At 71.5% G+C, this 57,179-nt stretch carries 48 protein-coding genes (2 of these 48 cut by a window edge); 35 read left to right on the top strand and 13 right to left on the bottom strand.

Annotated features, from left to right (window positions below; genetic code table 11):
* On the top strand, positions 1–741 hold the 3' portion of the coding sequence (locus tag ACFUJY_RS06080) for an ATP-dependent DNA helicase (protein WP_383295166.1). Its footprint begins 1,230 nt before the window's first position; only the last 741 of its 1,971 coding nucleotides appear in the window; the start codon falls outside the window, past its left edge; it ends in the stop codon at positions 739–741.
* Between the two features lie 89 nt (positions 742–830).
* Here the strand turns inward: ACFUJY_RS06080 and lexA are convergent, their stop codons facing one another.
* Entirely contained in the window at positions 831–1,625 is a 795-nt protein-coding gene (gene lexA / locus ACFUJY_RS06075) for a transcriptional repressor LexA (RefSeq protein WP_026171816.1), read from the bottom strand.
* A 516-nt stretch (positions 1,626–2,141) separates the two neighbouring features.
* On the opposite strand from lexA, the gene nrdR reads away from it, so the two are divergent.
* Both nrdR and ACFUJY_RS06065 read left to right on the top strand, forming a co-directional pair.
* Positions 2,142–2,654, top strand: a complete 513-nt coding sequence (gene nrdR / locus ACFUJY_RS06070; protein ID WP_383295162.1) for a transcriptional regulator NrdR — start codon at positions 2,142–2,144, stop codon at positions 2,652–2,654.
* Positions 2,655–2,818: 164 nt separating this feature from the next.
* Positions 2,819–5,722, top strand: coding sequence for a vitamin B12-dependent ribonucleotide reductase (locus tag ACFUJY_RS06065; protein WP_383295159.1), 2,904 nt, complete (start codon positions 2,819–2,821; stop codon positions 5,720–5,722).
* Between the two features lie 66 nt (positions 5,723–5,788).
* Here the strand turns inward: ACFUJY_RS06065 and ACFUJY_RS06060 are convergent, their stop codons facing one another.
* Positions 5,789–6,325 carry a TerD family protein gene (locus ACFUJY_RS06060; protein WP_383295156.1) on the bottom strand — a complete coding sequence of 179 codons (537 nt, stop codon included), beginning with the start codon at positions 6,323–6,325 and terminating at the stop codon, positions 5,789–5,791.
* Between the two features lie 191 nt (positions 6,326–6,516).
* Here ACFUJY_RS06060 and ACFUJY_RS06055 point away from each other — a divergent pair, with 191 nt between their 5' ends.
* The 6 genes from ACFUJY_RS06055 to ACFUJY_RS06030 all read left to right on the top strand — a co-directional run bounded on the left by ACFUJY_RS06055 (position 6,517) and on the right by ACFUJY_RS06030 (position 13,119).
* Entirely contained in the window at positions 6,517–7,122 is a 606-nt protein-coding gene (locus tag ACFUJY_RS06055) for a YdbC family protein (protein WP_383295153.1), read from the top strand.
* Between the two features lie 88 nt (positions 7,123–7,210).
* On the top strand, positions 7,211–7,870 hold the full coding sequence (locus tag ACFUJY_RS06050) for a histidine phosphatase family protein (protein ID WP_383295150.1): 660 nt from the start codon (positions 7,211–7,213) through the stop codon (positions 7,868–7,870).
* A gap of 10 nt (positions 7,871–7,880) precedes the next feature.
* A complete protein-coding gene (locus tag ACFUJY_RS06045; RefSeq protein ID WP_383295147.1) occupies positions 7,881–8,777 on the top strand; it encodes an ADP-ribosylglycohydrolase family protein in 897 nt (298 codons plus the stop codon).
* A gap of 615 nt (positions 8,778–9,392) precedes the next feature.
* A complete protein-coding gene (locus ACFUJY_RS06040) occupies positions 9,393–10,910 on the top strand; it encodes a DUF4153 domain-containing protein (protein ID WP_383295144.1) in 1,518 nt (505 codons plus the stop codon).
* 822 nt (positions 10,911–11,732) lie between these two features.
* Positions 11,733–12,443, top strand: a complete 711-nt coding sequence (locus tag ACFUJY_RS06035) for a ribonuclease HII (RefSeq protein WP_383295141.1) — start codon at positions 11,733–11,735, stop codon at positions 12,441–12,443.
* A 61-nt stretch (positions 12,444–12,504) separates the two neighbouring features.
* Positions 12,505–13,119: a hypothetical protein gene (locus tag ACFUJY_RS06030; protein ID WP_383295138.1), complete on the top strand. Its 615-nt coding sequence runs from the start codon at positions 12,505–12,507 to the stop codon at positions 13,117–13,119.
* A gap of 104 nt (positions 13,120–13,223) precedes the next feature.
* On the opposite strand, the gene ACFUJY_RS06025 is transcribed toward ACFUJY_RS06030, so the two are convergent.
* Together ACFUJY_RS06025 and ACFUJY_RS06020 are read right to left on the bottom strand one after the other, a co-directional pair.
* The gene (locus tag ACFUJY_RS06025; protein ID WP_383295135.1) at positions 13,224–13,853 is read right to left on the bottom strand and encodes a hypothetical protein; all 630 of its coding nucleotides are present in this window, start codon (positions 13,851–13,853) and stop codon (positions 13,224–13,226) included.
* Positions 13,854–14,071: 218 nt separating this feature from the next.
* Entirely contained in the window at positions 14,072–16,243 is a 2,172-nt protein-coding gene (locus ACFUJY_RS06020; protein ID WP_383295132.1) for a RecQ family ATP-dependent DNA helicase, read from the bottom strand.
* A 111-nt stretch (positions 16,244–16,354) separates the two neighbouring features.
* Here ACFUJY_RS06020 and ACFUJY_RS06015 point away from each other — a divergent pair, with 111 nt between their 5' ends.
* The 6 genes from ACFUJY_RS06015 to ACFUJY_RS05990 all read left to right on the top strand — a co-directional run bounded on the left by ACFUJY_RS06015 (position 16,355) and on the right by ACFUJY_RS05990 (position 24,501).
* Complete coding sequence (locus tag ACFUJY_RS06015) at positions 16,355–17,659, top strand: DUF4192 domain-containing protein (RefSeq protein ID WP_383295130.1); 1,305 nt, start codon at positions 16,355–16,357, stop codon at positions 17,657–17,659.
* 99 nt (positions 17,660–17,758) lie between these two features.
* Positions 17,759–18,523 (top strand): NUDIX domain-containing protein, encoded by a 765-nt coding sequence (locus tag ACFUJY_RS06010; RefSeq protein ID WP_383295127.1) that lies wholly within the window; start codon positions 17,759–17,761, stop codon positions 18,521–18,523.
* A gap of 203 nt (positions 18,524–18,726) precedes the next feature.
* Positions 18,727–20,589, top strand: a complete 1,863-nt coding sequence (locus tag ACFUJY_RS06005; RefSeq protein WP_383295124.1) for an ATP-binding cassette domain-containing protein — start codon at positions 18,727–18,729, stop codon at positions 20,587–20,589.
* Between the two features lie 182 nt (positions 20,590–20,771).
* Positions 20,772–21,638 carry a FadR/GntR family transcriptional regulator gene (locus tag ACFUJY_RS06000; RefSeq protein ID WP_383295121.1) on the top strand — a complete coding sequence of 289 codons (867 nt, stop codon included), beginning with the start codon at positions 20,772–20,774 and terminating at the stop codon, positions 21,636–21,638.
* A 321-nt stretch (positions 21,639–21,959) separates the two neighbouring features.
* Entirely contained in the window at positions 21,960–23,507 is a 1,548-nt protein-coding gene (locus ACFUJY_RS05995; protein ID WP_383295118.1) for an RNA polymerase sigma factor, read from the top strand.
* 163 nt (positions 23,508–23,670) lie between these two features.
* Positions 23,671–24,501 carry a S1 family peptidase gene (locus ACFUJY_RS05990; protein ID WP_383295115.1) on the top strand — a complete coding sequence of 277 codons (831 nt, stop codon included), beginning with the start codon at positions 23,671–23,673 and terminating at the stop codon, positions 24,499–24,501.
* Between the two features lie 105 nt (positions 24,502–24,606).
* Here ACFUJY_RS05990 and ACFUJY_RS05985 read toward each other — a convergent pair whose 3' ends face one another.
* The gene (locus tag ACFUJY_RS05985) at positions 24,607–24,837 is read right to left on the bottom strand and encodes a hypothetical protein (RefSeq protein ID WP_018105354.1); all 231 of its coding nucleotides are present in this window, start codon (positions 24,835–24,837) and stop codon (positions 24,607–24,609) included.
* A 434-nt stretch (positions 24,838–25,271) separates the two neighbouring features.
* Here ACFUJY_RS05985 and ACFUJY_RS05980 point away from each other — a divergent pair, with 434 nt between their 5' ends.
* From ACFUJY_RS05980 to ACFUJY_RS05955, 6 genes are all read left to right on the top strand, one after another.
* Positions 25,272–27,392, top strand: coding sequence for a type IIA DNA topoisomerase subunit B (locus ACFUJY_RS05980; protein ID WP_383295112.1), 2,121 nt, complete (start codon positions 25,272–25,274; stop codon positions 27,390–27,392).
* Between the two features lie 170 nt (positions 27,393–27,562).
* Positions 27,563–28,081, top strand: a complete 519-nt coding sequence (locus ACFUJY_RS05975; RefSeq protein ID WP_383295109.1) for a DUF1453 domain-containing protein — start codon at positions 27,563–27,565, stop codon at positions 28,079–28,081.
* Positions 28,078–29,241 carry a sensor histidine kinase gene (locus tag ACFUJY_RS05970; RefSeq protein WP_383295106.1) on the top strand — a complete coding sequence of 388 codons (1,164 nt, stop codon included), beginning with the start codon at positions 28,078–28,080 and terminating at the stop codon, positions 29,239–29,241. Before ACFUJY_RS05975 ends, ACFUJY_RS05970 begins: the two co-directional genes overlap by 4 nt.
* A complete protein-coding gene (locus tag ACFUJY_RS05965; protein ID WP_383295103.1) occupies positions 29,238–29,915 on the top strand; it encodes a response regulator in 678 nt (225 codons plus the stop codon). The genes ACFUJY_RS05970 and ACFUJY_RS05965 overlap by 4 nt, the downstream gene beginning before the upstream one ends.
* A 131-nt stretch (positions 29,916–30,046) precedes the next feature.
* The gene (locus ACFUJY_RS05960; RefSeq protein ID WP_383295418.1) at positions 30,047–30,490 is read left to right on the top strand and encodes a DUF485 domain-containing protein; all 444 of its coding nucleotides are present in this window, start codon (positions 30,047–30,049) and stop codon (positions 30,488–30,490) included.
* On the top strand, positions 30,487–32,079 hold the full coding sequence (locus tag ACFUJY_RS05955) for a cation acetate symporter (RefSeq protein WP_383295101.1): 1,593 nt from the start codon (positions 30,487–30,489) through the stop codon (positions 32,077–32,079). Before ACFUJY_RS05960 ends, ACFUJY_RS05955 begins: the two co-directional genes overlap by 4 nt.
* Before the next feature lie 16 nt (positions 32,080–32,095).
* On the opposite strand, the gene ACFUJY_RS05950 is transcribed toward ACFUJY_RS05955, so the two are convergent.
* A complete protein-coding gene (locus tag ACFUJY_RS05950; protein ID WP_383295098.1) occupies positions 32,096–32,590 on the bottom strand; it encodes a hypothetical protein in 495 nt (164 codons plus the stop codon).
* Between the two features lie 204 nt (positions 32,591–32,794).
* Here ACFUJY_RS05950 and ACFUJY_RS05945 point away from each other — a divergent pair, with 204 nt between their 5' ends.
* Positions 32,795–33,814 carry a LacI family DNA-binding transcriptional regulator gene (locus ACFUJY_RS05945; protein ID WP_164403828.1) on the top strand — a complete coding sequence of 340 codons (1,020 nt, stop codon included), beginning with the start codon at positions 32,795–32,797 and terminating at the stop codon, positions 33,812–33,814.
* A gap of 40 nt (positions 33,815–33,854) precedes the next feature.
* Here the strand turns inward: ACFUJY_RS05945 and ACFUJY_RS05940 are convergent, their stop codons facing one another.
* A complete protein-coding gene (locus ACFUJY_RS05940; RefSeq protein WP_383295095.1) occupies positions 33,855–35,117 on the bottom strand; it encodes a citrate/2-methylcitrate synthase in 1,263 nt (420 codons plus the stop codon).
* A gap of 133 nt (positions 35,118–35,250) precedes the next feature.
* On the opposite strand from ACFUJY_RS05940, the gene ACFUJY_RS05935 reads away from it, so the two are divergent.
* Positions 35,251–36,411, top strand: a complete 1,161-nt coding sequence (locus tag ACFUJY_RS05935) for a citrate synthase/methylcitrate synthase (protein ID WP_383295092.1) — start codon at positions 35,251–35,253, stop codon at positions 36,409–36,411.
* 20 nt (positions 36,412–36,431) lie between these two features.
* A complete protein-coding gene (locus tag ACFUJY_RS05930; protein WP_383295090.1) occupies positions 36,432–37,532 on the top strand; it encodes a CobW family GTP-binding protein in 1,101 nt (366 codons plus the stop codon).
* Positions 37,533–37,557: 25 nt separating this feature from the next.
* Here ACFUJY_RS05930 and ACFUJY_RS05925 read toward each other — a convergent pair whose 3' ends face one another.
* The gene (locus ACFUJY_RS05925; RefSeq protein WP_383295087.1) at positions 37,558–40,008 is read right to left on the bottom strand and encodes a DNA topoisomerase (ATP-hydrolyzing) subunit A; all 2,451 of its coding nucleotides are present in this window, start codon (positions 40,006–40,008) and stop codon (positions 37,558–37,560) included.
* A 310-nt stretch (positions 40,009–40,318) separates the two neighbouring features.
* Here ACFUJY_RS05925 and ACFUJY_RS05920 point away from each other — a divergent pair, with 310 nt between their 5' ends.
* The 4 genes from ACFUJY_RS05920 to ACFUJY_RS05905 all read left to right on the top strand — a co-directional run bounded on the left by ACFUJY_RS05920 (position 40,319) and on the right by ACFUJY_RS05905 (position 45,290).
* Complete coding sequence (locus ACFUJY_RS05920; protein ID WP_383295084.1) at positions 40,319–41,689, top strand: M16 family metallopeptidase; 1,371 nt, start codon at positions 40,319–40,321, stop codon at positions 41,687–41,689.
* Positions 41,690–41,715: 26 nt separating this feature from the next.
* Positions 41,716–43,098: a M16 family metallopeptidase gene (locus ACFUJY_RS05915; RefSeq protein WP_383295081.1), complete on the top strand. Its 1,383-nt coding sequence runs from the start codon at positions 41,716–41,718 to the stop codon at positions 43,096–43,098.
* A 439-nt stretch (positions 43,099–43,537) separates the two neighbouring features.
* A complete protein-coding gene (locus tag ACFUJY_RS05910) occupies positions 43,538–44,377 on the top strand; it encodes a M23 family metallopeptidase (protein WP_383295078.1) in 840 nt (279 codons plus the stop codon).
* A 208-nt stretch (positions 44,378–44,585) separates the two neighbouring features.
* Entirely contained in the window at positions 44,586–45,290 is a 705-nt protein-coding gene (locus ACFUJY_RS05905) for a GntR family transcriptional regulator (protein WP_383295075.1), read from the top strand.
* 172 nt (positions 45,291–45,462) lie between these two features.
* Here ACFUJY_RS05905 and ACFUJY_RS05900 read toward each other — a convergent pair whose 3' ends face one another.
* Positions 45,463–45,744, bottom strand: coding sequence for an HPr family phosphocarrier protein (locus tag ACFUJY_RS05900; protein ID WP_018105371.1), 282 nt, complete (start codon positions 45,742–45,744; stop codon positions 45,463–45,465).
* 173 nt (positions 45,745–45,917) lie between these two features.
* Between ACFUJY_RS05900 and ACFUJY_RS05895 the strand changes: the two genes are divergently transcribed.
* The 4 genes from ACFUJY_RS05895 (at position 45,918) to ACFUJY_RS05880 (ending at position 51,395) form a co-directional block, all read left to right on the top strand.
* On the top strand, positions 45,918–48,818 hold the full coding sequence (locus ACFUJY_RS05895; protein WP_383295072.1) for a GNAT family N-acetyltransferase: 2,901 nt from the start codon (positions 45,918–45,920) through the stop codon (positions 48,816–48,818).
* 90 nt (positions 48,819–48,908) lie between these two features.
* Complete coding sequence (locus ACFUJY_RS05890) at positions 48,909–49,505, top strand: DUF5998 family protein (RefSeq protein WP_018520601.1); 597 nt, start codon at positions 48,909–48,911, stop codon at positions 49,503–49,505.
* Positions 49,505–50,695, top strand: coding sequence for an alkaline phosphatase family protein (locus ACFUJY_RS05885; protein ID WP_383295069.1), 1,191 nt, complete (start codon positions 49,505–49,507; stop codon positions 50,693–50,695). Before ACFUJY_RS05890 ends, ACFUJY_RS05885 begins: the two co-directional genes overlap by 1 nt.
* Before the next feature lie 49 nt (positions 50,696–50,744).
* Positions 50,745–51,395: a thymidine kinase gene (locus tag ACFUJY_RS05880; RefSeq protein ID WP_383295066.1), complete on the top strand. Its 651-nt coding sequence runs from the start codon at positions 50,745–50,747 to the stop codon at positions 51,393–51,395.
* Positions 51,396–51,398: 3 nt separating this feature from the next.
* Here the strand turns inward: ACFUJY_RS05880 and ACFUJY_RS05875 are convergent, their stop codons facing one another.
* A complete protein-coding gene (locus ACFUJY_RS05875) occupies positions 51,399–51,755 on the bottom strand; it encodes a MerR family transcriptional regulator (RefSeq protein WP_383295063.1) in 357 nt (118 codons plus the stop codon).
* A 100-nt stretch (positions 51,756–51,855) separates the two neighbouring features.
* Between ACFUJY_RS05875 and ACFUJY_RS05870 the strand changes: the two genes are divergently transcribed.
* Entirely contained in the window at positions 51,856–52,302 is a 447-nt protein-coding gene (locus tag ACFUJY_RS05870; protein ID WP_383295060.1) for a hypothetical protein, read from the top strand.
* Here the strand turns inward: ACFUJY_RS05870 and ACFUJY_RS05865 are convergent.
* Positions 52,274–53,050, bottom strand: coding sequence for a VOC family protein (locus ACFUJY_RS05865; RefSeq protein WP_383295058.1), 777 nt, complete (start codon positions 53,048–53,050; stop codon positions 52,274–52,276). The genes ACFUJY_RS05870 and ACFUJY_RS05865 overlap by 29 nt on opposite strands.
* A 230-nt stretch (positions 53,051–53,280) precedes the next feature.
* Between ACFUJY_RS05865 and ACFUJY_RS05860 the strand changes: the two genes are divergently transcribed.
* The gene (locus ACFUJY_RS05860) at positions 53,281–54,111 is read left to right on the top strand and encodes a sulfurtransferase (RefSeq protein WP_383295055.1); all 831 of its coding nucleotides are present in this window, start codon (positions 53,281–53,283) and stop codon (positions 54,109–54,111) included.
* A gap of 69 nt (positions 54,112–54,180) precedes the next feature.
* Here the strand turns inward: ACFUJY_RS05860 and sepH are convergent, their stop codons facing one another.
* Positions 54,181–55,239 (bottom strand): septation protein SepH, encoded by a 1,059-nt coding sequence (gene sepH / locus ACFUJY_RS05855; RefSeq protein ID WP_383295052.1) that lies wholly within the window; start codon positions 55,237–55,239, stop codon positions 54,181–54,183.
* A gap of 495 nt (positions 55,240–55,734) precedes the next feature.
* On the opposite strand from sepH, the gene ACFUJY_RS05850 reads away from it, so the two are divergent.
* A complete protein-coding gene (locus ACFUJY_RS05850) occupies positions 55,735–56,775 on the top strand; it encodes a hypothetical protein (protein ID WP_383295049.1) in 1,041 nt (346 codons plus the stop codon).
* A gap of 16 nt (positions 56,776–56,791) precedes the next feature.
* Here the strand turns inward: ACFUJY_RS05850 and ACFUJY_RS05845 are convergent, their stop codons facing one another.
* A protein-coding gene (locus ACFUJY_RS05845) for a D-arabinono-1,4-lactone oxidase (RefSeq protein WP_383295047.1) crosses the window boundary here: on the bottom strand, positions 56,792–57,179 show its end. It continues 935 nt past the right edge of the window; 388 of the gene's 1,323 nt are visible here — the last part of the coding sequence; its start codon lies beyond the right edge, outside the window; the stop codon is at positions 56,792–56,794.

Here is a 57,179-nt window from a genome sequence, read left to right as displayed (position 1 = left end):
GGTGTCGGGGCCTCCCTGGGGCTCGCCACCGAGGGCACGGCGGGCGAGGACGTCCCGCAGTGGAAGGGCCTGGACGTCGGCTCCCCGTTCGACTATCCGAAGCAGGGCATCCTGTACGTCGCGCGTCATCTGGCGACGCCCGGGCGCGAGGGCTCCCGCACGGACATGCTGGACGAGCTGTCCGAGCTCATCGAGGCGGCCGGCGGGCGCACGCTGGGCCTGTTCTCCTCCATGCGGGCGGCCAAGGCGGCGGCCGAGGAGCTGCGCGGCCGGCTGGACAAGCCGGTCCTGCTCCAGGGCGAGGAGACCCTGGGCGAGCTGATCAAGAATTTCGCCGCCGATCCGGAGACCTGCCTTTTCGGCACGCTGTCGCTGTGGCAGGGCGTGGACGTGCCGGGAGCCAGCTGTCAGCTGGTGGTCATGGACCGGATTCCGTTCCCGCGCCCCGACGATCCGCTGATGAGCGCGCGCCAGAAGGCGGTCGAGGAGGCCGGGGGCAACGGCTTCATGGCGGTGGCGGCCACGCATGCCGCGCTGCTGATGGCGCAGGGCGCCGGCCGTCTCGTACGGGCCACGGGCGACAAGGGGGTCGTCGCGGTGCTCGATCCGCGCCTGGCCACCGCACGCTACGGCAGCTATCTGCGGGCCTCGCTCCCCGATTTCTGGTACACCACCGACCGTAACCAGGCCCGGCGTTCGCTCGCCGCCATCGACGCGGCGGCCAAGGCGGACGGCCGGTAGCCCTCGGCGGCGTACACGAGAAGGGGCCCTTGGACCGGCGTGAATGCCGGAACGGGGCCCCTTCTCCCAGAGAGCGTGAGGTGCGGGTCTCAGACCCTGCGCAGCACGGCGACGACCTTGCCGAGGATCGTCGCCTCGTCGCCGGGGATCGGCTGGTACGCGGCGTTGTGCGGGAGCAGCCAGACGTGGCCGTCCTCGCGCTTGAAGCGCTTCACCGTGGCCTCTCCGTCCAGCATGGCCGCCACGATGTCGCCGTTCTCCGCGACGGGCTGACGGCGCACGGTGACCCAGTCGCCGTCACAGATCGCCGCCTCGATCATCGAGTCACCGACGACCTTGAGCACGAAGAGCTCGCCGTCACCCACCAGCTGGCGGGGGAGCGGGAAGACGTCCTCGACGGACTCCTCGGCGAGGATCGGCCCACCGGCTGCGATCCGGCCGACCAGCGGCACGTACGAGGCGGCGGGCTTGCCCGTGGTGTCCGTCGGCTGCGTGCTCGGCTGGTCCGAGCCGCGCACCTCGTACGCCCGCGGGCGGTGCGGGTCGCGACGCAGGAAGCCCTTGCGCTCCAGCGCCATCAGCTGATGGGCGACGGAGGAGGTGCTGGAGAGGCCCACCGCCTGACCGATCTCCCGCATCGACGGCGGATAGCCGCGTCGCTGTACGGAATCCCGGATGACCTCGATCACCCGCCGCTGCCGGTCCGTGAGCCCCGAGCTGTCCGCCCGGATTCCGGGAGGTCGTCCGGGAAGCGAGCGCGCTGGGCGCCCGGGCTCCGGGCCCTCCGTGTTCGTGACTGAGTCATTCATGGCATGCACCGGCTCGAGTCGGCTCTGGGAGCGGTCCTGGGCAGTGATGATGGCACTGTCTGCGGTGGTGGTCACGTCGGCGGCCCCTCTCGAATGGTCTCCCTGGCTGCACAACGGTAGTAGCTTTCGAAAGGTTGCGCCAAACACACGTTCGAGTGAAAAACGAATAAAAGACTGTCGGGACTCCACTGTCAGGTGTATGCAGCCGCCTACGGTGCGCGACGGCGGCGCGCCGCCGGGGGGCGTCGCCTCGGTTTTCGGCGGTGGTCCCGGCCACCCCAGGACCGTAGCGCGGCGTCCTGTGGGGCCGTCGCCCGGTGGCCTCCCGGTCGTCCGTCGTCCGGGTGCTTCCCGTACCCTCGTGGTCGGCCTTACGCTGCCTTCCGGCCGCCCTCCGGCGCGACACGCGCTTAGGGCCAAATGCGCGGCCGGACCCAAGATCTAGTGGTTGGATACTTCCGACCGCCCCGAATGTAGTGGTCCCCCGTCCGACGGGGGTGCGGTCATCGCCTATGCTTGAGACCGCTTCGAAGGCCCCTGACCGGGCCTGAAGAGGCTATTCAGTCGTGCTGTGAAGGAGGGTTGGGAGCCATGCACTGCCCCTTCTGCAGGCACCCCGACAGCCGGGTCGTCGACAGTCGCACCACCGACGACGGGACCTCGATCCGCCGGCGCCGCCAGTGCCCCGACTGCTCCCGCCGCTTCACCACGGTGGAGACCTGTTCACTCATGGTGGTCAAGCGGAGCGGGGTCACCGAGCCCTTCAGCCGCACCAAGGTCATCTCGGGTGTGCGCAAGGCGTGCCAGGGGCGGCCCGTCACCGAGGACGCCCTCGCCAAGCTGGGCCAGCGGGTCGAGGAGGCGGTGCGCGCGACCGGCAGCGCCGAGCTGACCACGCACGACGTGGGTCTGGCCATCCTCGGCCCCCTGCAGGAACTCGACCTCGTCGCCTACCTGCGCTTCGCGTCCGTGTACCGGGCGTTCGACAGCCTCGAAGACTTCGAGGCCGCCATCACGGAACTCCGTGAGCGGCGGCCCCGCGCGGAATCACGCGGGAGCGGCGAGACCCCCGAGGTCCCCGCCCCCGCCGTCGCCGCCGACTGATCGGCGGTCGCCGGCCGCGTCGATCCGGGGATCGCGCGGGCCGGCACCAGGACCTTGCTCCGGGCGGCGTATGACGAATACGGCGGCCGAAGCATCAGACACACATTGTGCCCGGGGAAGTTCTCGGCACTTCAGGGCGTTTTTGCCCACATATGGGAGGCGGCATGACAGAGACGGCGAGCGGCCCGGCACGGGGTTCCCGCACCAAGGGGACCAAGTCGACTGCGTCCAAGCAGGGCCTGCGAATCGAGCGCATCCACACCACCCCCGGCGTGCATCCGTACGACGAGGTGTCCTGGGAGCGCCGTGACGTCGTCATGACCAACTGGCGCGACGGCTCGATCAACTTCGAGCAGCGTGGCGTCGAGTTCCCCGACTTCTGGTCGGTGAACGCGGTCAACATCGTCACCAGCAAGTACTTCCGGGGCGCCGTGGGCACCCCGCAGCGCGAGACCGGTCTGCGGCAGCTGATCGACCGGATCGTCAAGACGTACCGGAAGGCCGGCGAGGACTACCAGTACTTCGCTTCCCCCGCCGACGCGGAGATCTTCGAGCACGAGCTGGCGTACGCCCTCCTGCACCAGATCTTCAGCTTCAACTCCCCGGTGTGGTTCAACGTCGGCACGCCCCAGCCGCAGCAGGTCTCCGCCTGCTTCATCCTGGCCGTCGACGACTCCATGGAGTCGATCCTCGACTGGTACAAGGAAGAGGGCATGATCTTCAAGGGCGGCTCCGGGGCCGGCCTGAACCTCTCCCGTATCCGTTCCTCCAAGGAACTCCTCTCCTCCGGCGGCAACGCCTCCGGTCCCGTCTCCTTCATGCGGGGTGCCGACGCCTCCGCCGGAACGATCAAGTCCGGTGGCGCCACCCGCCGTGCGGCCAAGATGGTCATCCTCGACGTCGACCACCCCGACATCGAGAACTTCATCGAGACCAAGGTGAAGGAGGAGGAGAAGATCCGCGCCCTGCGCGACGCGGGCTTCGACATGGACCTGGGCGGCGACGACATCACGTCCGTCCAGTACCAGAACGCCAACAACTCGGTCCGCGTGAACGACGAGTTCATGAAGGCCGTCGAGTCCGGCGGCAAGTTCGGGCTGCGCGCCCGGATGACCGGCGACGTCATCGAAGAGGTCGAGGCGAAGTCCCTCTTCCGCAAGATGGCCGAGGCCGCCTGGGCCTGCGCCGACCCGGGCATCCAGTACGACGACACGATCAACCACTGGCACACGTGCCCCGAGTCCGGCCGCATCAACGGCTCGAACCCGTGCAGCGAGTACATGCACCTGGACAACACCTCGTGCAACCTCGCCTCGCTGAACCTGATGAAGTTCCTCAAGGACGACGGCAAGGGCAACCAGTCCTTCGAGTCCGAGCGCTTCGCCAAGGTCGTCGAGCTGGTCATCACCGCGATGGACATCTCCATCTGCTTCGCCGACTTCCCGACCGAGAAGATCGGCGAGAACACCCGCGCCTTCCGTCAGCTCGGCATCGGTTACGCCAACCTCGGCGCCCTGCTGATGGCGACCGGCCACGCGTACGACAGCGACGGCGGCCGCGCGCTCGCCGGCGCCATCACCTCGCTGATGACCGGCACCTCGTACAAGCGCTCCGCCGAGCTCGCCGCCGTGGTCGGCCCGTACGACGGCTACGCCCGCAACGCCAAGCCGCACCAGCGCGTCATGAAGCAGCACGCCGACGCCAACGCCGTGGCCGTGCACGCCGACGACCTGGACAACCCGATCTGGGCCGCCGCGACCGAGGCGTGGCAGGACGTGCTCCGGCTCGGCGCGAAGAACGGTTTCCGTAACGCGCAGGCGTCGGTCATCGCGCCCACCGGCACCATTGGTCTCGCCATGTCCTGCGACACCACCGGTCTCGAGCCCGACCTCGCCCTGGTCAAGTTCAAGAAGCTGGTCGGCGGCGGCTCGATGCAGATCGTGAACGGCACCGTCCCGCAGGCCCTCCGCCGCCTGGGTTACCAGGAGGAGCAGATCGAGGCGATCGTCGCCCACATCGCCGAGCACGGCAATGTGATCGACGCCCCCGGCCTGAAGACCGAGCACTACGAGGTCTTCGACTGCGCGATGGGCGAGCGGTCCATCTCGGCCATGGGCCACGTCCGCATGATGGCGGCCATCCAGCCGTGGATCTCCGGCGCCCTCTCCAAGACGGTGAACCTGCCGGAGACGGCCACCGTCGAGGACGTCGAGGAGGTCTACTTCGAGGCGTGGAAGATGGGCGTCAAGGCGCTCGCGATCTACCGCGACAACTGCAAGGTCGGCCAGCCCCTCTCCGCCAAGACCAAGGAGAAGGAGAAGGAGGCCGTCACGGCCAAGGCCGAGGACACCATCCGTACCGCGGTCGAGAAGGTCGTCGAGTACCGCCCGGTCCGCAAGCGCCTGCCCAAGGGCCGGCCCGGCATCACCACCTCGTTCACGGTGGGCGGCGCCGAGGGGTACATGACGGCCAACTCCTACCCGGACGACGGCCTGGGTGAGGTCTTCCTGAAGATGTCCAAGCAGGGCTCGACCCTCGCCGGCATGATGGACGCCTTCTCCATCGCGGTCTCGGTGGGCCTGCAGTACGGCGTCCCGCTGGAGACGTACGTCTCGAAGTTCACCAACATGCGCTTCGAGCCGGCCGGCATGACGGACGACCCGGACGTGCGGATGGCGCAGTCGATCGTCGACTACATCTTCCGCCGCCTGGCGCTCGACTTCCTGCCCTTCGAGACCCGCTCGGCCCTCGGCATCCACTCCGCCGAGGAGCGTCAGCGCCACCTCGACACCGGCTCCTACGAGCCCACGTTCGAGGAGGAGCAGCTGGAGGCCGAGACCCTGGCCCAGACCGCCCCGGTGCGGACGGAGACGCTCAAGGCGGTCGCCCCGGTCCGGGAGACCGAGAAGGCCGAGCCGAGGACGGCGCACACCTCGGCCGAGCTGGTCGAGATGCAGCTCGGCATCAGCGCGGACGCCCCGCTCTGCTTCTCCTGCGGTACGAAGATGCAGCGCGCCGGCTCCTGCTACATCTGCGAGGGCTGCGGCTCCACCAGCGGCTGCAGCTGACCGCTGAACGACGAGTGCGGGCAGGCCTTCCCCGGAAGGCCTGCCCGCACCGCTCGTACGCGGCGCCTAGGCGCCGAACGCACGGCCGCCCATCGCCGCGGCGAACTCCTCGGGATCGCCGTCGAAGCCCCGGACGGTGCCGTGGAAGTGCCAGCCGCCCGACTCGTCCCGTACGAACTCGGCCACGACGGCCGCGGTGGCGCCCCCCAGGGAGGAGAAGTCGTCCTCCGCGAGCGTCGTGTAACCCTCGCGGACCTGGACCCGGGTGTTCTCTATGGCACCGAACGTCTTCCGGCCGTCGCGCTGCTGGATGGCGACGCCGACGACGACCCGCGCATAGGCGTCGGACAGCCGGTCCAGTTCCAGCGTCATCACCTCGTCGTAGCCGAGGCCCTGGCCCGTCCTGCTGTCCCGGTCGAGCGTGATCGTGCCATCGGGCGCCCGGCTGTCGAAGTGGACGAGGTACGCCGGACCGCCGTACGGCTCTTCCGCCGGGTAGGTCGCCGCGATGATGTCGAGGTCGTTGGGAGCCTCGCCCCGGTCGCTGGGATCCCACTTGATCCGCACCTCGACCTTGTCGAGGTCCTTGTTGGGAGTGCTCATCGGACTTCCCTCCTGCGCGCGAGGACGGCGCTCCGGTTCCGTCCCCCGATCATGTCCGCAACGTGCCCCGGAACCAACCGGATTGGGGACGAGCGGCTGAAACGGGCCAGGATAGGGCGGGAGACGGCCGGTTCCGGTGGACTCCGTGGGAGCGTGACCCACGCCACCTCCGACGGCCGTACGATGGCGCCGTGCTGGTCAAGTGGATTCGCTGCAGTGTGTCGGACCGTCGGGGTTTCGAACAGGGGCAGCGGAAGTGGGCGGGGCTGCGGGGTGAGCCGGGGTTCCGAGGGCAGGGCGGCGGCTGGAGCCGCGTCCGGCCGGAGGTGGCGCACGTCTTCGCCTTCTGGGAGAACCGGGTCTTCTACGACTCCTTCATGGCGCGCGGCCACGACGCCCTGGCCGCGGCGCAGTCCGGCACGTACCAGGACCTCCAGGTCAAGCTCTTCGAGTACCGCTTCGACGTGAAGACCGGATTCGAACCCCGCTTCACCGACGCGGATGTGCTCCGGGTCGCCCACAGCCGGGTCCACGAGGACCGGGTCGAACACTTCGCGCTGATGCAGCAGCGGGTGTGGAACCCGGCGATGGCGGGATCGCCGGGGATGCTGCGAGGGGTCTTCGGCGAGGCGCCCGGGCACGAGTTCCTGGTCCTGTCGATGTGGCAGTCCAGCGCGGAACGCGGCAAGTACCGGCCGGGCAGCGTCGACCGGCTCTCGCAGCGCGCGGGCACGGAGGACGACGTGGCGGCCCTCGCCGGCGACGTGGTGCGGCTCGAACCGTCCTGGACGGTGTGACATCCCGAGCGGCGGGTACGGCGGCGACATGCACCGACGAATTCCGGACAGGTGCTCGAACGGCGATGACTCGATCTAGTGTCGTTGTATGGCACGACCGCAACGAATCGTTCTTGTCCGGCACGGTGAGTCCGAGGGCAACGCCGACGACACCGTGTACGAGCGCGAACCCGACCACGCGCTGAGGCTCACCCCCGCCGGGTTGCGCCAGGCCCGCGAGGCGGGGGAGCGGTTGCGCGGGCTCTTCGGGGAGGAGCGGGTCAGCGTGTACGTCTCTCCCTACCGACGGACCCACGAGACCTTCGCCGCCCTCGGCCTGGACCCCGGGCGGGTTCGGGTCCGCGAGGAGCCCCGGCTGCGCGAGCAGGACTGGGGGAACTGGCAGGACCGCGACGACGTCAGGCTGCAGAAGGCCTACCGCGACGCCTACGGGCACTTCTTCTACCGTTTCGCACAGGGCGAGTCCGGGGCGGATGTGTACGACCGGGTCGGCGCCTTCCTGGAGAGCCTGCACCGCAGCTTCGAGGCCGCCGACCACCCGCCGAACGTCCTGCTGGTCACCCACGGACTGACCATGCGGCTCTTCTGCATGCGCTGGTTCCACTGGTCCGTGGCCGAATTCGAGTCGCTTTCCAACCCCGGGAACGGGGAATCCCGGACGCTCGTGCTCGGCGAGGACGGGCGGTACACGCTCGACCGGCCCTTCGCGCGCTGGCGTACTCCTGAGCCCTACGGCATCTCCGGATAGAGTGGAAGCGATGACCGAATCCGCTTCCGACCAGCGCCTCGAACGCGCCCTGGCCAGCCTGCGCGGCCTGTCCGTGGGAGACGCCCTGGGCTCCCAGTTCTTCGTGCCCGCCAACTATCCGCTCCTGAAGGACCGCGCCCTGCCGGCCGGGCCCTGGCAGTGGACCGACGACACGGAGATGGCCTGCTCCGTCGTGGCCGTACTCCGGGAGCACGGCCGCATCGACCAGGACGCCCTGGCCCGGTCCTTCGCGCACCACCACGACTTCGACCGGGGATACGGCCCGGCCGTGAACCGCATGCTGCGCCTGGTCCGCGAGGGCGGCGACTGGCGGGAGCTCGCCTCCTCGCTGTTCAACGGCCAGGGCTCCTGGGGCAACGGCTCCTCGATGCGTATCGCGCCGCTCGGCGCCTGGTACGCGGACGACCCCGAGCAGGCCACCCACCAGGCGGAGATCTCCTCGTACACCACGCACCAGCACCGCGAGGCCGTAGTGGGCGCGATGGCCGTCGCGGCGGCAGCGGCGCTCGTCGCCTCGCCGGCCGGGCCGCCCGCTCCGGAGGACCTGCTGGACGGCGTCGTGGCGCTCGTCCCGCGCAGCGCCGTCGGTGCCGGGCTTCGACGAGCCCGGGACATGCTCGACTACAAGGACGCGGGCACCGTCGCGGCGGTCCTCGGCAACGGGCGCCGTACCAGCGCGCACGACACCGTCCCCTTCGCCCTGTGGTCGGCGGCGCGGAGCCTCGGCGACTTCGAAGAGGCGTTCTGGGTGACGGCCCAGGCGGGCGGCGACGTGGACACGACCTGCGCCATCGTCGGCGGCGTGCTCGCGGCCAGCACCGCCGGCGCCCCTCCGGCGCACTGGACGGCACAGACGGAGCCCCTTCCCGGCTGGACGCCCCGCTAGGGGGTTCCGGGCCCGGGCCGCCGCCGCGACTGTCACGGTCCTGCCACAGCCTTCCCCCTCACGGCCGGCTGCCGTGACACGGGGATACTCTTTCGGCCACGCCGCCCTCGGTGATCATGACGACGGGTGCGCACCGAATGAGACGCCGGGGGGCGGCGCGCTGCCCAGGGCTCGCGTGAGCGGACCCCGGTGGGGAGGGGTCCCGTGTCCGAAACACCGCCAGATTCACCCCGGCCCGAGCCTGCGCCGGACCAGCCCGCCTCACCCCGGCCCACGCCGGACGAGGCCACGCCCGAGCAGGCAGGCCCCGGCCGGGCCGAGCGGGTCCAGGGCTTTCCCGACCCGGCCACGCCCGCGCAGGCCACGCCGCAGCAGAGCGTGCCCGGTGGTGGCGTGCCAGAAGGTCCCGGCCGGGAAAGGCCCGGGACAGCGGCCGTCGGGGCGCAGGGGGAGCGGATACCCGCGACGGCCGGCGTCCCCCGAGCCGCAGGCGGAGGCGGGGCGGGAGGAGGCGGCGCGCCGTGGACGCCCGAACCGCCCAAGATCCCCGCCTACGCGGCGCAGCGCCCCGGCGGGCAGGGGCAGCCGAGCCCGTGGGGCAAGCCACCGCCTTCGGTGACGACGCGGCTCCGGACCGCGAAGCCCGGTCCGGTCCACACCGGCACGCTCTGGGCCACCATCGCGACGGCCCTGCTCAGCATGGTTCTGCTGGGCGACGGCATCGGGCTGAACCTGCTCCTCGTGGCACTCCCCGCCTCGGCCGGCGCCTACGTCTCCGCCCGGGCGGCGGGGCGCAGACTTCGTCCGTGGACCGCCGTGTGGGGGATCGGTGGCCTGGCGCTGCTGGCCGTTCCCGCGCTCCGGGACGCCGGCTGGCCCACCTTCCTGGCGATGGTGTCCGCGCTGGCACTCGGTTCGCTGGCGCTCCACGGCAGCCGGAGCTGGCTCGGCGTGTTCCTGGGGTCCCTCGGTGTGTTCACCTCCGTCTTCGCGTCTCTGGGCTGGGGCGTCCGCGGTGCGCGCGAGCGCATGTCCGGGTCCCGGGGCCGGTTCGGCGTCGTGTTCCGGTCCGCGGCCGTGGCCGTCGTCCTGCTCATCGTGTTCGGCGCGCTCTTCGCGAGTGCCGACGCCGCCTTCGCGGACCTGCTGGGCAGCCTGACCCCGGACGTGTCGGTCGGTGACGGTCCCTGGCGGATCTTCCTGGGCCTCCTCGGCCTGGTGGGCGCCCTCGCAGCCGCCTACACCGCCGCCGCCCCGGTCCGCTGGGACGGGTTGACGGTACGGCCGGGCAAGGCGCGCGGGCGGCTGGAATGGGCTCTCCCGCTGATCGTTCTGAACCTCCTCTTCGCGGCGTTCCTCACCATCCAGCTCACGGTGCTGCTCGGCGGATACGACAAGGTGATGGCCGAGACGGATCTGAGCTACTCGGAATACGCCCGCCAGGGCTTCTGGCAACTGCTCTGGGCCACGGTGCTCACGCTCGGAGTCATCGCGCTCGCCCTCCGCTGGGCCCCGCGCGGAGGCACCCGCGACCGCACCCTCGTCCGCTCCGTGCTCGGCACCCTGTGCTTCCTGACCCTTGTCGTCGTCGCCTCGGCCCTGCGGCGCATGGACCTCTACGTCGACGCGTACGGCCTGACCAGGCTCAGGATTTCGGTGGCCGCCGTGGAGCTCTGGCTCGGCGTCATCCTCGTACTGATCATGGCGGCCGGTGTGTTCGGCCCTCGTCTCCTGCCGCGAGCGGTCGCGGCGAGCGCGGCCGTCGGCGTGCTCGCCTTCGGTCTCGTCTCGCCCGACGGGCTCATCGCCGAGCAGAACGTCCAGCGATACCGCAACGACCACTCGATCGACATCGAATACCTCAAGGGCCTGTCGGCCGACGCGGTCCCCGCTCTCAACACCTTGCCCGAACCGCTTCGCTCCTGTGCGTTGCAGGACATCCAGCGCGGGCTCCGGAACTCCGACGAGCCCTGGTACGCGACGAGTTGGGGCGAGTCGCGAGCCCGGGACATCCTCGGCGACTGGGACCCCGGCTTCCGCGCACTCGACTGCCGGGGACTGAGCACGGGCGACAACGGCGAGGAGCGCGGCGGCGGGACGGACGACGTCTACGACCCGTACGACCCGTACTGATCAACCCGTGAGCGGTCCCGTCGCGTTGTCCTGCCACGCTCCCACCTGTGCCGATCGCGGCGGGCCGCACCTCGGGGAAGGGCGGCCCGCAGCCGGAATCTCGCGCCGCCCCTGCGCCTCGATACCGGAAAATTCGCAGGAGCGAACCAGATCTGTGTGATGGAGAGAAGCGCAAGGTCGCTTCGCGAGCGGCCGCCGCCCCTCGGCAGCCGGTGGCACCCCCTGGCCGGCGGTGATCCGTGCGGGACCGCGCGACGGCCGAAGCGGCGCTGGAAGGGCTGGGCGCGGTGCGCTGCAATGTGACTGGCGCTGGGAGGCGTGGCCACCGGTGCCCAGGCGGGAAGGGTGGCGGCGTGGCGGCCCACTGCGGCGCGGGCCCTCCAAGGAGAAGCTGGTGGCCGAGGTGCTGCGCGGTGCGACGCCGGTCCCGGGTCGAGCCCCGGACTCGGGCCACGTCCACGACGGCTCTCCCGGCTGTGCCGGACATGCGTGACGCCGTGCTGTCCGCCTCCGGCCCGGCCCCGCGTGCGATATTCGCGAATGCGACGCTGACGCGGGAGAACGCTTCCAGTCGGTGATCCTCGACGGCGTCATCCGGCCGACCACCGACCTCATCAGCGAAGCGGTGAGCGGCGGCGTCGAGCGAGGCGGGGTCGGGTCGCCGTCGCGCAGGTCGCCGTCCCGTTCTTCTGCTCCGGCCGCCGAGGGCCCTGCCCGGACCCGTGCGGCGCGGGCCGTCCGGTGCGCGACAAACGGGGCGGGCCCGCGAGGGGCGCCCCGGGGTGTTCCTGGCGTGCCCTTCGGCGTACGCTGACAAACGCCATGCCGTACGAACCACCCACGCACACCGTCGAGCGCTCACTTCGCGCTACCACCGGTGCCAAGATCGTCGCCGGTGTCGACGAGGTCGGACGCGGAGCGTGGGCGGGGCCTGTCACGGTGTGTGCCGCGGTCACCGGTCTCCGCAGGCCCCCCGCCGGACTCACCGACTCCAAGCTGATCAGCCCCAAGCGCCGTGCGGAGCTCGCGCCGGTGTTGGAGAGCTGGGTCACCGCGTACGGCGTCGGTGACGCCTCCCCCCAGGAGATCGACGACCTGGGCATGACCGCCGCACTCCGGCTCGCGGCCGTACGCGCCCTGGAGGCGCTGCCGGTCCGTCCCGACGCGGTGATCCTGGATGGCAAGCACGACTACCTGGGCAGCCCTTGGCAGGTCCGTACCGTCATCAAGGGGGACCAGTCCTGCGTCGCGGTGGCCGCGGCATCGGTGATCGCCAAGGTCCGGCGGGACGCCATGATGGCCGAACTCGGCGGACAGAGCGGGGAGTACGCGGACTTCGCGTTCGACGCCAACGCGGGCTATCCGTCGCCCGTGCACAGGGCCGCACTGGAGGAGCGTGGGCCTACCGTCCACCACCGCCTCTCGTGGTCCTACCTCGACGCGCTGCCCAGGTGGCAGCACCTCAAGAAGGTCCGTTTCTCCGCCGAGGCGGCCGCACTGGAAAGCGGGGGCCAGCTCGGCTTCGACTTCTGAATCGCGCATATGTGCCCACCCGCCGATGCCCGTGGTATCGGCGTTTGATAGACAACCACCCATGCCTCTCATCCCCGAGGAGCCTCAGATTCACGAGAGCGCCCAGGGTCCCCGCGCCACCCCGGCCACCGGCCGCGCCGCGTCGACCCCTCGTCCCGTACCCGGTCCGCGTTCAGCGGCCACGCCGCGTCCCGGTCGCCCGGGCCCCGGCCCCCGGCCTGCGCCCCCGGCGCAGCGTCAACACTCCAGCTCCGGCCGGCCCCGGACGGCGCCGCCGGAGAATCGTTCCGCGCCGCAGCTCCAGGTCATCCCCGCATCGGCCGACGGGGCGCTCGACGCCGCCGACGAGGCGGTGGACCTGCTGCTCGACTCGGGCCGCGCACCCGGTGACATCCTGGTGCTGACCACGGGCGGGCAGCACCCGTGGGCGACCCACGAGCTCTCCTTCGGCGAGGCCGCGTACTGGGCCCAGCTCGAAGCGGGCGACGACGTCTTCTTCGCCGCGGCCACGGCCGACCGGATCAAGCCCCGGCCCGTGGTGGTCGTCGCGGTCAACGGTCCGGCGGACGATGCGGCCGCACGGGCGCTGGTCAAGGCCCGCGAGTGCGCCGGTGTGCTGCTGATCGTCTGCGGCGACCCGCAGCGGATCAACGCCGCACTCGGCGCCGGCGTCTGAGCTTCAGCGCCGACGGGTCCGCGGCCGGCTCCGTCCGGCACGGCCCGGCGGCTCCGGTGGCCCGGCTGTCCGAAAGGGCGGCCGGGCCACCGAAGCGCGCCCGGTCAGCGTGCGGCGGAACGGTGCAGTGCCTGCGCTGCTCCGCCGCCGGTGCGCGAGGGGAGCTGCTCGGCGGGCAGGGCGGTGTCGGCGAGGGCTGACGGCTGCGACATGGAGTTCGGGCGGCGGCCGCCTCGACCCTCGCCCAGCACCTGCCAGCCGCCTCGGGTCAGCGTGATGTACGCGCCGCACCGCAGTCCGTGCAGTGTGCAGGCGTTGCGCAGCCCCCACATCCACGCTCCGTCCTCCTCCGTCCAACGCTCGTCCCCTTCGCGGCAGTAGAGCAGTACCGCGGTGCGGACGGGGGTACGGCGGCGCAGATCATGGGGGATGACGCGGCGCAGATGTGCCAGCAGTGAGTTCCGGAACTCCCAGCCGTCGGCCGTCACCGAACGGCGGGCGAATGAGGCGCTTGCCGTCAGACGCTCCTCGTGGTCCAAGACGGCGACCACAGCGGTGGCCGGCGTCGGCCGGTGCCTGGAGTGCAGGCCGCTGACCACCTCACGCGGGCTGCGCAGCAGGGGTATTCCGGCCGCTGCCCACTCAGCCGGTTCGAGCATTCTGGCAAGGCGGTTGGCGGAGTCGGCGGCTGCCGACATCGAAGTGGCTGCGGACGGAGCGAATCCGAAGGTCACGGTCCTCCCTTCGCATACGCGCCCACGATGCGGGCAGGGTCGGGTGAGGGCGCGCCGCGGCACAGCCCTTTCGGGCCCGCGAAAGGACCGTGCGGGGAGCGAGTCCAATTCTTCCTGGCGTATCGGCAGGCGGCAACGAGCAATTGGTGAGGCTGACGGTATTCAGCCGGAATGACACGGATATCCCTGCCCAGTCCGGCCCCACCTGACGCCTCCCGTCACGCCTGGACGGCGAGGACCAGCGGAAACACCGCCTCCGCCCCGGCCCGGCGCAGCAGACGGGCTGCCACGGCGAGGGTCCAGCCGGTGTCCGACAGGTCGTCCACCAGCAATATGGGTCCGTCCACGGCCGCCAGGGCGTCCGCGAGCTCGGGCGCGACGACCAGTCGCTCGTGCAGGGCGCGGACCCGCTGCGCGCTGTTGGTCTGCGAGGTCCGGACGGCATCGGCGTCCGGTGCCAGGCCCACACGCCCCAGCAGGGGCATCCGGCCCACTTCGGCGATGTGCCTGCCGAGGGATTCGATGAGCTGGGGTCTGCGGTCCGAGGTGATGGTGACGACGCCGACCGGGCGGGAAACGGCGTCGACGGCCCCGGGCGCCCAGCCTCCGGGACCCCTGGCCCAGTCGGCCAGCACGGTCACCACGGCGTCGGCCACGTCACCCGGCACCGGAGCGTCGGGTGCCTGCGCCGCCAGGATCGGGCGCAGCCTGTTGCCCCAGCCGATGTCGGTGAGTCGGCCCAGCGCCCGGCCGGTGCCGGAGAGCTCCGACGCCGGAATCCTGCCCTTGAGATCGACACCCACCGACGCGAGCCCGGTCGGCCACATCTTGCGGGGCTCCACCTCGATCCCGGCCCTGCGCAGCTCCCCCTTCGCGGTGTCCAGAGCGGCGTCGGAGACCCCGATGTCGAACCGGCCGCCGGCGCAGTTGTCGCACCGCCCGCACGCGGTCGCCTCCTCGTCGTCGAGCTGACGGCGCAGGAACTCCATCCGGCAGCCGTCCGTCGTGGCGTAGTCGCGCATGGCCTGCTGTTCGGCGGCGCGTTGACGGGCCACCCACGCGTAGCGTTCGGCGTCGTAGACCCAGGGCTCGCCCGTCGCGGTCCAGCCGCCCTTCACCCGCTTGACCGCCCCGTCGACGTCGAGCACCTTGAGCATGCTTTCCAGCCGTGCGCGCCGTAGATCGACCAGCGGCTCCAGGGCGGGCAGCGAAAGCGGCCTCCCGGCCTGGCCCAGCGCGTCGATCGTGCGCCGGACCTGCTCCTCCGGCGGAAAGCCGACCGACGCGAAGTACCGCCAGATCGCTTCGTCCTCCTTGCCTGGCAGGAGCAGCACCTCGGCGTGCTCGACACCGCGTCCGGCCCGGCCCACCTGCTGGTAGTAGGCGATGGGGGAGGACGGCGACCCGAGGTGCACGACGAAGCCCAGGTCGGGCTTGTCGAAGCCCATGCCGAGCGCGGAAGTCGCCACCAGCGCCTTGAGCCGGTTGGCCAGCAGGTCGTCCTCCGCCTGCTGTCGTTCCGCGTTCTCGGTGCGGCCGGTGTAGGAGGCGACCGTGTGCCCGCACTGACGCAGGTACGCGGTGACCTCCTCGGCGGCCGCGACCGTCAGCGTGTAGATGATGCCCGAGCCCGGAAGCTCCTTGAGATGGTCCCCCAGCCATGCCAGGCGGTGGGCCGCGTTGGGTAGTTGGAGCACGCCGAGGCTCAGGCTCTCCCGGTCCAGCGAGCCCCTCAGCACAAGCGCGTCCGCGCCGGAACCGGTACCCAACTGCTCCGCCACGTCAGCGGTGACCCGGGCGTTCGCGGTGGCGGTGGTGGCGAGCACCGGCACACCGGGAGGAAGTTCGGCGAGCATCGTCCGCAACCGGCGGTAGTCGGGCCGGAAGTCATGGCCCCAGTCGGAGATGCAGTGCGCCTCGTCCACGACGAGCAGCCCGGTGGTCGCGGCGAGCCGGGGCAGTACCTGGTCGCGGAAGTCGGGATTGTTGAGGCGCTCGGGGCTGACCAGCAGGACATCGACCTCACCGGCGGCCACCTCGGCCTGCACGGTGTCCCACTCCTCCGTGTTGGACGAATTGATCGTGCGCGCGGTGATGCCGGCCCTGGCCGCCGCGGCGACCTGGTTGCGCATCAGCGCCAGCAGCGGCGAGATGATCACCGTCGGCCCGGCGCCGAGGGTGCGTAGAAGGGAGGTGGCGACGAAGTACACCGCCGACTTTCCCCAGCCGGTGCGCTGGACCACCAGCGCTCGTCGCTTGTCCGCGACGAGTGCCTCGATGGCCCGCCACTGGTCTTCGCGCAGCCGCGCGGTGCCGGAGGCGTCTCCGACGAGTCGGGCCAGTATGGAATCGGCCGTAGCCCTGAGCTCTGCGCGGTCTGCGTTGGTCATGTCTCCCATGCAACCTGATGGCTCCGACAACCGCGAACAGTCAATCACTCGCTGTGGATAAGTTATCCACAGGGGGTAGCGGAAACATGAAGTCCGCGAGACGGTCTGATCATGAACAAGCACCCCGAATCAACCGGTCCCTCCGAGGAACAGCAGATCACCCTGCGCGGGCCGGCCGAACTGGCCGACGCTCTCCCGTATCTCATGGGCTTCCATCCGAGCGACAGCGTGGTCATGGTTGCCCTGCACGGTGGCCGAGGCCGGTTCGGAGCCAGGCTCAGGCTCGGCATCCCGCAGTCTCCACAGGAGTGGCCGTCTGTCGCCGAGCAGCTCGCCGAATGCCTGATCAAGGGAAGCGAGCGACGTGACGCGCGGCCCGACGCCATCGTCGTCTTCCTCTGCCAGGACCCGGTGGACGGTGAGACGGGAAACCGGACCATGGAGCGTCTGAGGCCGTTCGCCCAGCGGTTGCGTACGGCGTGCGGAGCGCTGGACGTGCCGGTCCTCGAAGCGCTGTGTATCTCGGGCAACCGCTTCTGGTCCTACGTCTGCCCGGATGCCCGCTGCTGCCCGGCCGAAGGAAATCTTCTGGCCATGCCGGGCACCTCGGTCATGGCGGCGGCGGCCACCTATGCCGGCATCCAGGTGCGGGGGTCGCTGCGTGAGATGGAGGCGAGGCTCACGCCGCTGACTCGCACATCGGGAGCCGCCCAGCAGAGTGCCCTGGACGCGGCGGGCAGCGCGATGGTGCCCTTGCTGCTCGACCAGGAGCGGCGCCGGGAGCTCGCGGGCGAGACGCTGAAACTCGCCGACCGCCTGATCCACCGCCTCGGGAAGGCGCCCGTGTCGGCGCCGTCCCTCGCGGATATCAACGACGACCGGCTGATCAGCGACGAAGAGGCGGCGTCGATGATTCTCGGTCTCCAGGACAGGGAGACCCGGGACCGGGCGGCTGAGTGGATGGAAGGCCCGAAGGCGCATGCCGCCCTGCGGCTCTGGCGAGCACTGGCCCGCCGCTGCGTCGCCCCGTACGAAGAGCACGCCGCAGCCCCTCTCACTCTGGCGGGATGGGTCTCCTGGTCGACCGGCGACGAACCGGCCGCACGCGTCGCGCTGGGGCTCGCTCTGCGCCTCGATCCGCATTACACCTTCGCGCAACTGCTGCACGAGGCATGCAATCAAGGGCTCGACCCGGAAACACTACGGCGCTGCCTGCGCGGCGAGCGCAGCATGAGGGCAGCCCGACAGGGCCGGCGTGCGGAACGGGTCGCGGGGGCCCGTTCCGCACGGGTGAGGCCGGCCGGGCGTGCCAGGACGCGGCCCGGTTCCACTCGTCCCGGCTCTGGCGCGGCGGACAGGCGGCGGCCCGCCCGGCCCGGGGCGCAGGGGCGTCGCGGGACCAGGACCGGCCGTTGAGACCACGTGCGGCGCCGGTCCGCGGCGCCGCACGTGAGACCGGTGAAGAGTCGCCGGGAAGGGAGTGTTTATCGTCAGGAAGACGACTATGATCGCGGCATGCCGCCCTACGACCCGTCGACTTTCCCGCCGTTCGCCGTCACCGTCGACCTGGTGGTGCTCACGGTGCGTCGGCACGCCCTCTGCGCCCTGGTGGTGCGTCGGGGTGAGACGCCGTTCCAGGGCAGGTGGGCCCTGCCGGGAGGGTTCGTCAAGGCCGACGAGGATCTCGGGGCCGCGGCGGCACGAGAGCTTGTGGAGGAGACCGGTCTGTGCGCGCAGGACCCGTCGGCCCCGGCCGTCGGCAACGGCGCCCACCTGGAACAGCTCGCCACGTACGGGGACCCCGCTCGGGATCCGAGGATGAGGGTCGTGAGCGTCGCCCATCTCGCGCTGGCCCCCGATCTGCCTGCTCCCAGGGCGGGCGGTGACGCGAACAGCGCGCGATGGGCTCCCGTCGAGGACCTGCTCGGGCCCGAGGGCGGCTACGCCCCGGACGGCGAGCATCAGGCGCCGTTGGCCTTTGACCACGCGAAAATCCTCGCCGACGGGGTCGAGCGGGCCCGGTCCAAGATCGAGTACTCCTCGCTGGCCACCGCCTTCTGTCCGCCCGCCTTCACGGTCGGCGAGCTGCGTCGCGTCTACGAGGCGGTGTGGGGCGTAGTGCTGGATCCCAGGAACTTCCATCGCAAGGTGACGGGTACGCCAGGGTTCCTGGTGCCCACCGGGGGGACCACCACCCGGCAGGGCGGCCGTCCGGCCCAGTTGTTCCGGACGGGCACGGCGACTGTGCTCAACCCGCCGATGCTGAGGCCCGAGGTCTGAGGCCCGAGGTCTGAGGCCCGAGGTCTGAGGCCCGGGGTCCGAGACCCGGGGCTTGAGGCCCCGTCCGTCCTGGACGGAGCTCTTCGAGCCGCCACGCCGTCAGCATTGCGCCATAAGTCCGATATATAGAGTTATCGTACTGCGGTACTCACTCGCCGTCGGACGGCTCCGTCCTCGCCGTCCCATTCCCTGCGAGAGAAGCGATGCTGCAGGCCATCGGACTCACCAGCGCCCCCTCCCGTGGACAGGCCCCCGCCGTGGACGACCTCACCTTCGACGCGGAGCCGGGGTGCGTCACCGCGCTGCTGGGGGCGCCGGGTTCCGGAAAGACCGCGGCCCTGCGGTTGATGCTCGAACTCGAACGGGGGCGGGGAGTCACCTACTACCGGGGCCGGCCGCTGCATCGCGTCGCGAACCCGGCCGGTGAGGTGGGAGCGGTGCTGGGGGACGTGCCGGGGCACCCCGCCCGCACGGTTCGAGGCCAGCTGCGCATGCTCTGCCCCGCGGCCGGAGTACCCGTCTCCAGGGCCGACGAACTGCTCGACGCGGTGGGCCTTGCCGGTCTGAGGGATCACCGCATCGCCACGCTCTCCCTCGGTATGGACCGCCGGCTGGCGCTGGCCTGCGCGTTGCTCGGGGACCCGCACACGCTCCTTCTGGACGATCCGACGGAGGGCCTGGCGCCGAGAGAGGCCGACTGGCTGCACGGATTGCTGCGTTCCCACGCCGAGCGGGGCGGAACCGTACTGTTCGCGACCAGGGACCCCAAGGAGGCGGCACGCTCGGCGGGTCATGTGGTCACCCTCGACGGCGGACGTGTGGTCGCCGACCAGGACGGGGCGGCCTTCTCCCGCACCCGCCTGCGGCCTCGTGTGGCGGTCCGTTCTCCGCAGGCCGCCCGCCTCGGCGCCATCGTCAGCAGGGAAGCGCGTGCTGCCCGACGGTACGTGGAGGTCGTCACCGAGGCGGCGGGCAACAGGCTCTCCGTCTACGGCAGCAGCTGCGCGGAAGTGGGCGACGCCGCGTTCCGGCACGGGCTCCCCGTTCACCAGCTCGCCGACGAAGTGGGGGACGCGCGTCCCGCGGTCGCCGCCGGCGCTCGGGCCACCGGCACGGTCGGCACCGGTGTCGTCCGCGAGGCTCAGGGCGAGGGCGCCCCGGCGCGGCCGGCCGGAGCCGGTGGCCGTGGCGCGCCATCGCGGAGAGCCGTCGGTGACAACTCCGGTGCCCCCTCCCGCTCCACGCGGCCCCCCGCGCGAGGCGAGCTCCCGCCCCCGATCAGGCGGCGCCCGCCCCGAGGGCCGTTGCGGCCCGTGCGGTACGAACTGCGCCGCCTGTTCGGTGTGCGGACGACGACCGTGATCGTGGCCGTCGTTCTGGCCGCTTCACTGGGTCTCTCCGTACTGCTGGCCCGTGACGGCCGTACCCCGCTTACGCACGTCATCGCGGCTTGGCCCTCGTTGCTGCCGCTTCCGCCCGCCGCACTCGGCGCAGGGCTTCTCGGAGCGCTCTCCTTCGGCGACGAGTTCCGCTATCCGGCACTGGCCGCCGGGCGGGGGAGTGTCCCCCGAAGACTCGGACTGCTCCTCGCCAAGCTGGCGGTGTCCGGGGCGGTCGCCCTGCTGCTGGCGTTGCTCGTCGTGCTGAGCTCGGCCGCGGCCCTGCGCGTCGTCTACGGCGGGAGCCTGCTCTCCGTCCCCTCCGGCGTGGTGTCGCTCGCGGTGAGCTGGTTCGCGCTGACGGTCGGCTGTGCCTGGGCCGGGCTGCTGGCCGCAGGCATCTTCCGGGTGACGGCCGCGGGCATCGCCGCTGTGCTCGCCGTACCCGTGGTGATGGTGCCGCTCGTCGAGCGGATGCCGAAGGCGACGGCCACGCGTTCGATGGCTGGGCTTCCCGGTCGGCTGCGGGATCTGGCCTGGCTCCGGTGGCCGGGGGAGGTGGACCGGTGGATGGTGGCCGGCGCGCGGATCGTGGCGCATCCCGTGGGTGCGGCCCTGGTGCTGTCCCTGTCCGCCCTGACCTGTGCGTTCCTGCTCACCAGCCTGCGTGGGAGGGTCCGTTGGTGAGTGCGCGGCATGACGGGAGGCGGCCGCCTTCGCGAGCCCTTCGGTGAAACGTCCCGTTTATACCAGTAAGGCGTCAATTGAGGGGTGGGTGCCGATCACCCTTTCGTGTGCTTTTCAGCAAAGACCTCAAGCGGCGCAGGGGACCCGCCGACAAAGGATGCGTGAGTACCCTTGCGCACACCATGATGACCACCGCCCGCTCCGCCGATTCCGGCCTCGCCGGCCCGGGTGAACTCGACCGCTACTCGTACGCGGAGGCGCCGGCCGGCGAGCGCGCCGCCGCGCGCTCCTGGGATGGCGCCGAAGCCGAACTCGGCCGGGTGGGCCGACGGGGGTCGGCCAGCCGCGGCCGCGGGCTCCATGGCCAACTTGTTCAGCAGCTGGGGCAGATGATCGTCTCCGGCGACCTCGGCGCGGACCGCCCCCTGGTGCCCGAGGAGATCGGCCAGCGTTTCGAGGTTTCCAGGACCGTCGTGCGGGAATCGCTGCGCGTACTGGAGGCGAAGGGGCTGGTCAGCGCCCGCCCCAACGTCGGTACCCGGGTGCGGCCGGTCAGCGACTGGAACCTGCTCGATCCCGACATCATCGAATGGCGTGCCTTCGGCCCGCAGCGTGACGACCAGCGCCGCGAGCTGGGCGATCTCAGGTGGACGATCGAGCCGCTTGCCGCCCGCCTTGCCGCAGGACACGGGCGCGAGGATCTTCAGCAGCGTCTCGTCGACATGGTCGAGATCATGGGGCACGCGCTCGGCCAGGGCGACATGATCACGTGCGCCCGTGCCGACGCGGAGTTCCACTCCCTGCTGATCCAGGCCGCGGGCAATCGCATGCTGGAGCATCTTTCCGGGATCGTTTCGGCGGCACTGCAGGTCTCCGGCGGCCCGGCCACCGCGTGCGACCGCCCCAGCGAGGCCTCCCTCGCGCTGCACGCGCGCATCGTGGACGCCCTCGCGTCCGGTGACTCGGCGGGCGCGGAGTCGGCCATGCGCCAGTTGCTGGTCGGGCACCACGAGGCGGAACGCGTGGTGCCGGCGCCGCGCGAGCACTGACTGCGGCGCGGGCAGGGTGTACGCGCCGCGTGTCGTCGGACCTCGGCGGTCCGGCGGCACGGGGTGGCGAGATGTCGCCTTCGTCGTGTTCATCGTAAATGGGGTGTGACTCGGGCCACGCGGAACGGCCGTAACACTCCTTGAAACAACGCGATGACTTAAGAGGTGACCGTCGCAGAAGGAATACAGCAGCCGCTCAGGGCGCTGTCCACTTCTGAGGCCAAGCCCGCGCCGCCGGTGCATTCCCCGCCCGTCGGTCGTCGGTTCCAGCCCTCTTCGGGCCGGGCCGGAAGCCGTTTCCATCGTTCCGAGAGGTTGTTCGTGTCGGCCAGCACATCCCGTACGCTCCCGCCGGAGATCGCCGAGTCCGAATCTGTGATGGCGCTCATTGAGCGGGGAAAGGCTGATGGGCAGATCGCCGGCGATGACGTGCGTCGGGCCTTCGAGGCTGACCAGATTCCGCCAACCCAGTGGAAGAACGTTCTGCGCAGCCTCAACCAGATCCTCGAGGAAGAGGGTGTGACGCTGATGGTCAGTGCCGCGGAGCCGTCGAAGCGCGCCCGCAAGAGCGTTGCAGCGAAGAGCCCGGCCAAGCGCACCGCCACCAAGACCGTCGCGGCCAAGACGACGGTGACGCGGACCGTGGCGGCGCCCGCCGCCCCGGCCGCCGAGCCCGTGGACCCGGCGGCCGAGGAGGCTCCCGCGGCCGCGCCCGCGAAGAAGGCGGCGGCCAAGAAGACGGCCGCCAAGAAGACCGCCGTGAAGAAGACGGCGGCCAAGAAGACGGCCTCCAAGAAGGCCGGTAAGCAGGACGAGGAGATCCTCGACGGCGACGACGTCGTCGAAGAGGTCAAGGCCGGCAAGGGCGAGGAAGAGGAGGGCGAGGGCGAGAACAAGGGCTTCGTCCTCTCCGACGACGACGAGGACGACGCGCCCGCGCAGCAGGTCGCCGTCGCCGGCGCCACCGCCGACCCGGTCAAGGACTACCTCAAGCAGATCGGTAAGGTCCCGCTCCTCAACGCCGAGCAGGAGGTCGAGCTCGCCAAGCGCATCGAGGCGGGCCTGTTCGCCGAGGACAAGCTGGCGAACTCCGACAAGCTCGCTCCCAAGCTCAAGCGCGAGCTGGAGATCATCGCCGAGGACGGCCGTCGCGCCAAGAACCACCTGCTGGAGGCCAACCTCCGTCTCGTGGTCTCCCTGGCCAAGCGCTACACCGGCCGCGGCATGCTCTTCCTGGACCTGATCCAGGAGGGCAACCTCGGTCTGATCCGCGCGGTGGAGAAGTTCGACTACACCAAGGGCTACAAGTTCTCCACGTACGCCACCTGGTGGATTCGACAGGCGATCACTCGCGCCATGGCCGACCAGGCACGCACCATCCGCATCCCGGTGCACATGGTCGAGGTCATCAACAAGCTCGCCCGCGTCCAGCGCCAGATGCTCCAGGACCTGGGCCGCGAGCCCACTCCGGAGGAGCTGGCCAAGGAGCTCGACATGACCCCCGAGAAGGTCATCGAGGTTCAGAAGTACGGCCGTGAGCCGATCTCCCTCCACACCCCGCTGGGTGAGGACGGGGACAGCGAGTTCGGTGACCTGATCGAGGACTCCGAGGCGGTCGTCCCGGCCGACGCGGTGAGCTTCACGCTCCTCCAGGAACAGCTCCACTCGGTGCTGGACACGCTGTCCGAGCGTGAGGCGGGCGTGGTCTCCATGCGCTTCGGCCTCACCGACGGGCAGCCGAAGACGCTGGACGAGATCGGCAAGGTCTACGGCGTGACGCGTGAGCGCATCCGTCAGATCGAGTCCAAGACCATGTCGAAGCTGCGCCACCCGTCGCGCTCGCAGGTTCTGCGCGACTACCTCGACTAGGCCGCCTCGACCTCACATCGCGCAGAGGGCCCGGATTCCGTGGAGGATCCGGGCCCTCTCCGTGTGCGTCCCGAGCTGCACGGAGGTGCGGGGCGGAGGTGCGCATCGGCGTCACTGGAATGACTCTGGGTAGGCATGGTCCATCACAGAGTCAGGAGTACGCATGTCCCGCACTGTCGTCCGCACCTTGACCGGGGCGCTCGCCCTTGCCGCCACCACGGCCGTGATACCGCTCGCTTCCGCCGCTCCGGCGGTCGCCGACAGCATCATCATCGGAGGCCAGCCGGCCCACGTGGCGGACAGCCCCTGGGTCGTGGCACTGTCCAGCCGTGACCGGTTCGGGGGTACTCGGGCCGGTCAGTTCTGCGGCGGTGTCGTGGTGGAGCCGCAGAAGGTGCTCACCGCCGCCCACTGTCTGAGCCGTGAGGCGCTGGGCACCGACGTGGACCAGGTGAGCGATCTGCGGATCATCTCCGGCCGGGACGAGCTGAACGGCACGGGCGGCAAGGAGATCCCGGTGAGCGGGACGTGGGTCAACCCCGGATTCGACGCCGCCACCAACAGTGGGGACGTCGCGGTGCTCACCCTCTCCGAGGCGTTGCCCGAGGGGGACACGATCCCCCTGGCCGAGGCCGGTGACCCGGCGTACCGGGCGGGCACACCCGCAGTGGTCTACGGATGGGGTGACACCACCGGCTACGGCGACTACGCGTCGTCGCTCAGGTCCGCCCAGGTGGACATCCTGCCCGACAGCTCCTGCGAACAGGCGTACCCGGGCGGCAGCACCGGCACGTACGACGCCTCATCGATGCTCTGCGCGGGCGAACCCGAGGGCGGGTACGACGCCTGCCAGGGAGACAGCGGAGGGCCTCTGGTGGCGCAGGGGCGGCTCGTGGGGCTGGTGTCGTGGGGGAACGGCTGCGGGCGTGCCGGGAGCCCCGGCGTCTACACGAGGATCTCCGCCGCCATCGGCTGGACGGCGAACGCCGACTGACCCGCGCGGGCTCCACGGGTACGAGAACGGGCGGCTCCCCTCAACGGGAAGCCGCCCGTCGGTCGGTCCGGGACCGGCCCCTGGCTCGTCGTGGATGCAGAGGTGTCAGTGTTCCTCTTCGGCAGCTTGGGCCTGCACGGCCGTCAGTCGGTCCGTCTCATCCTGTATTTCCGCGGCGATCTTCTTGAGTTCCGGCTCGAACTTGCGACCGTGGTGGGCGCAGAAGAGCAGTTCACCGCCACTGATGAGAACGACGCGCAGATATGCCTGGGCGCCGCAACGGTCACAGCGGTCTGCTGCGGTCAGCGGGCTCGCGGGGGTCAGAACAGTAGTCACGTCGCCTCTTCTCTAGCTCGACGAGCTGTCGTACCAGGGTCAACATCCAACCAGGCCGAAAACGTTCCCGCTCGTGGCTTTTCTTCGAAACTTCTTCTCGGGATGGCTGTCTGTTGCCGGTTCGCGGCGAATGTGCCGTATTGCGTGGCGCTACGGTTTCGCGTTGCTTGGCTTGGGTCGGTCCGGGCCGGCTGGCTTGCCGGTTGTTCATGAGGACGTGCCCGGAGCCTAAATGGTTCATGCCTGGAAGGGAACGTGATGTGCACGTCACCCCTGCGGGGAGATCGAACATCCATGCGAGTCTGGTTTAGGGTGAGGTTCTTCCAGGGTGGCGTTTCACCCGCTCTACCAGGCATCGGTACCCTCACAGCGGCACCGAAGCCGAGCCCGTGACCCACAGGGCCCCAAATGAAATTCAGCGAGGAGCGAACCGCGTGACCGCCGATACGTCCGTGCCGTCCACTGCGCTGCTGACCGGAGCAGACCGAGACGGTTCCAACTACACCGCGCGGCACCTGCTCGTACTCGAGGGGCTCGAAGCGGTTCGCAAGCGCCCGGGTATGTACATCGGGTCCACCGACAGCCGCGGTCTCATGCACTGCCTCTGGGAGATCATCGACAACTCCGTCGACGAAGCCCTCGGCGGCTACTGCGATCACATCGAGGTCATCCTCCACGACGACAACTCCGTCGAGGTCCGGGACAACGGCCGGGGCATCCCGATCGACGTCGAGCCCAAGACGGGGCTCTCCGGCGTCGAGGTCGTCATGACCAAGCTGCACGCCGGAGGCAAGTTCGGCGGCGGCTCCTACGCCGCGTCCGGCGGTCTGCACGGCGTCGGCGCCTCCGTGGTCAACGCTCTCTCCGCCAGGCTCGACGTCGAGGTCGACCGCAACAGCGCGACCCACTCGATCAGCTTCCGGCGCGGGGTCCCGGGGATCTTCACCGAGCAGGGCCCGGACAGCCCGTTCGACCCGGCCAACGGGCTGCGCAAGGGCAAGCGCGTCCCGAAGACGCGTACCGGCACGCGCGTGCGGTACTGGGCCGACCGGCAGATCTTCCTCAAGGACGCCAAGCTCGGCCTGGAGACACTCCACCAGCGGGCCCGCCAGACCGCCTTCCTCGTCCCCGGCCTGACCATCGTCGTACGGGACGAGCGTGGCCTGGACGGCGCGGGCAAGACGGAAGAGACCTTCCGCTTCGACGGCGGCATCAGCGAGTTCTGCGAGTACCTGGCCCAGGACAAGGCCGTCTGTGACGTCCTGCGCCTGACCGGGCAGGGCACGTTCAAGGAGACGGTCCCGGTCCTGGACGACCGCGGACACATGACGGCCACCGAGGTCACGCGCGAACTGGGCGTGGACATCGCGCTGCGCTGGGGCACCGGGTACGAGACCAACGTGAAGTCGTTCGTCAACATCATCGCCACCCCCAAGGGCGGCACCCACGTGACCGGGTTCGAGCGCTCCGTGACCAAGACGGTCAACGAGGTGCTGCGCTCCGCGAAGCTGCTGCGCGTGGCGGAGGACGACATCGTCAAGGACGACGCCCTCGAAGGCCTCACCGCGGTCGTGACCGTTCGCCTGGCGGAGCCGCAGTTCGAGGGCCAGACGAAGGAGGTGCTCGGCACCTCGGCGGCCAACCGGATCGTCGCCAACGTCGTGGCCAAGGAGCTCAAGGCGTTCCTGACCTCCACCAAGCGCGACGCGAAGGGTCAGGCCAGGGCTGTCCTCGACAAGGCGGTGGCAGCCGCTCGCACCCGCATCGCGGCCCGCCAGCACAAGGAGGCCCAGCGGCGCAAGACGGCGCTTGAGTCGTCCTCCCTGCCGGCGAAGCTCGCCGACTGCCGCAGCGACGACGTGGAGCGCAGCGAGCTGTTCATCGTGGAGGGCGACTCCGCGCTCGGTACGGCGAAGCTCGCCCGGAACAGTGAGTTCCAGGCACTGCTGCCGATCCGCGGCAAGATCCTCAACGTTCAGAAGGCGTCGGTTTCCGACATGCTGAAGAACGCCGAGTGCGGGGCGATCATCCAGGTCATAGGAGCCGGTTCCGGGCGCACCTTCGACATCGACGCAGCCCGGTACGGCAAGATCGTCCTGTTGGTCGACGCCGACGTCGACGGCGCCCACATCCGCATCCTGCTGCTGACGCTCTTCCAGCGGTACATGCGGCCGATGGTCGAGGCGGGCCGGGTCTTCGCCGCCGTGCCGCCCCTCCACCGGATCGAGCTGGTCCAGCCCAAGAAGGGCCAGGACAAGTACATCTACACCTATTCGGACAACGAGCTGCGCACGCGGCTGCTGGAGCTCCAGCGCAAGAACATCCGCTACAAGGACTCGATCCAGCGCTACAAGGGGCTGGGCGAGATGGACGCCGACCAGCTGGCGGAGACGACGATGGACCCGCGTCACCGCACGCTGCGGCGGATCAACATCGGCGACCTGGAATCCAGTGAGAAGGTCTTCGACCTGCTGATGGGCAACGAGGTGGCCCCGCGCAAGGAGTTCATCACCAGTTCGGCGGCGACGCTGGACCGCTCGCGCATCGACGTCTGAGCGTCGGCCCCGGGGCCCGGGCCGGCATCCGGTGCGGCCGGCCCCGGAGCCGTCTCCACCCACGGGTGGAGACGACATCTCCACCCGTGGTCCACCCTGGAGCCGATCTGCCGGGCCGGGGTCTTCCGTAGCTTCGGAGGTGCAGAACTTCTCGCATCTCGGAGGCGCCCATGTCCGGGCTCGTCAACGCCCTGGTGATCATCGCGGTCATCGCCCTCGTCGTGGTCCGTCAGTGCTCGGCGCAACGGATCTCCGGCGACCGGCGCTGGTGGGTCCTGCCCGGCGTCCTGCTCGTCATGGCTCTGCGGGAGCCGGGACTCGTCGATCCGCACCATCGGACAGCTTCGGCGGTCGTCCTCGGCGCCGAGCTCGTCGTCGGGCTGGTCACGGGTGCCGGATGGGCGTGGACATCTCGCGTCTGGCGCGCTGAGGACGGCTCTCTGTGGAGCAGGGGGACCCGGGCCACGGCTCTGGTCTGGGCCGGCGGGCTGGCCCTGCGGGCGGCGCTGTACGGCGTCGCGGTGGCGCTGGGCGTGCATCAGGGCAGCCCCGCCCTGATGGTGGCTCTCGGGGCGACTCTGCTGATACGGGACGGGCTCCTGGCGCGCCGGGCCGCGACGATATCCGGGCCGCACGGAGAGCCCGTCGCCGGCGCCGCGGTGCGGCAGGAATGGAAGGACCGCGTGTGACACCCGATGCCTGGACGAGCTGGCCGTCGAGGGAAGCACTCGTCCGGGACACCCGCAGCCGCCCGCGGAGCGTGATCACGTCGTCCGTGCGGGTCGGCCTGCTCACTCTGATGCTGTGGGGGACCTTCTCCAGCGGTCTGTTCGGGCCCTGGGAGATCGTCGTCGGCCTGATCGGGGTGCTCGCCTGCGCACTGCTCGCCGTCGCCTTCTTCCGGGCCAGCCTCGACAACCGCCTGTGGCCTTCGCTCGGCCTGCTCGGGACGCTCGTGCTGGCCGGATTCGGGGCGGGACAGGCGGGGGCGACGGTGCCCGCGACGGTGCTCTGGTGCGGCTGCGCGGTCGCCGCTATCGAACGGTTGCCCCTGGTGGCGGGGGTTCCGGCCACAGCGGTGGCCCTCGGCGCCTACGCGGTGGTCGACACCGGCGACTGGCTGACCACCGCGGCGACCACGGTCGGGCTCTGCCTCGCCGGGTATGTGCTCCGGCTGGACGCCGAGGCCCGTGGCAGTGCGCAACGGTTGCTCACCCAGGAGCGGGCTGCCCGGGTCGCGGAGGCGGAGCGGGCCGCGCTGGACGAACGTTCCAGGATCGCCCGGGAGATCCACGACGTGCTGGCGCACAGCCTCTCCGCTCAGCTGGTGCACCTGGAGGCCGCGCGCCTGCTGATCGAGAGAGAGCCCGCCGGGGAGTTCCGGGATCAGGTGCTGCAACGGGTGGTCGCGGCCCGGTCGATGGCCCGCGAGGGCCTCGCCGAGACCCGCCAGGCGCTCTCGGCGCTGCGGGGCGAGGTGTCACCGGTGGAGGACTTCCTGAGGCAGTTGGTGACGGCTGAGCCGGCCGAGGTCAGGGTCGAGGGGGAGCGGCGCCCGCTGACGGCTCAGGCGTCGCAGGCGGTCCGGCGGGTGGCACAGGAGGCCCTGACCAACGTGCGCAAACACGCGCCCGGAGCCAGGGTGCAGCTCCGCCTGGAGTACCAGTCCGACTTCGTCGTGCTGGAGGTCAAGGACTCGGGAGGGCGGAGTCCGGAAGGGGACCTGGCCGTCAGCGGTTCCGGATACGGTCTGCTCGGGATGCGGGAGCGCGCCGAGTTGCTGGGCGGCACGCTGGAGGCAGGCCCGGGCAAGGAGGGGTTCGTGGTGAGTCTGCGGGTGCCCGCGTGACGGCGCGGGTGGTGGTGGCCGACGACCAGGCGGTGGTACGGGAAGGCATCGTCATGCTGCTCGGCCTGCTGCCCGGCATCGAGGTCGTCGGATCGGCGAAGGACGGGGAGGAAGCGGTCGCGCAGGTGGCCGAGCACGCGCCGGACGTGGTGCTGATGGATCTGCGGATGCCCCGCTGCGACGGGGTGGAGGCGACCCGGCGCATCCGCGAGGAGTACCCCGGCACGCAGGTCGTGGTGCTCACGACCTTCGCGGACGACGACTCCCTGTTCCCCGCGCTCAGGGCGGGAGCCCGCGGATATCTCACCAAGGACGCCGGGGGCGACGAGATCGTGAGGGCCGTCCACGCTGTTCTGTCGGGTGAGGCGGGACTCTCGCCGACGGTGCAGCGCCGACTCCTGGAGCAGGTGACCGAGGGACCTCTCCGGACCGCTGTGGGCGATGAGCCGGAGCCGCCGGACGGGATGACTCCCCGGGAGGCCGAGGTGCTGGTCCTGATCGCCGAGGGCATGTCCAACGCGGACATCGCGCGTGCCCTCCACATCTCCCAGGCCACGGTGAAGAGCCACATCAACAACCTCTTCGCCAAGGCGGGCCTGCGCGACCGGGCTCAGGCGGTGCGTTACGCGTACATGCGAGGGATGGCGCGCCCGCCCGGGAGACACTTCACCTGAAGAGGTGAAGTGTCTCGAATGAAGTGCCCTGGATCTTCCCGATCTGCCCATTCTTGGATATGCGGCCGAAGTGGTCCGTGGACAAGGGGAGTTGTTCGGTGGAGAAGGAAGCAGGGCGCGAGTCCGCAGCGATGCGGCTCGACGACCCGTGGGACGACGCGCTGACCTCCGGGTGGGGGGAGCCGGACGGGGCGGCCGGCTCCACGCCCCCGGTGGTGCCCGGACCGGCCGTGCCGCGCGGTGGCCACAGCGCGGCCGACATCTATCTGGAGGTGCAGCGCAGCGAGGCGTTCCAGGAGGTGCGCCGTCGGTACCGGCGCTTCGTCGTACCCGCCACCACGGCCTTCCTCGTCTGGTACCTCGCATACGTCGTCACGGCGGTGACCGCCCCCGGGCTGATGGCGCGCCCGGTGGCCGGGGCGGTCAATGTGGCGATGGTCGCGGGGCTCGGGCAGTTCCTGACGACGTTCCTGCTCACCGGGGCGTACGCACGGCACGCACGGCTGCGCAGGGACCGGGCCGCGCTGGACCTGCGGTGGGAGACGCAGGAGATGACACGGGGGGCCGTGCGTTGAGCGGCGACCACCAGACCCTGGCGCTGCTGCTGTTCAGCGCCTTCATCGCGGTCACCTTGGGCATCACCACCTGGGTGAGCCGCAACAGGCACGGCTCGGCGGAGGAGTTCTACGCGGGCGGCCGGCTGTTCTCGCCCATGGAGAACGGTTTCGCCATCGCGGGCGACTACATGTCCGCCGCGTCCTTCCTGGGCATCTCCGGTCTGATCGCCCTCTTCGGCTACGACGGCATGCTGTACTCGGTGGGCTTCCTGGTCGCCTGGCTCGTCGTCCTGCTGCTCGTAGCCGAACTCGTACGCAACTGCGGCCGGTTCACCCTCGCCGACGTGGTTGCGGCCCGGATGGCGGAGCGCCCGGTCCGCATCGCCGCGGGGACCTCCTCCGTCACCGTGTCCGTGCTCTATCTGGTTGCGCAGATGGTCGGTGCGGGCAGTCTGGTGGCGCTGCTTCTCGGCGGGACGAGCGGTGCCGCCCGTTCGTGGACCGTCGTCGGCGTCGGGGCGCTCATGGTCGTGTACGTATCGCTCGGCGGGATGCGTGCCACCACCTGGATCCAGATCGTCAAGGCCGTGCTGCTGATGGCGGGCACCGTCGTGCTCACCGTGCTCGTGCTGGTCCACTTCCACGGGAACGTCAACGCGTTGCTGAACTCCGCCGCCGACCGCAGCGGGTACGGCAAGGACTTCCTCTCGCCCGGTCTCCGGTACGGCGGGGGCTGGACCGCGCGCATCGACTTCATCAGCCTCGGCCTCGCCCTGGTGCTGGGCACCGCGGGCCTGCCACACATCCTGTCGCGCTTCTACACCGTCCCCACCGCGCGCGCCGCCCGCCGGTCCGTCGTCTGGTCCATCGGCCTCATCGGCAGCTTCTACCTGATGACCATCGTGCTGGGGTTCGGGGCTGCCGCGCTGGTCGGCTCGGCCGGCGTACGCGAATCGAACGCCGCGGGGAACACCGCAGTGCCGTTGCTGGCCATGGAGCTGGGCGGGGGCGAGGGCTCCACCGGAGGGACGATCCTGTTCGCCGTGGTGGCCGCCGTCGCCTTCGCGACCATTCTGGCCGTCGTCGCCGGGATCACCCTCGCCTCGTCGGCATCCGTGGCCCACGATCTGTACGCCTCGCTCAAGAGGCCCGGAGGCAAACAACGCAGCGAGGTTGCCGTGGCCCGGGTGGCGGCGGCGGGTATCGGGGTCGCCGCCATCGGACTGGGCCTGCTCGCCCAGGACCTCAATGTCGCCTTCCTGGTGGGGCTCGCCTTCGCCGTCGCAGCGTCGGCCAATCTCCCTGTGCTGCTCTACTCGCTGTTCTGGCGGAACTTCACCACACGCGGGGCGGTCTGGTCCGTCTACGGCGGGCTGATCCCCGCCGTGCTGCTCGTGGTGCTCTCCCCGGTGGTTTCCGGCAGCCCCAGCTCGCTCTTCCCCGGCGTCGACTTCCAGGTCTTTCCCCTGGAGAACCCGGGCCTGATCTCCATCCCGCTGGGCTTCCTCGCCGGCTGGATCGGGACCGTCACCGCGAACGAGCCACCGGATGCGGCCAAGCACGCGGAGATCGAGGTGCGCGCGATGACCGGGGCCGGGGCGGTCTGAACGCCGGCACGTCCCGTCAGACCCCGTCCGTGCAGAACACGCACTCCTCCCAGAACGGCAGCCCGTTCAGGACTCGGTGGCGTACGCAGGAGGCCCTGGCGGCCTCCTGCGGTCCGGGCAGGACGCTCCCTCCGGCATGCGCGGTGGCGGGGTCGAAGTCTTCGACCATCGCCCGGTAGGTGCGCAAGTAGCCTTCCACCCGTGGCGGTTCGTACGTCAGCTCGTCCCACCTGTGGCGGGTCAGGGCCAGATCGAGGACGCGCAGCAGGAAGTCCTTGGCCGCTGCGGCCTCCCGCGGCGAGTCGCCCCAGTCCAGCTCCGCCAATCCGAAGCCGACCACGCCACGTCCCATCACGTTCTGGTTCTGGAGCGACAGGAGTGCGGCGAAGCGGAAGTCCCAGGGTTCCCGGGCCAGCTCCGAGACGGCGAACGTCAGGACGTCCACGAAGACCGCCGTGCCGCCATTGGTCAGGGACAGGTGCCCACCGCCGCTTCCCTCGAACTCGTTCATGTCCTTGAGAGTATGGGCGGCTCGACGCATGCTCCGAAGGGTGCCTCGACCGGGCGGTGGCGGGTACGGTGGCGCCGATGGGGAGCGGACGGACCGAAGCCCCGGTGAGGGGCCGGCGAGGCGGCTACCGGGGACTTGCCGAAATTCGTCTCTGATTCCGACCCCACGCAATCTGCTTGCGTTTCTTGCGCTAATCTTGCGTGTATGACGCGACGACTTGCTCAGGTGGCACAGAAGGTTGGAGTCAGCGAGGCCACGGTCAGCCGGGTACTCAACGGCAAGCCGGGCGTTTCCGACGCCACGCGGCAGGCCGTCCTCTCCGCGCTGGACGTCCTCGGTTACGAGCGCCCGACCCAGCTGCGCGGTGAACGGGCCCGCCTGGTCGGCCTCGTCCTGCCCGAACTGCAGAACCCGATCTTTCCCGCCTTCGCCGAGGTCGTCGGTGGCGCGCTCGCGCAGCAGGGCCTCACTCCGGTCCTCTGCACCCAGACCAAGGGGGGCGTCTCCGAGGCGGACTACGTCGAACTGCTTCTGCAGCAGCAGGTCTCGGGCGTGGTCTTCGCCGGTGGGCTGTATGCCCAGGCCGACGCACCGCACGACCACTACAAGGTCCTGGCCGACCGCAAGATCCCCGTCGTCCTGATCAACGCGGCCATCGCCCATCTCGGCTTCCCCTGCGTCTCCTGCGACGACTCCGTGGCCGTCGAGCAGGCGTGGCGCCACCTCGTCTCCCTGGGGCACGAGCGCATCGGCCTGGTGCTCGGCCCCTCGGACCACATGCCCTCGCAGCGCAAACTGGCCGCCGCCCGGGCGCTCGCCGAGGAGTCGGGCGCGACCATCCCGGACCAGTGGGTGACCCGGGCGATGTTCTCGCTGGAGGGCGGTCAGGCCGCCGCCGCGCGGCTGCTCGACGAGGGCGTCACCGGCTTCATCTGCGCCAGCGACCCCCTGGCTCTCGGGGCCGTGCGCGCGGCGCGCAGGCGGGGCCTGTCGGTGCCCGACGACGTGTCCGTCGTGGGGTACGACGACTCGGCCTTCATGAACTGCACCGAGCCTCCGCTCACCACGGTCCGCCAGCCGATCGAGGCGATGGGGCGTGCCGCCGTGGAACTGCTCTCCGTGCAGATCGGCGGGCGCGCCGTGCCGTCGGACGAGCTCCTCTTCGAGCCGGAACTGGTCGTCCGGGGCTCCACGGCCCAGCCCCCGCGCGCGACTTCCCGCTGACCGTCGGGATTTTGCACCCCCGTAACCGCCAATTGCGCGGCTACGGGGACGGCAGGGGCTGGGGCGGCTGCGGACCGGTGTAGAGCCCGCTGGGCCGCATCCGGAGCGGGCGCTCCCCGTACTCCTCCAGCGCATGCGCGATCCAGCCCGCGGTACGGGAGATCGCGAACACCGTCTCTCCCGCCTCCGCGGACATGCCCGAGGCGACCGAGAGCACGGCCAGCGCCAGGTCGACATTGGCGTGCAGAGGGGCGTCCCGCGCGGTGGTGGCCACCACTTCGCGGGCGGCGGCCAGGGCCGGTCCGGCCTGTGGGACGCGTTCGAGCAGGCCGAACAGCGTCCGGGCGCGAGGGTCCTCGCCCGTGTACAGCCGGTGCCCGAGCCCCGGCACCGGGCGCCCGGCCCGCAGATGGTCCGCCACGACCGGCGCGGCGCCACCCCGCTCCAGGACCTCGGCCAGCATGCGGTGGGCAAGGCCGCTTGCCGCGCCGTGCAAGGGGCCCTCCAGTACGCCGAGCCCCGCCGACACCACCGCGTACGGATGAGCCCGGGCCGATGCGGCGACCCTGGCCGCCAGTGTCGAGGCGGCCAGATCGTGGTCGATCAGCAGCGCGAGTGCCGTGTCCAACGCGGCGAGTGACGGCTCGTCGGGCGAGCGAGCGGTGAGTTTCGGCCACAGTTGGGCAGCCAGGCCGGCGGGTTCGGTCGCATCGGCCATGCCGTCCCGGTGACCGTCCACCGTCGGCAGCGCGGCGACCAGCGTCGGAATCAGGCTGCGCGCGCTTCCGAGCACCGTCTCGCGCGACAGGTCGAAGCGCAGCGGGTCGGCGGCAGCGGCGGCCACCACGGCCACCCGGAGCCGGTCCGTGGACCCGCAGTGCTCCGGCAGCGCGCCGACCGCCCGCCGGGCCGCCGTCACCACCTCCACCGGAGCGGTGAAGCGGTTGCCCGGCCGCAGCCGACCGGTCCACAGCCACTCGGCGACCTCCTCGTACGAATGGCGCGCCGCCAGCTCCGTCGCGTCCACGCCCCGGAAGTAGTAGCGGTCGGCGGCGATGAGGGTGATGCCGGTACGGACGGCCGGCTCGCCCGGGGCCGAGGCCGTCTCCCTGCGTCCCGCACGCCGGGCCAGTGCGTCGACCTCCGCCGCGTCGAACGTGCTTCCGCGACCGCCCGGCACCCGGCTGCTGCTCAGCTGGCCCCGGCTGACGTACGCGTACACCGTTTCGGGCTTCACCCCGAGCCGCTCGGCTGTCTCCCGCGTCGTGAGCCGCCGCCCGTCCGTCTCTGATCGCTCCGTCATGCCGCCACCGTATCCACCTGCCGTCCTCGGCATCCATGCAGTTGTATTGATTCAATCAACATTGACAGAAATCCATTCATGCATGGACAGTCGAATCAATATCAAGGCCCACCGACCGTCCACGGAGGAAGCAATGACGACCACGACCGGCGGAACACCCCCCGACGTCCCCCGAGGTCTCGCGGGGGTCGTCGTGACCGACACGGCGCTCGGGGACGTCCGGGGCCGCGAGGGCTTCTACCACTACCGCCAGTACTCGGCGGTCGAGCTGGCACGGACCCGCAGCTTCGAGGACGTCTGGTACCTCATGACCGAGGGTGAGCTGCCCGGCCCGGAAGCGCGTGCCGACTTCGCCGCCCGCACGGCCGCCCTGCGCGTACTGCCCGACGCCGTTCGCGAGGCGCTGCCCGCCATAGCGCGGGCGAGCGCGGTGTCGGGCCCGCTCTCCGGGCTGCGCACGGCGCTCTCCCTGCTCGGCGCGTCGGCCGGATTCAGGCCGGTGTACGACATCGACGCGGGCCGGCGCCGGGCCGACGCCCTGGCCGTCTGCGCCGCCGTCCCCACCGTGCTGACCGCCCTGTACCGCCTCGGCCAGGGACTCGACCCCGTCGAGCCGCACGCCGACCTGCCGCACGCGGCCAACTACCTGTACATGCTCACCGGCTCCGTCCCGGACGAGGCCCGGGCCAGGGCGGTCGAGCAGTATCTGATCTCCACCGTGGACCACGGCTTCAACGCCTCGACGTTCACCGGACGAGTCGTCGCCTCGACCGGAGCGGACGTCGCCGCCTGCCTGGTGGCCGCCGTCGGAGCACTCTCCGGCCCCCTGCACGGCGGCGCCCCCAGCCGCGCCCTGGACACGCTCGACGCCATCGGCACCCCCGACCGCATCGACGGCTGGATTCGCGAACGGGTGCTCGCCGGCGACCGGATCATGGGCTTCGGCCACCCGGTCTACCGCACCGAGGACCCCCGCTCGCGCATGCTCCGGTCCATCGCCGAGAGCTTCGGCGGCCCGCTCGTGGAGTTCGCCGTCGAGGTGGAGCGCCAGGTCGAGGCGATCCTCGCCGAGCTCAAACCGGGACGCGAACTGCACACCAACGTGGAGTTCTACGCCGGAGTGGTCATGGAGCTGTGCGGCCTGCCGCGCGCGATGTTCACGCCCACCTTCTGCACGGCGCGGGTCGTGGGGTGGAGCGCCAATATCCTGGAACAGGCGGAGGACTCCAAGATCATCCGCCCGGCGGCCCGTTACGTCGGCCCGCCCCCGCCGCAGCCGGTCCCGGCCGTCTGATTTCCGCAGGAAGGCACCCGTTGAGCTCGTCGTCGCCCCATCGCCCCCGTATCCCCGTCGTCGTCCTCGCGGGATTCCTGGGATCAGGCAAGACGACGCTGCTCAACCACCTCCTGCTCCACCGCGCGGGCAATCGGATCGGGGTGGTCGTCAACGACTTCGGGGCCATCGAGATCGACGCCATGACGGTCTCCGGGCAGGTCGGGTCCACCGTGTCGCTGGGCGGCGGCTGCCTGTGCTGCGCGGTCGACGCGAGCGAACTGGACACCTATCTGGAGACCCTGACCCGGCCCTCCGCCCGGCTCGACGTCATCGTCATCGAGGCGAGCGGCCTCGCCGAGCCGCAGGAGCTCGTCCGCATGATCCTCGCCAGCGACAACCCGCACATCGTGTACGGGGGACTGGTCGAGGTGGTCGACGCCGCCGAGTTCGAGGCGACCCGGGAGCGCCATCCGGAGATCGGCCGCCATCTCGCGGTGGCCGATCTCATCGTGCTCAACAAGACGGACCGGGCCGGGGACGAGGAGTGCGCCCGTGTCCGGATGGCCGTCGCGGAGACCGGAAGCACGGCCGCGATCATCCCGGCCACGTACGGGCGCATCGACCCCGGACTGCTCTTCGACCCGGCGCTGCGGCCCGAGGGCGAGGAGAAGGCCCGTCAGCTCACCTTCGAGGACCTCTACCTGGAGGAGCGTGCGGCGGAGGACGGCGACGGGCACGGGGGTCATCTGCACACCGCGTACGAGAGTGTCGACTTCGACTGCGGCGTGCCGATGGACCCACGCCGGCTGATGCGATTCCTCGACTCCAGGCCCGAGGGGCTGTATCGCGTCAAGGGGTACGTCGATTTCGGCGCGGGCGACCCCGGCAACGCCTACGGAGTGCACGCCGTCGGCAGGTTCCTGCGGTTCACCCCCCGGCCCTGGACGCGCGGCGAGCCGAAGCGGACCCGGCTCGTCCTGATCGGCTCCGGCATCGACGTACCGGCCCTGCGCGAGGAGCTGGAGAGCTGCCGGGTCACCGAGGACCCGGCCGGGCCAGCGACGCAGGACGCCGCACACGAGCGAGCCATGTGGGGCGTCCTGCGTTACGTACAACAGCCGGGCGACGACGACGCGTAGGACTCCCGCCGCCGGGCCGGACGGACTACGCCGGTCCGGCGATCACCGCGACCGGGCTCTCCAGCGGCGTCCCCGAACCGTCGCGCCGCGGGTCGGGCTCGGGCAGCGAGGCCGGGGCACCGTTCTTCTGAGCCGCCCTGGCCGGCAGCGCGCCCGCCCAGGCGAACACCAGCACGTCCTCGCCCTTCAGGAACCGCTGGCAGCGCACCCCACCGGTCGCCCGGCCCTTGCGCGGATACTGGTCGAACGGGGTGAGCTTGCAGGTCAGGACCGAGTCGTCCAGGGTCCCGTGCGAACCGGCGACCGTGAACACCGCGGCGTCCGCCGCCGGGTCCACCGCCGCGAACGAGAGCACCTGCGCCCCGGCGCCCAGCTTGACGCCCGCCATACCGCCGGCCGGCCGCCCCTGCGGGCGCACCTGCGCGGCCGGGTAACGCAGGAGCTGCGCGTCCGACGTGATGAAGACCAGGTCCTCGTCACCCGTCCGCAGCTCCGTCGCACCGACGATCCGGTCGCCGTCCTTCAGCGTGATGACCTCCAGCTCGTCCTTGTTGGCCGGGTAGTCCGGAACCACGCGCTTGACGACGCCCTGCTGCGTGCCGATGGCGAGACCCGGTGACGACTCGTCGAGCGTCGTGAGGCAGACGACCTCCTCGTCGGACTCCAGCGTGAGGAATTCGCCGACCATCGCCCCGCCCGACAGATTGGGGGCCGCGTGGGTGTCCGGCAGCTGGGGGAGATCGATCACCGGGAGCCGCAGCAGCCGGCCGCCGGACGTCACCACCCCGACGTCACCGCGAGCCGTCGCCGCCACCGCCGAGACGATCACATCGTGCTTGGACCGCTTGGCCCCCTCCGGGACGACGATCGGCTCGTCGTTGGCCGTGCGCGCCAGCAGGCCCGTCGAGGACAGCAGCACCCGGCACGGGTCGTCCGCCACCTCCAGCGGCACCGACGCGACCTGCGAACCGGCCGACTCCAGCAGTACCGTACGCCGGGCCGTCCCGAACTTCTTGGCGACCGCCGCCAGTTCCGCGGAGACCAGCTTGCGCAGCTCGGCGTCCGATTCCAGGATCGTCGTCAGCTCGGCGATCTCGGCGTCCAGCCGGTCCCGCTCGCTCTCCAGCTCGATCCGGTCGAACCGGGTGAGCCGGCGCAGCGGCGTGTCCAGGATGTACTGCGTCTGGATCTCGCTCAGCGAGAAGCGCTCCATGAGCCGCTCCTTCGCCTGCGCCGAATTGTCGCTGGACCGGATGAGGCGGATGACCTCGTCGATGTCGACCAGCGCGACGAGCAGGCCCTCGACCAGATGCAGCCGGTTGCGCCGCTTGGTCCGGCGGAACTCGCTGCGCCGGCGCACCACGTCGAAGCGGTGGTCGAGATAGACCTCCAGCAGCTCCTTCAGCCCCAGCGTCAGCGGCTGGCCGTCGACCAGCGCCACGTTGTTGATACCGAAGGACTCCTCCATCGGCGTCAGCTTGTAGAGCTGCTCCAGCACCGCCTCCGGCACGAAGCCGTTCTTGATCTCGATGACCAGACGCAGCCCGTGCGAGCGGTCCGTCAGGTCCTTGACGTCCGCGATGCCCTGGAGCTTCTTCGCCGAGACCAGGTCCTTGATCTTGGAGATGACCTTCTCGGGGCCGACGGTGAAGGGCAGTTCGGTGACGACGAGACCCTTGCGGCGCGGCGTGACGTTCTCCACGGCGGCCGTGGCACGGATCTTGAACGAGCCGCGGCCGTTGGCGTAGGCGTCCTTGATGCCGCCGAGGCCCACGATCCGCCCGCCCGTCGGCAGGTCGGGACCGGGGACGAACCGCATCAGCGTCTCCAGGTCCGCGCCCGGATGCTTGATCAGGTGCCGGGCCGCGGCGATGACCTCGCCCAGGTTGTGCGGCGGCATGTTGGTCGCCATGCCGACCGCGATCCCGGTCGTGCCGTTGACCAGCAGGTTGGGGTAGGCCGCCGGGAGGACGACCGGCTCCTGCTCCTGACCGTCGTAGTTCGACTGGAAGGCGACCGTCTCCTCGTCGATCGACTCCGTCATCAGCGAGGTCGCGTCGGCCATCCGGCACTCGGTGTACCGCATGGCGGCAGGCGGGTCGTCGTTGCCCAGGGAGCCGAAGTTCCCGTGTCCGTCGACCAGGGGGAGGCGCATGGAGAACGGCTGGGCCATGCGCACCAGCGCGTCGTAGATCGACGCGTCGCCGTGCGGGTGCAGCTTGCCCATGACCTCGCCGACGACCCGGGCGCACTTCACGAAGCCGCGGTCCGGGCGCAGGCCCATCTCGTTCATCTGGTACACGATGCGGCGGTGCACCGGCTTCATGCCGTCACGGGCGTCCGGCAGGGCCCGTGAGTAGATCACCGAGTACGCGTACTCGAGGAAGGAGCCCTGCATTTCGTCGACGACGTCGATGTCGAGGATCTTCTCCTCGAAGTCGACCGGCGGCGGGGTCTTCGTGCTGCGGCGGGCCATCGCTGCTGCGACTCCTTCACGGATTTCGAGCGGGCAACCTCAGGTTCCCTCAGGTTCTGACGCGGTCCATTGTGGACCGCCCCACTGACAACCCCGACCTCGACCCGTCCCAAAGGGCCCGCGCCGTGCGTCCCGAGGCGGCGGAAGAACCCCTTCCGGCGAATTTCGCGCGAACCTCCGCAGGACGGGAACTTCGGCAGGTGCCGGTTCGCTTGCATACAGTGGCGGGTGTCTTGAAGCAACCTTCGAAGCAGCCTCCCGCAGGGGCTTCTTCATACGGACATCCAGTAGCGCGATCGAAGGGACGTACATGCCCATGGGTCACACGGCCACAGCCCAGGCCGGCTCCGGCGGCTTGACAGCGACCGAGCACCGTCTGGCCAACGGCCTGCGCGTGGTGCTCTCCGAGGACCATCTGACCCCGGTCGCGGCGGTGTGCCTCTGGTACGACGTCGGCTCCCGCCACGAGGTCAAGGGCCGTACGGGCCTGGCCCACCTCTTCGAGCACCTGATGTTCCAGGGCTCCGGCCAGGTCAAGGGGAACGGACACTTCGAGCTGGTGCAGGGCGCCGGCGGCTCGCTCAACGGGACGACCAGCTTCGAGCGGACCAACTACTTCGAGACGATGCCCACGCACCAGCTGGAGCTGGCCCTGTGGCTCGAAGCCGACCGGATGGGTTCGCTGCTCGCCGCGCTCGACGAGGAGTCCATGGAGAACCAGCGCGACGTCGTCAAGAACGAGCGCCGCCAGCGCTACGACAACGTCCCGTACGGCACCGCGTTCGAGCGGCTGACCGCGCTGGCCTACCCCGAGGGCCACCCGTACCACCACACCCCGATCGGCTCCATGGCCGACCTGGACGCGGCGACCCTGGAAGACGCCCGCGCCTTCTTCCGTACGTACTACGCGCCGAACAACGCGGTGCTGTCGGTCGTCGGCGACATCGACCCCGAGCAGACCCTCGCCTGGATCGAGAAGTACTTCGGCTCCATCCCCTCCCACGACGGCAAGCAGCCGCCGCGCGACGGCTCGCTGCCCACGATCATGGGCGGCCAGCTGCGCGAGGAGGTCCGCGAGGAGGTGCCGGCGCGCGCCCTGATGGCCGCGTACCGGCTGCCCCACGACGGCACCCGCGAGTGCGACGCCGCGGACCTCGCCCTGACCGTGCTCGGCGGCGGCGAGTCGTCCCGGCTGCACAACCGACTGGTCCGGCGCGACCGTACGGCCGTGGCCGCCGGGTTCGGACTGCTCCGGCTCGCCGGGGCGCCCTCCCTGGGCTGGCTGGACGTCAAGACGTCCGGCGGCGTCGAGGTGGCGGAGATCGAGACCGCGGTCGACGAGGAGCTGGCCCGGTTCGCCGAGGAGGGCCCCACGGCCGAGGAGATGGAGCGCGCCCAGGCCCAGTTGGAGCGCGAATGGCTGGACCGCCTCGGCACGGTCGCGGGCCGCGCCGACGAACTGTGCCGGTACGCCGTGCTGTTCGGCGACCCGCAGCTCGCGCTGTCCGCCGTGAACAGGGTCCTCGACGTCACCGCCGAGGAGGTCAAGGCCGCCGCGCAGGCGCAGCTGCGGCCCGACAACCGGGCGGTCCTGGTCTACGAACCGGTCGAGCCCGCCGAGGCCGCCGAAGAGGCCGACGCCGCCACCGACACCGACGCGCACGAAGGGGCGGACCAGTGACCGACGCTGCCGCGACTGAAGTTTCGATGGAGTTCCACCCGCAGCCCGCCCCCGGCACCGCCCGGCCCTGGGCCTTCCCCGCCCCCGAGCGGGGCTCCCTGCCCAACGGCCTCACCGTGCTGCGCTGCCACCGCCCCGGCCAGCAGGTCGTCGCCGTCGAGATCTTCCTCGCCGCCCCCCTGGACGCCGAGCCCGAGGGCCTGGACGGCGTGGCCACGATCATGTCGCGCGCCCTGTCCGAGGGCACCGACAAGCAGAGCGCCGAGGAGTTCGCCGCCGAGCTGGAGCGGTGCGGTGCCACCCTCGACGCCCACGCCGACCACCCCGGCGTCCGCGTCTCCCTGGAGGTCCCGGCCTCCCGCCTGGCCAAGGCGCTCGGCCTCGTCGCCGAGGCGCTGCGGGCGCCGGCCTTCGCCGACAGCGAGATCGAGCGCCTGGTGCGCAACCGGCTGGACGAGATCCCGCACGAGCAGGCCAACCCGGCCCGCCGCGCGGCCAAGCAGCTCTCCAAGGAGCTGTTCCCGGCCACGGCCCGCATCTCGCGTCCGCGCCTGGGCACCGAGGAGACCATCGAGCGGATCGACGCCGCCGCCGTGCGCGCCTTCTACGACGCGCACATCCGCCCGTCCACCGCCACCGCCGTGGTCGTCGGCGACCTCACCGGCATCGACCTGGACGCGCTGCTCGCCGAAACCATCGGCGACTGGTCCGGGGACACCTCCGAGCCCCGCCCCGTCCCGCCGATCACGGCTGACGACACCGGCCGGGTGATCATCGTGGACCGCCCCGGCGCGGTGCAGACGCAGTTGCTGATCGGCCGCATCGGCGCCGACCGCCACGACAGCGTGTGGCCCGCCCAGGTGCTCGGCACCTACTGCCTGGGCGGCACGCTGACCTCCCGGCTCGACCGGGTGCTGCGCGAGGAGAAGGGATACACCTACGGCGTGCGGGCCTTCGCCCAGGTGCTCCGCTCCGGCGCTGTCGACTCCACCTCGGGTGCGACGGGCGCCGCGATGCTCGCCATCAGCGGTTCCGTGGACACCGAGTCCACCGGTCCGGCGCTGGACGACCTCTGGAAGGTGCTGCGGAAGCTGGCCGCCGAGGGGCTGACGGACGCCGAGCGCGAGACGGCCGTGCAGAATCTCGTGGGCGTCGCGCCGCTGAAGTTCGAGACGGCGGCCTCCGTCGCCGGCACCCTCGCCGACCAGGTGGAGCAGCACCTTCCGGACGACTACCAGGCCACGCTGTACGCCCGTCTCGCCGAGACCGGCACGGTGGAGGCGACCGCGGCCGTGGTCAACGCCTTCCCGGTGGACCGGCTGGTGACGGTCCTGGTCGGTGACGCCTCGCGCATCGAGGAGCCGGTCCGGGCACTCGGCATCGGAGAGGTGTCGGTCGTCACCGGCTGATCTGTCGCCCGGCCCGCCGCACGGGCAACGAGGGCTCCGGCACGCGGTCGCGCCGGAGCCCCCTGCACCTCTGGTCATTTTCGACCCTTATGCGCGTTTTGCCTGCTAAGGGATCGGCTCGCCCTGTGGTATGCGCTACAAAACTCCTTGTCCGTTTGGTGGCGGGAAGTCCGTCCGCTTAGCGTCGGGTCCGCTGTCCGCCACTCGTACGCACATCCGTGACGTACCGGGCAGTCATCGCCGAGTTCCCGTCAGGCGCGAGCCTGGGGAGCCGGGGACCCACGCAGTCCCTGGGGTGAATCGGATGTCCGCGCTCCGTCAGGGGCCAGGCGTCCGTAGGAGACCTTCCTGCTCCGAACCCTCCCCCAAGGCCTCAAGGGCCTGGGGGTGCCCCCTGCTGACCCGGTAGGCGAGAAGGAAGGAAAGGACCAGCCACCCCATGGCGTTCACCCGTGCCACCGGGAAGCACCGTGCCCCGAGCCGCCTGACGAGTGCCGGCGCCAAGGCCGTCGGCGTCGCGACGCTCGCCGCCGGCGGTGTCATCGGCTCCCTGGCCTCCCCGGCCCTCGCCGCCGACGCCGGTACCGCCCCCGCCGCCACCGAGACCGGTCTCTCCCAACTCCTCGTCATCGAGAACACCCTCGCCGACCGGATCGACGCGCAGGCCGCGGTGCAGCAGCACCAGGCCGAGGTCGCCGAGAAGAAGGCGGCGGCCAAGGCGAAGGCGGCGGCCGCGAAGAAGGCCGAGGCCGCGAAGAAGCAGGCCGCCGCGAAGGCCGCCAAGGCCAAGGAAGCCGCCAGGGCGAAGGCCGAGGCCGCCCGCGAGGCGTCCGCCCGCGCCGGCCGCTCCACCGCCCGCACCGCGCTGGGCTCGTCCTACCGGCTGCCCGTGGCCGGCTCGTACGTGACCACCGGCTACAAGTCCAGCGGCTCGCTCTGGTCGTCCGGCAGCCACTCCGGGATCGACTTCCACGCCGCGTCCGGCAGCTCGGTCGTCGCCGTCGGCGCCGGCACGGTCGTGGAGGCCGGCTGGGGCGGGGCGTACGGCAACAACGTCGTGCTCCGGATGGCGGACGGCACGTACACCCAGTACGGCCACCTCTCCTCGATCGGCGTCTCCGTCGGCCAGAGCGTCGCGGCCGGCCGGCAGATCGGGCTCTCCGGCTCGACCGGCAACTCCACCGGTCCGCACCTCCACTTCGAGGCCCGGACCACGCCGTCCTACGGCTCGGACCTGGACCCGGTCGCCTACCTGCGCGCCCACGGCGTCCGCGTCTGACCGGTCTCGGCTCCACCCGAAGGCCCCGGCACTCCGCCGGGGCCTTCGTCGTGTCCGCGCTTCCCCGCACGCCTGACGCGGCTCGACCGCACCCAAAAGATATTCATGAATTCCCGCCCGGCATCGGAAATGCGAGCGCATTGCAATAGAGTCACGCCAGAGGTGTCGATCGGCCGCTGTTCGCGGGGATTGAGGCGGAGGTTCGGACATGCGTGTTCCGGCGCATTCGGTATGCACGGCAATCCGTGACGACATCGTCTCCGGTGTCTTCGAACGCGGCAGCCGGCTCACCGAGGAGGTGCTCGCACGGCGTTACGGAGTTTCCCGCGTCCCGGTACGGGAAGCGCTGCGCACCCTGGAGTCGGAGGGCTTCGTCGTCACCCGCAGACACGCCGGAGCCTGCGTCGCCGAGCCCTCGGAGCAGGAGGCCGCCGACCTTCTGGAAGTCCGCATGCTGCTGGAGCCGCTGAGCGCCGCCCGCGCGGCCCAGCGCCGGACGGAGGCCCACCTCAAAGTGCTGCGCGGCCTGGTCAGACTCGGCCAGGAGCGGGCCCGCCGGGGCGAGGGCGAGGACCTGCGCTCCCTGGCCGGCTGGTTCCACGAGACGCTGGCCCAGGCATCCGGCAGCCCCGGCCTCATCGCCCTGCTCACCCAGCTCCGCCACAAGATCGCCTGGATGTACGCGGTCGACCAGCCGGCCCGCCCGGCCGAAGCCTGGGCCGAACACGGGGCGCTCGTGGACGCCGTGGCCCGCCGGGACGCTGAGCGGGCGAGGGTCCTGGCCGCACAGCTCGCCGAACGCCATGGCGCCGTGCACCGGCTCCGCCGCACCGCCCGCCCCGCCACCGTGCCCCGGGCCGGCCGTGTGAGGGCTTCGCAACGTGCCGTAAACACCGCGAGCGGCCGGAATTAACAAAGGGTGCGTACAAATAAAGAAAGGCGCGTGTAAAAAACTGGGGTGAGACGGCACCTGATTATTCTTTACGGGCCGCCACGCTTCACCCCGCGCACGCAAAAGCCGCGGCGCCCCATGCAGGGGGCCGCGGCTTTCCCGAAAGAATTCCGGCGGTTTCGGCCGCTCGGGCTCAGACGGTCTCCGGAAGCTCCTCAAGGCCCTCGGCGACCAGCTTCGCCAGACGGTCCAGAGCGGCCTCGGCGTTGTCCGCGTCGGACGCGAGCACGATCTCCTCGCCGCCCTGGGCGCCGAGACCGAGCACCGCGAGCATGGAGGCCGCGTTCACCGGGTTGCCGTCCGCCTTGGCGATGGTGACGGGGACGCCGGAGGCCGTGGCGGCACGGACGAAGATGGAAGCGGGGCGGGCGTGCAGGCCCTCGGCCCAACCGACGTTTACGCGGCGCTCAGCCATGGTTCTGCCCTTCGAGAATCAGCGGTTGTCTAGACCAGTGTCTCACGTGGTGCGCGATGCTCCGGGCAGACCCGCAGGCCCTCCCGGTCACCGTGTCCACGGTCGTCCGGAGACCTCAGACTGCCCCGGCCCCGGCACCCCCGCGACCCGTGCCGCAGCCGTAGGCTTTCCCCATGCAGCCCTCTCCGGAGCAGAGTCCGCATCACGCCTACCCCGATCACTGGGAGGCGGACGTGGTGCTCCGCGACGGCGGCACCGCGCGGATCAGGCCGATCACCACGGACGACGCCGAACGGCTGGTCAGCTTCTACGAGCAGGTTTCCGACGAATCGAAGTACTACCGCTTCTTCGCGCCCTACCCCCGGCTGTCCGCCAAGGACGTCCACCGCTTCACCCATCACGACTACGTCGACAGGGTGGGCCTGGCCGTCACGGTGGGCGGCGAGTTCATCGCCACCGTCCGCTACGACCGGATCGACGCGACCGGCCGCCCCGCCTCGGCCCCCGCCGACGAGGCCGAGGTCGCCTTTCTCGTCCAGGACGCCCACCAGGGCCGGGGCGTGGCCTCGGCCCTGCTCGAACACATCGCGGCAGTCGCCCGGGAACGCGGCATCCGGCGCTTCGCCGCGGAAGTGCTGCCCGCCAACACCAAGATGATCAAGGTGTTCCGGGACGCCGGCTACACCCAGCAGCGCAGCTTCGAGGACGGCTCCGTCCACCTCACCCTGAACCTCGAACCCACCGCCGAATCCCTCGCCGTCCAGCGCGCCCGGGAACAGCGCGCCGAGGCCAAGTCCGTGCAGCGGCTGCTCGCCCCCGGCTCCGTCGCCGTCATCGGCGTCGGACGCACCCCCGGCGGCGTCGGCCGCACCGTCCTGCGCAACCTGCTCGGCGCGGGCTTCACCGGCCGCGTCCACGCGGTGAACAGCGCCTTCTCCGCCGACCAGGACACCATCGACGGGGTCCCCGCGCACCGCTCCCTGGGCGGGATCGGCGAGCCGGTCGACCTCGCGGTGGTCGCCGTGCCCGCCGACCGGGTCCCGGAGGCCGTCGCGGACTGCGGCGAACACGGCGTCCAGGGGCTGGTGGTCCTCTCCGCCGGTTACGCCGAGTGGGGCGCCGAGGGCCGCGAGCGCCAGCGGGAACTGGTGCGTCAGGCGCGTGCGTACGGGATGCGGATCATCGGGCCCAACGCCTTCGGCATCATCAACAACTCCGAGGCGGTCCGGCTCAACGCCTCGCTCGCCCCGGACCGGCCCGCCTCCGGGCGCATCGGCCTGTTCACCCAGTCCGGCGCCATCGGCATCGCCCTGCTCTCCGGGCTCTACCGGCGCGGCGCGGGCCTCTCCACCTTCATCTCGGCCGGCAACCGCGCCGACATCTCCGGCAACGACTTCCTCCAGTACTGGTACGAGGACCCGGACACCGATGTCGCCCTGCTGTACCTGGAGTCGCTGGGCAACCCCCGCAAATTCACCCGGCTCGCCCGCCGCACCGCCGCCGTGAAGCCGGTGGTCGTGGTCAAGGGGGCCCGGCACAGCGGCTCCACCCCGCCCGGCCACGCCGTCCCGGTCAGCCGCATCCCCGACTCCACGGTCTCCGCGCTGATGCGGCAGGCGGGCGTCATCCGCGTCGACACGGTCACCGAGATGGTCGACGCCGGGCTGCTCCTCGCCGACCAGCCGCTCCCGGCGGGCGGACGCGTCGCCATCCTCGGGAACTCGGAGTCCCTGGGGCTGCTCACCTACGACGTGTGCCTGGCCGAAGGGCTCCGCCCGCGCCCGCCCATCGACCTCACCACGTCCGCCACCCCGCAGGGCTTCCGGGACGCGTTGTCGGCGGCGCTGGCCGACGGGGCGTGCGACGCCGTGATCGTGACGGCGATCCCCTGGGTCGGCGAGAACGGCGAGGCGGAGTCGGGCGACGGCGAGGTCCTGGCCACCGCCCTGCACGCGGCGGCCGCCGCCGGACCGGCCAAGCCGGTCGCCGTGGTCCACGTCGAGATCGGCGGCCTGGCGGAGGCGCTGTCCGCCGCCACCAGCACGGTGGCCCAGCAACGCCCGGCCACCCAGCCGTTCGCCGCGGCCCAGGGCGCTCCCACGGAACCCACCGCGCCGGTACCGGGCACCGGCAACCCCGAAAGGGAGCCCTCGGCGCCGCTACCCGGCACCGACAACCCCGAACAGACGCGGCACGGCGGCCGCATCCCCGCCTACCCCGCCGCCGAGCGGGCCGTGCGGGCTCTCGCCGAGGCCGTCCGCTACGCGCAATGGCGGCGGCAGGCAGCCGTGCCCGGCAAGGTGCCCGACTTCCTCGACGACACCATCGACGCCCCCGGCGCCGCCGCCCGCATCGACGCGCTCCTCGGCGAGGAACCCGACCCGCGCGGCCGGCCGCTCGGCCACGACGAGGCCCGCGAACTGCTCGCCTGCTACGGCATCGCCGTACGCCCCACGCTGCCCGCCCCCGGCCCGGAGGAGGCGGTGGCCGCCGCCGCCCGGCTCGGTTACCCGGTGGCGCTCAAGACGACCGCGCCCCATCTGCGCCACCGGGCCGACCTCGGCGGCGTGCGCCTGGACCTCGACAGCGAGGCGGCGCTGCGCCGCGCGTACGGCGACCTCACCGAGCTCCTCGGCAAACCGGCGGAGCTGCGGCCCGTCGTCCAGGCCATGGCGCCGCGCGGCGTCGACACCGTCGTACGGGCCGCCATCGACCCGGCCGCGGGCGCGGTGCTCTCCTTCGGTCTCGCCGGGGCGCCCTCCGAACTGCTCGGCGACACCGCCCACCGCCTGGTCCCGGCCACCGACCGCGACGCCGCCGAGCTGATCAGGTCCATCCGCGCCGCCCCCGTCCTGTTCGGCTGGCGCGGTGCCGCACCGGTGGACACCGCCGCGCTGGAGGAACTGCTGCTGCGGGTCTCCCGGCTGGTCGACGACCACCCCGAAGTGGTCTCCGTCGCCCTGGAGCCGGTCGTGGTCGCCCCGCAGGGCCTCTCGGTGCTCGGAGCGAGCGTCCGCCTCTCGCCGCCCCCGGCCCGGAACGACCTCGGCCCGCGCCGCCTGTCCAACTACTGACCCGGACCCCGCTCGCGTCCCCCCGGACCGGCCGGGGCGGGGCTCCCGCGGCGTCCCCGGCAGCCATCCGGCCCCCGTAGGATGGTTCTCATGGCTAAGACCGGTACGACGACCCAGGGGCTGCGCGCGGCGATCGAGCGCAGCGGCTACTACCCGGCCCTTGTGGCCGAGGCGGTGGAGGCCGCCGTGGGCGGTGAGCCGGTCGCTTCGTACCTGGTGCACCAGGAGACGACCTTCGACTCCAACGAGGTGCGCCGGCACGTCACGGTGCTGGTGCTCACGGACACCCGCTTCATCGTCAGCCACACCGACGAGCAGAACGCGGACACCAGCTCCCCGTCGCCCTACGCCACCACCTCGACCGAGTCGGTCAAGCTGGACCGGATCTCCTCGGTCGTGGTCAGCCGCGTCGTGGCCAACCCGGAGAAGTACGTTCCGGGCACGCTGCCCCGCGAGGTCGTCCTGACCATCGGCTGGGGCGCGGTCTCCCGGATCGACCTGGAGCCGGCCGCCTGCGGCGACCCCAACTGCGAGGCCGACCACGGTTACACCGGCAGCACCACCGCCGACGACCTGAGCCTGCGGGTCAGCGAGGCCGGGGACGGCCCGGACACCGTGCGCCAGACCCTCGCCTTCGCCCAGGCGCTCTCCGAGGCCACGGCCGCCACCCCCGCGGCCGGCCGCTGATGGCCCAGCCGGCCTGGCAGGACGACTTCGTCCCGCTGTCCGTCGATTCGGCGCCCGTCCCGGCGTACGGCAGCGGCTCGCTCGCCGACCTGCTGCCGACGCTCCTCGCGGGCCAGGAAGTCCCCGGCTTCGACGCGGCCATCGGCGAACTCGCCCCCGCCGACCGGAACTGCGTCTTCCTGATCGACGGCCTCGGCTGGGAGCAGATAAAGGCCCACCCGGACGAGGCACCGTTCCTGCACTCGCTGCTGCCCACCTCGCGCGGCGGCACCGGCCGCCCGCTCACGGCGGGCTTCCCGGCCACCACGGCGACCTCGCTGGCCTCCGTCGGCACCGGCCTGCCCCCCGGCGAGCACGGTCTTCCCGGCTACACGGTCCGCAACCCCGAGACCGGCGAGCTGATGAACCAGCTCCGCTGGAATCCGTGGACCCCGCCGAAGGCGTGGCAGCCCCACCCCACCCTCTTCCAGCTCGCCGACGCGGCCGGCGTGCGCACCGCCCAGGTCTCCGCCCCCGCCTTCGAGCAGACCCCGCTGACCAAGGTCGCGCTCAGCGGCGGCTCCTTCCTCGGCCGGCTGAGCGGCGAGGAGCGGATGGACACCGCCGCCGAACGGCTGGCCGCCGGCGACCGCTCGCTCGTCTACACCTACTACAGCGAGGTCGACGGCAAGGGCCACCGCTTCGGCACCGACTCCGACGCCTGGCGCGGACAGCTGATGTACGTCGACGGGCTGGCCCGGCGCCTGGCCGAGCAGCTTCCGCCGCGCTCGGCGCTCTACATCACCGCCGACCACGGCATGATCGACATCCCGTTCGACGAGCAGTCCCGGATCGACTTCGACGAGGACTGGGAGCTGAGCGCCGGTGTCGCGCTGCTCGGCGGGGAGGGCCGGGCGCGGCACGTCTACGCCGTCCCGGGCGCCGCCTCCGACGTGCTGGCCGTCTGGCGCGAGGTGCTGGGCGAGCAGTTCTGGGTGGCGAGCCGGGACGAGGCCGTCGCCGCCGGCTGGTTCGGCCCCACGATCGACGAGCGGGTGTACGGCAGGATCGGTGACGTGGTCGCCGCCGCCCACGACGACGTGGTGATCACCGCCTCGCGCAACGAGCCCAACGAGTCGGCCATGGTCGGCATGCACGGCTCCATGACCCCCGTCGAGCAGTTCGTCCCGCTCCTCGAAGTACGCTCGTAGCCCGTTCCGCCCCGCTCCCTCCCCCTTCCCGAAAGGTGCTCGACCCGCCATGCCCGAGCTTGTGTTCTTCTCCGGAACGATGGACTGCGGAAAGAGCACCCTGGCCCTCCAGATCGGCCACAACCGCTCGGCGAGGGGCTTGCAGGGCGTGATCTTCACCCGGGACGACCGGGCGGGAGAGGGAAAGCTCTCGTCCCGCCTCGGTCTGGTCACCGAGGCGGTCGAGGCCGACGAGGGCATGGACCTGTACGCGTATCTCGTCGCCCAGCTGTCCAAGGGCGGCCGGGTCGACTACGTGATCGTGGACGAGGCGCAGTTCCTGGCCCCGGCCCAGATCGACCAGCTGGCCCGGGTCGTGGACGACCTGGAGATGGACGTCTTCGCCTTCGGCATCACGACGGACTTCCGCACCCGGCTCTTCCCCGGCTCGCAACGGCTGGTCGAGCTGGCGGACCGCATGGAGCAGCTCCAGGTCGAAGCCCTCTGCTGGTGCGGCGCCCGCGCCACGCACAACGCCCGGACCGTGGACGGCGCGATGGTCGTGGAGGGCGCGCAGGTCGTCGTCGGCGATGTGAACCGCGCGGCGGGCGAGGTCGGTTACGAGGTCCTGTGCCGCCGGCACCACCGCCGCCGTGCGACCGCGGCCTCCGCGCAGGCGGGAGCCCTCTCCCCGGACGTCCTGCCGGTGAGCTCCGCCTGACGCTCAGCCCGCCGCCCGCAGCGGGCAGCCCGAGCCGGCGCGGGCGGTGAGGTCGGCCCGCAGCGCGGTGAGCCGGGCCATGCGCGCGTCGATCACCGCGATCTTCTCCTCGAACAGCGCGGACAGCGCCTGCGCGCTGTCCGGCGCGTCGCGCAACTCCTCGCTCGTGCGCGCGATCTCGGCCAGCGAGAAGCCGAGCGCCTGGGCGGTGCGGACGTAGGCGAGCCAGGGCACCGTCTCGGGCGGGAAGTCGCGGTAGCCGTTGGGCAGCCGCTGCCCGGAGATCAGCCCGGTCCGCTCGTAGAAGCGGAGGGTGTCCCTGCTCAGTCCCGTCTGCGCGGCCAGCTCCCCGATACGCACGGTCGTCTCCCACCCCCTGGGTTCGCGGACTTGACCTTGGACAGTACTCCAGTGTCTACGGTCGGGGGCGTCCGTGAAGGAAGCCGTCAGGAGCCCCGCTGTGATCCGTACCGTCACGCCCTCCCACCCCGCCTACGCGCGTTTCGTACGCGCGAGCGCGTGGTACGACCTCGTCGTCACCGCGGGGTTCGCCACCCCGTGGACGTACCGGCTGGTGCACAGCGCCCTGTCCCGGTTCGGGGAGGCGATCGGGGCGGGCGGGCTTCCCGCCCTCGACCCGATCGAAACCCTGTACGCCAACCTCATGGGTTCGGTGGTGGTCGTCTGGGTGCTCCTGCGCCTCGTCCGGCCGCAGCCGGTGCACGGTCTGTACGACGGCCTCGCGCGCACGCTGTTCGCCGTGTGGCAGGCGTACGCGCTCGCCCACGGAGCTCCCCACTGGCTCTGGCTGTTCCTGGTGGCCGAAGTGACGTTCGGCGTCGTCCAGCTCGCGCCCTGGCGGCTCGTGCGCGTCGCCGTCAGCGCGCCACCGAGCGCTGGATCGTGAAGACCGCGCCCTCCGGGTCGGCGACCATGGCGACCCGGCCGCTCGGGCCCTCCCTCGGCGGGCTCAGGACCTGCCCGCCGAGCTCCGCCACCTGCCGAGCGGCCTCGTCCGTGTCGGCCACCTCGAAGTACGTCATCCAGTGCGGCCCCCGGTCGCGCAGCAGGGCGTGGCCGACGCCGTGCAGCGAGGCCACCGGCCGCCCCTGGAGGTGCAGGGTCTGGTAGTCGAAGTCCGCCGAGACGACGGCCTTGGTCTCGTAGCCGAAGACCGCCTGGTAGAACTTGGCGACCGTCGACGTCTCCCGGGTCACCAGCTCGTTCCAGACCGGGGTGCCGGGCGCCCCGGCCAGCGCGGTGCCGATGTGCGCCGCCGCCTGCCAGATCCCGAAGACGGCCCCGCCCGGGTCGGAGGCGATGGCCATGCGGCCCGCGTCGCCCGCGTCGAGCGGCCCGACGCCGACCGTGCCGCCGCAGGCCCGGATGGTCTCCGCCGTCTGGTCGGCGTCGTCGGTGGCCAGGTACGTCGTCCAGGCGATCGGGAGGTGGCGGTCCGGCGGCAGCTGCCCGATGCCCGCGACCTCCTTCCCGTCGATCAGTGCCCGTACGTACGGGCCGAGCTGTTCGGGGCCGGGGCCGAACTCCCAGCCGAACAGTTCGGCGTAGAAGTTCCGGGTCGTGCGCAGGCCGTGCACGATCAGGCTCACCCAGCAAGGTGTTCCGGGTGTACGCCGAGCGGCAGCCTCGGTCATCGTCACTCTCCTCGGACCATCGTGGTGGCCGTACGGGAAATCGGGGCCGGCGCGCCGTGGTGCGGTGCGGGTCGTGTACGCCCCGAGCAGATGCTTGCACCACCGGGCGCGGGATGCGCTCCGGCCGCGCCGTCGTGTCCGGGATCTCGCCCCGGGCGGGCTGGTTTGTCCCGGTATGAACGCTTGGTCGTTGTTACGGGAGACCGGGCGTCTGCGCGAGGATGGCACGCATGAAGCCCATCATCTCCGCGTCCGAATGCGCGAGCGAACTGGCGGGGCCGCGTCCGCCGGTGCTCCTGGACGTACGTTGGCAGCTCGGCGGCCCGCACGGCCGGCCCGACTACGAGGCGGGGCACATCCCCGGCGCGGTCTTCGTGGACCTCGACACGGAGCTCGCCGGCCCGGCCGGCACCGGTGGCCGCCACCCGCTGCCCGACCCGGAGGAGTTCGGCGCCGCGATGCGCCGCGCCGGGGTCCGCCGGGGCGGCCCGGTGGTCGTCTACGACGGCGGTCAGGGCTGGGCCGCGGCCCGCGCCTGGTGGCTGCTGCGCTGGGCGGGGCATTCCGACGTACGGGTGCTGGACGGCGGCCTCGCTGCCTGGACGGGGGAGCTGTCGAAGGAGGCCCCGGACCCGGCCGAGGGTGACTTCGTGCCCGCCCCGGGAGCGCTGCCGCTGCTCGACGCGGACGGCGCCGCGGCCCTGGCCCGCTCGGGTGTCCTGCTCGACGCGCGGGCGGCCGAGCGCTACCGGGGCGATGTGGAGCCCATCGACCGCGTCGGCGGCCACATCCCCGGCGCGGTCTCCGCACCGACCGGCGAGAACGTGGACGCGGACGGGCGCTTCCTGAGCCCCGAGCGCCTGGCCGCCCGGTTCGCCGGGCTGGGCGTCGGCGGGGAGGCGGGGGAGATCGGCGTGTACTGCGGCTCGGGCGTCTCCGGGGCCCAGCAGGTGCTGGCGCTGGAGCTCGCCGGGCACCGGGCCGCCCTCTACGCCGGTTCCTGGTCGCACTGGTCCGCCGACGAGTCGCGCCCGGTCGCCACCGGACCCGACCCCCGGTAACGGCACGCCGTCGCGCGAGGACGACGCAGGGCCGGTACGCGCTCGCGTACCGGCCCCGGCCATGCCGTTCTAGTCCTGCTTCTTGCGGCGGGTGCCGAAGACGATCTCGTCCCAGCTGGGCACCGCCGCCCGGCGCCCGGGCCGGACCCCGTCCGCCTCGGCCTGCCGGTCCGTCGTCCCGGTCAGCCGGTCGCGGTGACCGGCGACCGCGCGCGGCATCAGGACGTCCGCGTACGCGGAGCCCGCTCCGGCCGACGCGGCCGGCGGCTCCTCGGCCTCCGGTTCCCGCTCCGCCGGTTCGAGCGCGGGGGGCTCGGGCGGCGCGGGCCGCTCCGGCACGACCATGTCACCGCGGAAGCTGGGCACCGCCTCCAGCAGGCTGGTGAGGGAGTCCCGCTCGCTCGCGGTCACCCCGGCGATCCGCTCCTCGGGCTCCGAGGGCGGCGGCGGGGCCGGACGCTCGATCTGCCGGTCCAGCGCGCGGTCCAGCGGCCGGTCGCGGGGCAGCCGGGCGATGCGGGGCACGAATGGGAAGCTGGGCTCGGGCGCCGCGACCTCGTCCGTCTCGCCGATCAGCGAACGGGCCTCGTCGTCGACGGCCTGGACCAGCCGGCGCGGCGGGTCGTACGTCCAGCTCGCCGAGTGCGGCTCGCCCGCGACCCGGTAGACGAGGAGGACCTCCCAGGTGCCGTCGTCGCGGCGCCAGGAGTCCCACTGGACGGTCTCCTTGTCGGCGCCGCGCAGCAGCAGGCGCTCCTGCACCGCCTCGCCGAGCTGGGGGCCGGTGTTCTCGCCGGGACGGCGCACGGGAGTCTTCCGGGCCCGCTCGGCCATGAAGGCGCGCTCCGCGAGCACGGGGCCCTCGAAGCGGCGGACACGGTCGACGGGGATTCCGGCGAACTGGGCGACCTCCTCGGCGGAGGCGCCGGCTCGTATCCGTGCCTGGATGTCGCGCGGGCGGAGGTGGCTCTCCACCTCGATCTCGATCTGGCCGAGCCGGGCGCGGTCGTTGCGCACGGCGGCTCGCAGCCGCTCGTCGATCGGAAGCGTGTACTCCGTGCTGTCCGCAGCCTTGAGCACCAGTCGTGTGCCGTCGTTGGAGACGGCCACGACACGCAGTTCGGGCATGGGGACCTCCCGGGTGGTGCCTGCCGACGTCACGTGCGTCGCTGCTTCCGCTAGTCGAGTGTGGCCTGCCCGGGTGCAGCCTGCCACAACATTGCCGTGTTGCCCGGCGTGTCGGGCGTGAGCCCTTGATCGCCGGTATGCCACGGTAGCCCTTGCGCAACGCAAAGTGACCGATGGTCACTCCGTGTAGCAGGCCGCCGTGCGATGCCGTGCGCCGCCGGATCGAGTGCCTCCTTCGGCCCCCTCCCGAAGGTTCCGGACGCCCGCGCGGGTGTCCGGCCCCAGGGCTCGCCACAGTACTCCATTCGGGCCATGTGGGTGGACCGCCGCGCCGTCGAAGTTCTCGTGAGGTGCGGGAGCTTGCCTACCCCTCTCGACGCCTTCCGCTCATGATCCGTGTCGTGCTTCACACAATCCACGCAACCGGAACTTTCGGCTTCGCTCACGTGTCCCTAGTTGGTGCAGGGTGGGAGAGATGTCAATCAAGGGCTGGAAATGGTGCAGAAGCCGGAAAGTGGCACAGAACCCAAGGAGAGGCGGATCGATCTGAGCCTGCCCCAGGTGGCGGGCAGCGCGGTGGCCGCGGTGGCGGCGGCCGTGGCGGCTTCCCAGCTCGGCGTGTACGGAACCATCGCGGGCGCCGGAGTGATGAGCGTCGTGGCGACCTGCGGCGGCTCGGTCTTCCAGCACTTCTTCCGTCGTACGGGGGAGCAGATCCGCGAGGTGACGGTCCAGGTGAAGCACCCGGACCGCGAGGTGACCGTCCGCACCCGCGAGACCGGTGCGCGGCACCCGGAGTCCCTGCCGCGGGAGACCGTCCTGCTGGGAGCGGTGGACGACGCCACGACGGCGCTGCGGCGCGTGGACCCGCGGTCGGACGAGACGACGGTCCTGCGCCGCGTCGAACCGCAGCCGGACGAGACGACGCTCCTGCGCCGCATCGAGCCGGACGCGACGACCGTGCTGCGCCGCGTGGAACCCGACGCGACGACCGTGCTGCGCGGTCCCGCCGCGGGTGCCGGGCCGGACGAGGAGTTCTCCGAGGCGACCACGCACGGCACCCGGCTGCGTGGCTGGAAACGGTCGGCCATCGGCGCGGCCGTGGTCTTCGTGGTCTCGATGGCGGGCATCACCACCTACGAACTGATCTCCGGCAGCGACCTGAGCGGCGGTCACGGGACGACCGTGGGTTCCGTCGTACGCGGCGAGCGTGACGCGGGCCCTTCCACCCCCACCCCCGCCGAAACCACCCGCCCCGGTCAGGACGCGTCGGACCCGGCGCGGCCGGACCAGGGCACGGCCACCCCCGGCACGGGCGCCCAGGACGACGACACCACCGTCCCCCAGCCGGACCGCAGCGGCGGTCCCACCGAAGGGGCGACGCCCTCGCCCACCCCCTCGGACCCGGCGGACGGCGGCGCCGAGCCCACCCCCACACCCACCCCGAGCACCACGGACGGCGGCGGGAGCGCGGTGCCCGACCCGACGGCCACGGACGGCGCCCCCGCGCCGGCGGGCACCGGCGCGGGGGAGTGAGCCCGGGCGGCCGGGGTCAGTCGCCCAGCACCCGGCGCAGGTAGTCGTTGCCGAACAGCCGGTCCGGGTCCAGCCGGTCCCGGACGGCCGTGAACTCACCGAAACGGGGGTACACCCCGGAGAGGTACGCGGCGTCCCTGGTGTTGATCTTGCCCCAGTGCGGGCGGCCGCCGTGCGCGGTCATGATCCGCTCCACCGCCGTGAAGTACGCCTGGTGGGGCGTGCCCCGGTACAGGTGGACGGCGATGTACGCGCTCTCCCGGCCCGACGCCGTGGAGAGCGCGATGTCGTCGGCGGGCGCGGTGCGCACCTCCACCGGGAAGCTGATCCGCAGCGGCGAGCGGTCCACCATCGCCCGGACCTCGCGCAGCGCCTCGACGGCGGCCTCACGCGGCAGCGCGTAC

The sequence above is a fragment of the Streptomyces sp. NPDC057249 genome (genome assembly GCF_042669245.1).
Lineage (GTDB): Bacteria > Actinomycetota > Actinomycetes > Streptomycetales > Streptomycetaceae > Streptomyces.
The sequence above is the reverse complement of the archived record's forward strand: the minus strand, read 5'-3'. Positions and strand labels throughout refer to the sequence as shown.

Excerpts from the sequence above, each read along its gene's own strand:
- nrdR (WP_383295162.1), top strand. The coding sequence starts at position 2,142 with ATGCACTGCCCCTTCTGCAGGCACCCCGACAGCCGGGTCGTCGACAGT.
- ACFUJY_RS06065 (WP_383295159.1), top strand. The coding sequence starts at position 2,819 with ATGACAGAGACGGCGAGCGGCCCGGCACGGGGTTCCCGCACCAAGGGG.
- ACFUJY_RS06060 (WP_383295156.1), bottom strand. The coding sequence starts at position 6,325 with ATGAGCACTCCCAACAAGGACCTCGACAAGGTCGAGGTGCGGATCAAG.
- ACFUJY_RS06050 (WP_383295150.1), top strand. The coding sequence starts at position 7,211 with ATGGCACGACCGCAACGAATCGTTCTTGTCCGGCACGGTGAGTCCGAG.
- ACFUJY_RS06045 (WP_383295147.1), top strand. The coding sequence starts at position 7,881 with ATGACCGAATCCGCTTCCGACCAGCGCCTCGAACGCGCCCTGGCCAGC.
- ACFUJY_RS06035 (WP_383295141.1), top strand. The coding sequence starts at position 11,733 with ATGCCGTACGAACCACCCACGCACACCGTCGAGCGCTCACTTCGCGCT.
- ACFUJY_RS06030 (WP_383295138.1), top strand. The coding sequence starts at position 12,505 with ATGCCTCTCATCCCCGAGGAGCCTCAGATTCACGAGAGCGCCCAGGGT.
- ACFUJY_RS06020 (WP_383295132.1), bottom strand. The coding sequence starts at position 16,243 with ATGACCAACGCAGACCGCGCAGAGCTCAGGGCTACGGCCGATTCCATA.
- ACFUJY_RS06015 (WP_383295130.1), top strand. The coding sequence starts at position 16,355 with ATGAACAAGCACCCCGAATCAACCGGTCCCTCCGAGGAACAGCAGATC.
- ACFUJY_RS06010 (WP_383295127.1), top strand. The coding sequence starts at position 17,759 with ATGCCGCCCTACGACCCGTCGACTTTCCCGCCGTTCGCCGTCACCGTC.
- ACFUJY_RS06005 (WP_383295124.1), top strand. The coding sequence starts at position 18,727 with ATGCTGCAGGCCATCGGACTCACCAGCGCCCCCTCCCGTGGACAGGCC.
- ACFUJY_RS06000 (WP_383295121.1), top strand. The coding sequence starts at position 20,772 with ATGATGACCACCGCCCGCTCCGCCGATTCCGGCCTCGCCGGCCCGGGT.
- ACFUJY_RS05990 (WP_383295115.1), top strand. The coding sequence starts at position 23,671 with ATGTCCCGCACTGTCGTCCGCACCTTGACCGGGGCGCTCGCCCTTGCC.
- ACFUJY_RS05975 (WP_383295109.1), top strand. The coding sequence starts at position 27,563 with ATGTCCGGGCTCGTCAACGCCCTGGTGATCATCGCGGTCATCGCCCTC.
- ACFUJY_RS05960 (WP_383295418.1), top strand. The coding sequence starts at position 30,047 with ATGCGGCTCGACGACCCGTGGGACGACGCGCTGACCTCCGGGTGGGGG.
- ACFUJY_RS05950 (WP_383295098.1), bottom strand. The coding sequence starts at position 32,590 with ATGAACGAGTTCGAGGGAAGCGGCGGTGGGCACCTGTCCCTGACCAAT.
- ACFUJY_RS05945 (WP_164403828.1), top strand. The coding sequence starts at position 32,795 with ATGACGCGACGACTTGCTCAGGTGGCACAGAAGGTTGGAGTCAGCGAG.
- ACFUJY_RS05940 (WP_383295095.1), bottom strand. The coding sequence starts at position 35,117 with ATGACGGAGCGATCAGAGACGGACGGGCGGCGGCTCACGACGCGGGAG.
- ACFUJY_RS05935 (WP_383295092.1), top strand. The coding sequence starts at position 35,251 with ATGACGACCACGACCGGCGGAACACCCCCCGACGTCCCCCGAGGTCTC.
- ACFUJY_RS05925 (WP_383295087.1), bottom strand. The coding sequence starts at position 40,008 with ATGGCCCGCCGCAGCACGAAGACCCCGCCGCCGGTCGACTTCGAGGAG.
- ACFUJY_RS05920 (WP_383295084.1), top strand. The coding sequence starts at position 40,319 with ATGCCCATGGGTCACACGGCCACAGCCCAGGCCGGCTCCGGCGGCTTG.
- ACFUJY_RS05915 (WP_383295081.1), top strand. The coding sequence starts at position 41,716 with ATGGAGTTCCACCCGCAGCCCGCCCCCGGCACCGCCCGGCCCTGGGCC.
- ACFUJY_RS05910 (WP_383295078.1), top strand. The coding sequence starts at position 43,538 with ATGGCGTTCACCCGTGCCACCGGGAAGCACCGTGCCCCGAGCCGCCTG.
- ACFUJY_RS05905 (WP_383295075.1), top strand. The coding sequence starts at position 44,586 with ATGCGTGTTCCGGCGCATTCGGTATGCACGGCAATCCGTGACGACATC.
- ACFUJY_RS05900 (WP_018105371.1), bottom strand. The coding sequence starts at position 45,744 with ATGGCTGAGCGCCGCGTAAACGTCGGTTGGGCCGAGGGCCTGCACGCC.
- ACFUJY_RS05895 (WP_383295072.1), top strand. The coding sequence starts at position 45,918 with ATGCAGCCCTCTCCGGAGCAGAGTCCGCATCACGCCTACCCCGATCAC.
- ACFUJY_RS05890 (WP_018520601.1), top strand. The coding sequence starts at position 48,909 with ATGGCTAAGACCGGTACGACGACCCAGGGGCTGCGCGCGGCGATCGAG.
- ACFUJY_RS05885 (WP_383295069.1), top strand. The coding sequence starts at position 49,505 with ATGGCCCAGCCGGCCTGGCAGGACGACTTCGTCCCGCTGTCCGTCGAT.
- ACFUJY_RS05880 (WP_383295066.1), top strand. The coding sequence starts at position 50,745 with ATGCCCGAGCTTGTGTTCTTCTCCGGAACGATGGACTGCGGAAAGAGC.
- ACFUJY_RS05865 (WP_383295058.1), bottom strand. The coding sequence starts at position 53,050 with ATGACCGAGGCTGCCGCTCGGCGTACACCCGGAACACCTTGCTGGGTG.
- ACFUJY_RS05860 (WP_383295055.1), top strand. The coding sequence starts at position 53,281 with ATGAAGCCCATCATCTCCGCGTCCGAATGCGCGAGCGAACTGGCGGGG.
- sepH (WP_383295052.1), bottom strand. The coding sequence starts at position 55,239 with ATGCCCGAACTGCGTGTCGTGGCCGTCTCCAACGACGGCACACGACTG.
- ACFUJY_RS05850 (WP_383295049.1), top strand. The coding sequence starts at position 55,735 with ATGGTGCAGAAGCCGGAAAGTGGCACAGAACCCAAGGAGAGGCGGATC.